The organism is Streptomyces mabaensis (genome assembly GCF_053763515.1).
On record NZ_JBSOPZ010000030.1, the window covers coordinates 1 to 56,703 of the forward strand.

45 protein-coding genes and 10 pseudogenes are annotated in these 56,703 nt (G+C 70.5%); 17 read left to right on the plus strand and 38 right to left on the minus strand.

All coding sequences use genetic code 11. The features are described 5' to 3' along the window. The 4 genes and pseudogenes from ACWV17_RS24460 to ACWV17_RS24475 form a co-directional block, all read right to left on the minus strand. Window positions 1-338, minus strand: a pseudogene (locus ACWV17_RS24460) (hypothetical protein); the annotation flags it as partial. Further along, entirely contained in the window at window positions 335-1,339 is a 1,005-nt protein-coding gene (locus tag ACWV17_RS24465; RefSeq protein ID WP_455361401.1) for a TauD/TfdA family dioxygenase, read from the minus strand. The gene ACWV17_RS24465 and the pseudogene ACWV17_RS24460, both read right to left, overlap by 4 nt. 22 nt (window positions 1,340-1,361) lie before the next feature. Beyond that, window positions 1,362-3,878, minus strand: coding sequence for a non-ribosomal peptide synthetase (locus ACWV17_RS24470; RefSeq protein WP_455361402.1), 2,517 nt, complete (start codon window positions 3,876-3,878; stop codon window positions 1,362-1,364). 43 nt (window positions 3,879-3,921) lie between these two features. Further along, the gene (locus ACWV17_RS24475; RefSeq protein WP_455361403.1) at window positions 3,922-6,456 is read right to left on the minus strand and encodes a Pls/PosA family non-ribosomal peptide synthetase; all 2,535 of its coding nucleotides are present in this window, start codon (window positions 6,454-6,456) and stop codon (window positions 3,922-3,924) included. 266 nt (window positions 6,457-6,722) lie between these two features. On the opposite strand from ACWV17_RS24475, the gene sbnA reads away from it, so the two are divergent. Further along, window positions 6,723-7,709, plus strand: coding sequence for a 2,3-diaminopropionate biosynthesis protein SbnA (gene sbnA, locus ACWV17_RS24480; protein WP_455361404.1), 987 nt, complete (start codon window positions 6,723-6,725; stop codon window positions 7,707-7,709). A gap of 69 nt (window positions 7,710-7,778) precedes the next feature. Here sbnA and ACWV17_RS24485 read toward each other — a convergent pair whose 3' ends face one another. Continuing rightward, a complete protein-coding gene (locus ACWV17_RS24485; RefSeq protein WP_455361405.1) occupies window positions 7,779-8,189 on the minus strand; it encodes a RidA family protein in 411 nt (136 codons plus the stop codon). A gap of 29 nt (window positions 8,190-8,218) precedes the next feature. After that, window positions 8,219-8,540, minus strand: a pseudogene (locus ACWV17_RS24490) (NF041680 family putative transposase); the annotation flags it as partial. 345 nt (window positions 8,541-8,885) lie between these two features. Between ACWV17_RS24490 and ACWV17_RS24495 the strand changes: the two are divergent. From ACWV17_RS24495 to ACWV17_RS24510, 4 genes are all read left to right on the plus strand, one after another. Further along, window positions 8,886-9,305 carry a hypothetical protein gene (locus ACWV17_RS24495; protein ID WP_455355257.1) on the plus strand — a complete coding sequence of 140 codons (420 nt, stop codon included), beginning with the start codon at window positions 8,886-8,888 and terminating at the stop codon, window positions 9,303-9,305. Then, window positions 9,302-9,514 carry a helix-turn-helix transcriptional regulator gene (locus tag ACWV17_RS24500; protein ID WP_455355256.1) on the plus strand — a complete coding sequence of 71 codons (213 nt, stop codon included), beginning with the start codon at window positions 9,302-9,304 and terminating at the stop codon, window positions 9,512-9,514. The genes ACWV17_RS24495 and ACWV17_RS24500 overlap by 4 nt, the downstream gene beginning before the upstream one ends. Before the next feature lie 129 nt (window positions 9,515-9,643). Beyond that, complete coding sequence (locus ACWV17_RS24505) at window positions 9,644-10,138, plus strand: hypothetical protein (protein ID WP_455361406.1); 495 nt, start codon at window positions 9,644-9,646, stop codon at window positions 10,136-10,138. A gap of 125 nt (window positions 10,139-10,263) precedes the next feature. Next, window positions 10,264-11,988 carry a chloride channel protein gene (locus ACWV17_RS24510; protein ID WP_455361407.1) on the plus strand — a complete coding sequence of 575 codons (1,725 nt, stop codon included), beginning with the start codon at window positions 10,264-10,266 and terminating at the stop codon, window positions 11,986-11,988. 194 nt (window positions 11,989-12,182) lie between these two features. Here the strand turns inward: ACWV17_RS24510 and ACWV17_RS24515 are convergent. The 3 genes and pseudogenes from ACWV17_RS24515 to ACWV17_RS24525 form a co-directional block, all read right to left on the minus strand. Beyond that, window positions 12,183-12,641, minus strand: a pseudogene (locus ACWV17_RS24515) (IS5 family transposase); the annotation flags it as partial. A gap of 327 nt (window positions 12,642-12,968) precedes the next feature. After that, entirely contained in the window at window positions 12,969-13,157 is a 189-nt protein-coding gene (locus ACWV17_RS24520; protein ID WP_455361408.1) for a hypothetical protein, read from the minus strand. Window positions 13,158-13,179: 22 nt separating this feature from the next. Beyond that, window positions 13,180-13,435: pseudogene (locus ACWV17_RS24525) on the minus strand (MFS transporter); the annotation flags it as partial. 339 nt (window positions 13,436-13,774) lie between these two features. Between ACWV17_RS24525 and ACWV17_RS24530 the strand changes: the two are divergent. After that, entirely contained in the window at window positions 13,775-15,832 is a 2,058-nt protein-coding gene (locus ACWV17_RS24530) for a phosphocholine-specific phospholipase C (protein ID WP_455361409.1), read from the plus strand. A gap of 53 nt (window positions 15,833-15,885) precedes the next feature. Here the strand turns inward: ACWV17_RS24530 and ACWV17_RS24535 are convergent, their stop codons facing one another. Next, window positions 15,886-16,062 (minus strand): hypothetical protein, encoded by a 177-nt coding sequence (locus ACWV17_RS24535; protein ID WP_455355299.1) that lies wholly within the window; start codon window positions 16,060-16,062, stop codon window positions 15,886-15,888. A 21-nt stretch (window positions 16,063-16,083) separates the two neighbouring features. Next, window positions 16,084-16,607, minus strand: a pseudogene (locus ACWV17_RS24540) (MFS transporter); the annotation flags it as partial. 338 nt (window positions 16,608-16,945) lie between these two features. On the opposite strand from ACWV17_RS24540, the pseudogene ACWV17_RS24545 reads away from it, so the two are divergent. Further along, window positions 16,946-17,140: pseudogene (locus ACWV17_RS24545) on the plus strand (DUF6192 family protein); the annotation flags it as partial. Between the two features lie 61 nt (window positions 17,141-17,201). Then, window positions 17,202-17,961 (plus strand): annotated as a pseudogene (locus ACWV17_RS24550) (transposase); the annotation flags it as partial. A gap of 287 nt (window positions 17,962-18,248) precedes the next feature. Here the strand turns inward: ACWV17_RS24550 and ACWV17_RS24555 are convergent. The 3 genes from ACWV17_RS24555 to ACWV17_RS24565 form a co-directional block, all read right to left on the minus strand. Beyond that, on the minus strand, window positions 18,249-18,590 hold the full coding sequence (locus ACWV17_RS24555; RefSeq protein ID WP_455361410.1) for a DUF5713 family protein: 342 nt from the start codon (window positions 18,588-18,590) through the stop codon (window positions 18,249-18,251). Window positions 18,591-18,695: 105 nt separating this feature from the next. Beyond that, complete coding sequence (locus ACWV17_RS24560; RefSeq protein ID WP_455361411.1) at window positions 18,696-19,550, minus strand: MFS transporter; 855 nt, start codon at window positions 19,548-19,550, stop codon at window positions 18,696-18,698. After that, window positions 19,517-20,101, minus strand: a complete 585-nt coding sequence (locus tag ACWV17_RS24565; protein WP_455361412.1) for an MFS transporter — start codon at window positions 20,099-20,101, stop codon at window positions 19,517-19,519. Before ACWV17_RS24565 ends, ACWV17_RS24560 begins: the two co-directional genes overlap by 34 nt. A gap of 475 nt (window positions 20,102-20,576) precedes the next feature. Here ACWV17_RS24565 and gnd point away from each other — a divergent pair, with 475 nt between their 5' ends. From gnd to ACWV17_RS24585, 4 genes are all read left to right on the plus strand, one after another. After that, the gene (gene gnd, locus ACWV17_RS24570) at window positions 20,577-21,608 is read left to right on the plus strand and encodes a phosphogluconate dehydrogenase (NAD(+)-dependent, decarboxylating) (protein WP_455361413.1); all 1,032 of its coding nucleotides are present in this window, start codon (window positions 20,577-20,579) and stop codon (window positions 21,606-21,608) included. Beyond that, the gene (gene zwf / locus ACWV17_RS24575; RefSeq protein WP_455361414.1) at window positions 21,605-23,104 is read left to right on the plus strand and encodes a glucose-6-phosphate dehydrogenase; all 1,500 of its coding nucleotides are present in this window, start codon (window positions 21,605-21,607) and stop codon (window positions 23,102-23,104) included. Before gnd ends, zwf begins: the two co-directional genes overlap by 4 nt. Before the next feature lie 178 nt (window positions 23,105-23,282). Then, entirely contained in the window at window positions 23,283-24,026 is a 744-nt protein-coding gene (locus ACWV17_RS24580) for an HAD family hydrolase (protein ID WP_455361415.1), read from the plus strand. Next, window positions 24,023-26,416 carry a glycoside hydrolase family 65 protein gene (locus tag ACWV17_RS24585; protein ID WP_455361416.1) on the plus strand — a complete coding sequence of 798 codons (2,394 nt, stop codon included), beginning with the start codon at window positions 24,023-24,025 and terminating at the stop codon, window positions 26,414-26,416. Before ACWV17_RS24580 ends, ACWV17_RS24585 begins: the two co-directional genes overlap by 4 nt. Window positions 26,417-26,530: 114 nt before the next feature. Here ACWV17_RS24585 and ACWV17_RS24590 read toward each other — a convergent pair. Both ACWV17_RS24590 and ACWV17_RS24595 read right to left on the minus strand, forming a co-directional pair. Continuing rightward, window positions 26,531-26,647: pseudogene (locus ACWV17_RS24590) on the minus strand (transposase); the annotation flags it as partial. 436 nt (window positions 26,648-27,083) lie between these two features. Beyond that, window positions 27,084-27,920, minus strand: coding sequence for a poly-gamma-glutamate hydrolase family protein (locus ACWV17_RS24595; protein ID WP_455361417.1), 837 nt, complete (start codon window positions 27,918-27,920; stop codon window positions 27,084-27,086). 496 nt (window positions 27,921-28,416) lie between these two features. On the opposite strand from ACWV17_RS24595, the gene ACWV17_RS24600 reads away from it, so the two are divergent. Together ACWV17_RS24600 and ACWV17_RS24605 are read left to right on the plus strand one after the other, a co-directional pair. Next, the gene (locus ACWV17_RS24600; protein WP_455361418.1) at window positions 28,417-28,827 is read left to right on the plus strand and encodes a RidA family protein; all 411 of its coding nucleotides are present in this window, start codon (window positions 28,417-28,419) and stop codon (window positions 28,825-28,827) included. Between the two features lie 170 nt (window positions 28,828-28,997). Beyond that, window positions 28,998-30,635, plus strand: a complete 1,638-nt coding sequence (locus ACWV17_RS24605; RefSeq protein ID WP_455361419.1) for an alpha/beta hydrolase — start codon at window positions 28,998-29,000, stop codon at window positions 30,633-30,635. Between the two features lie 52 nt (window positions 30,636-30,687). Here ACWV17_RS24605 and ACWV17_RS24610 read toward each other — a convergent pair. Beyond that, window positions 30,688-30,861: pseudogene (locus ACWV17_RS24610) on the minus strand (transposase); the annotation flags it as partial. Between the two features lie 33 nt (window positions 30,862-30,894). After that, window positions 30,895-31,512 (minus strand): TetR/AcrR family transcriptional regulator, encoded by a 618-nt coding sequence (locus ACWV17_RS24615; RefSeq protein WP_455361420.1) that lies wholly within the window; start codon window positions 31,510-31,512, stop codon window positions 30,895-30,897. 95 nt (window positions 31,513-31,607) lie between these two features. Here ACWV17_RS24615 and ACWV17_RS24620 point away from each other — a divergent pair, with 95 nt between their 5' ends. Continuing rightward, entirely contained in the window at window positions 31,608-32,870 is a 1,263-nt protein-coding gene (locus ACWV17_RS24620) for an NADH:flavin oxidoreductase/NADH oxidase family protein (RefSeq protein ID WP_455361421.1), read from the plus strand. A gap of 138 nt (window positions 32,871-33,008) precedes the next feature. On the opposite strand, the gene ACWV17_RS24625 is transcribed toward ACWV17_RS24620, so the two are convergent. The 4 genes from ACWV17_RS24625 to ACWV17_RS24640 form a co-directional block, all read right to left on the minus strand. Continuing rightward, window positions 33,009-34,607 (minus strand): succinic semialdehyde dehydrogenase, encoded by a 1,599-nt coding sequence (locus ACWV17_RS24625; protein ID WP_455361422.1) that lies wholly within the window; start codon window positions 34,605-34,607, stop codon window positions 33,009-33,011. Window positions 34,608-34,622: 15 nt separating this feature from the next. After that, window positions 34,623-35,588, minus strand: a complete 966-nt coding sequence (locus tag ACWV17_RS24630; protein WP_455361423.1) for an acetoacetate decarboxylase family protein — start codon at window positions 35,586-35,588, stop codon at window positions 34,623-34,625. Between the two features lie 108 nt (window positions 35,589-35,696). Continuing rightward, window positions 35,697-36,671, minus strand: coding sequence for an alpha/beta hydrolase (locus ACWV17_RS24635; RefSeq protein ID WP_455361424.1), 975 nt, complete (start codon window positions 36,669-36,671; stop codon window positions 35,697-35,699). Between the two features lie 487 nt (window positions 36,672-37,158). Beyond that, window positions 37,159-37,752 carry a hypothetical protein gene (locus ACWV17_RS24640; protein ID WP_455361425.1) on the minus strand — a complete coding sequence of 198 codons (594 nt, stop codon included), beginning with the start codon at window positions 37,750-37,752 and terminating at the stop codon, window positions 37,159-37,161. Window positions 37,753-38,146: 394 nt separating this feature from the next. Between ACWV17_RS24640 and ACWV17_RS24645 the strand changes: the two are divergent. Further along, window positions 38,147-38,311: pseudogene (locus ACWV17_RS24645) on the plus strand (IS5 family transposase); the annotation flags it as partial. Window positions 38,312-38,360: 49 nt separating this feature from the next. Here ACWV17_RS24645 and ACWV17_RS24650 read toward each other — a convergent pair. From ACWV17_RS24650 to ACWV17_RS24675, 6 genes are all read right to left on the minus strand, one after another. After that, the gene (locus tag ACWV17_RS24650; protein WP_455361426.1) at window positions 38,361-39,179 is read right to left on the minus strand and encodes an SDR family oxidoreductase; all 819 of its coding nucleotides are present in this window, start codon (window positions 39,177-39,179) and stop codon (window positions 38,361-38,363) included. Further along, window positions 39,176-41,479 carry an acetate--CoA ligase family protein gene (locus ACWV17_RS24655; RefSeq protein ID WP_455361427.1) on the minus strand — a complete coding sequence of 768 codons (2,304 nt, stop codon included), beginning with the start codon at window positions 41,477-41,479 and terminating at the stop codon, window positions 39,176-39,178. Before ACWV17_RS24655 ends, ACWV17_RS24650 begins: the two co-directional genes overlap by 4 nt. Next, complete coding sequence (locus tag ACWV17_RS24660) at window positions 41,466-42,632, minus strand: acyl-CoA dehydrogenase family protein (protein ID WP_455361428.1); 1,167 nt, start codon at window positions 42,630-42,632, stop codon at window positions 41,466-41,468. Before ACWV17_RS24660 ends, ACWV17_RS24655 begins: the two co-directional genes overlap by 14 nt. Window positions 42,633-42,822: 190 nt before the next feature. Beyond that, entirely contained in the window at window positions 42,823-43,419 is a 597-nt protein-coding gene (locus tag ACWV17_RS24665) for a TetR/AcrR family transcriptional regulator (RefSeq protein ID WP_455361429.1), read from the minus strand. A 71-nt stretch (window positions 43,420-43,490) separates the two neighbouring features. After that, the gene (locus ACWV17_RS24670; protein ID WP_455361430.1) at window positions 43,491-44,999 is read right to left on the minus strand and encodes a cytosine permease; all 1,509 of its coding nucleotides are present in this window, start codon (window positions 44,997-44,999) and stop codon (window positions 43,491-43,493) included. Further along, on the minus strand, window positions 44,996-45,166 hold the full coding sequence (locus ACWV17_RS24675) for a hypothetical protein (RefSeq protein ID WP_455361431.1): 171 nt from the start codon (window positions 45,164-45,166) through the stop codon (window positions 44,996-44,998). The genes ACWV17_RS24670 and ACWV17_RS24675 overlap by 4 nt, the downstream gene beginning before the upstream one ends. Window positions 45,167-45,335: 169 nt before the next feature. On the opposite strand from ACWV17_RS24675, the gene ACWV17_RS24680 reads away from it, so the two are divergent. Further along, a complete protein-coding gene (locus ACWV17_RS24680) occupies window positions 45,336-46,748 on the plus strand; it encodes a flavin monoamine oxidase family protein (protein WP_455361432.1) in 1,413 nt (470 codons plus the stop codon). A gap of 61 nt (window positions 46,749-46,809) precedes the next feature. Here ACWV17_RS24680 and ACWV17_RS24685 read toward each other — a convergent pair whose 3' ends face one another. The 10 genes from ACWV17_RS24685 to ACWV17_RS24730 form a co-directional block, all read right to left on the minus strand. Further along, window positions 46,810-47,622, minus strand: a complete 813-nt coding sequence (locus ACWV17_RS24685) for an alpha/beta fold hydrolase (protein WP_455361433.1) — start codon at window positions 47,620-47,622, stop codon at window positions 46,810-46,812. A 63-nt stretch (window positions 47,623-47,685) separates the two neighbouring features. Then, entirely contained in the window at window positions 47,686-48,504 is an 819-nt protein-coding gene (locus tag ACWV17_RS24690) for a class I SAM-dependent methyltransferase (RefSeq protein ID WP_455361434.1), read from the minus strand. A 180-nt stretch (window positions 48,505-48,684) separates the two neighbouring features. Continuing rightward, window positions 48,685-49,425 (minus strand): SDR family oxidoreductase, encoded by a 741-nt coding sequence (locus ACWV17_RS24695; protein WP_455361435.1) that lies wholly within the window; start codon window positions 49,423-49,425, stop codon window positions 48,685-48,687. Window positions 49,426-49,566: 141 nt separating this feature from the next. Beyond that, window positions 49,567-50,778: an ABC transporter permease gene (locus ACWV17_RS24700; RefSeq protein ID WP_455361436.1), complete on the minus strand. Its 1,212-nt coding sequence runs from the start codon at window positions 50,776-50,778 to the stop codon at window positions 49,567-49,569. Continuing rightward, a complete protein-coding gene (locus ACWV17_RS24705; protein ID WP_455361437.1) occupies window positions 50,775-51,491 on the minus strand; it encodes an ABC transporter ATP-binding protein in 717 nt (238 codons plus the stop codon). The genes ACWV17_RS24700 and ACWV17_RS24705 overlap by 4 nt, the downstream gene beginning before the upstream one ends. Beyond that, the gene (locus ACWV17_RS24710) at window positions 51,488-52,756 is read right to left on the minus strand and encodes a peptidoglycan-binding protein (RefSeq protein WP_455361438.1); all 1,269 of its coding nucleotides are present in this window, start codon (window positions 52,754-52,756) and stop codon (window positions 51,488-51,490) included. Before ACWV17_RS24710 ends, ACWV17_RS24705 begins: the two co-directional genes overlap by 4 nt. Before the next feature lie 2 nt (window positions 52,757-52,758). Next, window positions 52,759-53,304: a hypothetical protein gene (locus tag ACWV17_RS24715; protein ID WP_455361439.1), complete on the minus strand. Its 546-nt coding sequence runs from the start codon at window positions 53,302-53,304 to the stop codon at window positions 52,759-52,761. A gap of 128 nt (window positions 53,305-53,432) precedes the next feature. Continuing rightward, a complete protein-coding gene (locus tag ACWV17_RS24720) occupies window positions 53,433-54,950 on the minus strand; it encodes a sensor histidine kinase (RefSeq protein ID WP_455361440.1) in 1,518 nt (505 codons plus the stop codon). Then, on the minus strand, window positions 54,950-55,678 hold the full coding sequence (locus ACWV17_RS24725) for a response regulator transcription factor (protein ID WP_455361441.1): 729 nt from the start codon (window positions 55,676-55,678) through the stop codon (window positions 54,950-54,952). Before ACWV17_RS24725 ends, ACWV17_RS24720 begins: the two co-directional genes overlap by 1 nt. A gap of 96 nt (window positions 55,679-55,774) precedes the next feature. Then, complete coding sequence (locus tag ACWV17_RS24730; protein WP_455361442.1) at window positions 55,775-56,674, minus strand: serine hydrolase; 900 nt, start codon at window positions 56,672-56,674, stop codon at window positions 55,775-55,777. Between the last annotated feature and the right edge of the window lie 29 nt (window positions 56,675-56,703).

Genomic DNA, 56,703 nt, shown 5'->3' on the forward strand with positions numbered 1-56,703 from the left:
AGAGACCGAAGTGGCCTGACGTCTGGGGACGTTCGTCTGTACACAACTGGGGAGCTAAGGCCGTACGCCGACACCTGCCCGCCGACCGAGGCGGGCAGCGCGATGATCCGGGCCGACGGGCGGTCGGGGAGGCGCAGGAAGTAGGAGGGCGGGTTGACCGACTCCCCTGCGGCGTGCAGCCGGTAGGTGGCCTCGGTCAACTCCACGATCTGCCGTTCCCGGCCGCGCAGGGCGTGCTGGACCTGGGCCCCGGAGACCACCGCGAACGGGGGCACGGTGTGCGGCTGGGACGTGGCGGATTCCGTTGCGGGCGTTACGGGCGGGCGCGTGGCGGTCATCGGGCACTCCCCTCGGCCGTCGGCGTGCCCCCGGCAGGGCCCAGGGGCTCGGCCATCGCGACGAGCACCTCGCGTGGTCCTTCGAATGCCTCTCTGCTGTGCGCGGTGCGCACGTTGTCGACGAGCATCACGTCCCCGGCCTGCCACGGCTCGCGGGTGGTGTGGGCGGCGTAGATGTCGCCGAGCAGCTGGACGGTGTCCGGGCCGATCGTCTCGCCGTTGCCGAAGCGGGTGTTGAACGGCAGCCCGTCGGCGCCGTAGACCTCGACGAGGTACTCCCGGATCTCGGGGTCGAGCGTCCATTCGTTGAGGAAGGCGATCTGGTTGAACCAGCAGCGCCGGCCGGTGACCGGGTGGGCTGTCACGGCGGGGCGGCGCTGGCGGGTGCGCAGGCCGCCGTCGGGCTGCCAGGCGAACTCGATGGCGTGTGCACGGCAGTAGCTTTCGACGGCGGCCCGGTCGTCGGTGCCGAAGGCCTGCGCGTAGGGAGCCCCGATCTCGTCGCTGTAGGTGCGGGTGAGCAGCCAGCCCTCCCGTTCGAACCGCTGGACCAGCTCGGCCGGCAGCGCGTCGAGCACGGTGGCGGCGTCGGCGAGGGCGGTGGCCCCGCCGGTGGTGGGCGCGGTGAGACAGGCGAACAGCATCAGGCCGGGGGGCTGGAGGGTGTAGCTCAGTTCGTGGTGCATGCACATCGGCTGGTTGGCCGGCCATGTCGAGGAGGAGTACACGCCCGGGGTGTAGGTCCGGCGAGGGGCGAAGGCTTCCCTGTCGGTCATCAGGGCGGGGGCCAGCCGGTGGAAGAGCACGCCGGCCTGGTCCGCGTCGCGCAGCCCCAGGCCCCGGACGAGAAGCGCGCCGTATTCGGTGACGAGGGTGCGCAGCACGTGGCGGTGTTCGGCCGCCCAGCCCGCTATGTCGTCGTTGGCGTTGGCGTGCAGTATCGGGGGTTTGCCGGGGTGCAGGTCCACCTTGAGCAGTGAGGCCGGAACGGGAATCGACATGGTGTGGTCCTTTCGGTGCTGTTCAGGAAGTAGAGGAAGTAGTCGACATTGCGGGTGCGTGTCGCTGGGATCTGTCGTCGAGCAGCCGGGCCAGATCGGCAAGGACCGGGTGGCGGGTGACGTCCTGGAGTGACGCGGCACGGTCCAGGGAGATGGCCAGCCTCACCGCCGACAGCGATGTGCCGCCGCGGTCGAAGAAGTGGTCCTGCCGTCCGATCCTGTGCTGGGGAATGCCGAGTACCTTCGCCCATGCGGCCGCCAGCCGCCGTTCGGTAGGAGTACCCGGCGGCTCGTGGTCGTCCTGGGCCGTGTCGAGTTCCGCGGCGAGTGCCTTCAGTGCCTTCTTGTCGATCTTGCTGTTGGCGGTCAGCGGCAGGTTTTCCTGCCAGTGGAAGGCGGAAGGGACCATGTACGCGGGCAGGGAGCAGGCCAGCCGGGCGGACAGTTCGTCGGCCTCGAGCGGCCGCGGGCCGGAGTAGAAGGCGACCAGGTGCTTGCTCCGGCCTGCCCGCTCGGCGACCACCACCGCGCCGTCGCGGACACCGGGTACCCGCAGCAGGGTGTTCTCGATCTCGCCGGTCTCGATCCGGAAGCCACGAATCTTGACCTGGGTGTCCCGGCGGCCGAGGAACTCCAGTTTGCCGTCCGGTTGCCAGCGGCCGCGGTCGCCGCTCCGGTAGAGCCGCCGGCCCTTGTGGTGCGGATCGGCCATGAAGGCCTGGCGGGTGCGCTCGGGGTCGTTGACGTACCCACGGCCGACGCAGACTCCGGAGAAGACGATCTCGCCTGGGGCGCCGAGCGGCACCGGGGACAGCTGCTCGTCGACGACGTAGATGTGCACGTTGCTGACGGGGGGACCGAGCGGGACCCGGTCGGAGTCCGGCACCCGGTCCATGACCTCGTGGTTGGTGTCGTCCGAGGTCTCGGTCAGCCCGTAGGCGTTGACCAGGGTGATCCCGGGCTCGGCCGCGAACCAGCGCTCGGTGAGCTCCTTCTTCACCGTCTCACCGGTGACCGACACCGACCGCAGGTCCGGTAGCGGGCGAGGGCGCTGCTCCAGTTCGGACAGGACGACTTCGAGGTACGACGGCACGACCTGGAGCACCGTGACCCGGCCGTCGGTGATCGTGTCGAGGAACCGCGGGACGTCCAGGATCGCCTCCTGCTCGACCAGCAGGGTCCGCCCGCCGACCAGCAGCGCGGAAACCAGCTGCCACAGGGAGATGTCGAAACACTGCGGCGCGGTCTGAGCGACTACCTGCCCCGCCCCGACGTCCAGGTCGTCGATCTTGGCGTAGAGGTGGTTGAGCACGCCCGCGTGCTCGCACATCGCACCCTTGGGCTCGCCGGTGGAGCCGGACGTGAAGTAGATGTACGCGAGCTGGTCCGCCGCGACGTCGATGCCCGGATCATCGTCGGCGTGCCCCTCCTCGTAGGCCGCGTCGACGAAGAGTGTCCGCAAGGTGGGCAGCGACGCGAGAGCCCGGTCGAGCGTGGCGGTGCTGTCCGCTTCGGTCAGCACGAGGGCGCACTCGGCACGGGAGAGCGTGGCCGCGATGCGGTCGGCCGGGAAGTGCGGCTCGATGGGCAGGTACACGCCCCCGGCCTTGAAGACCGCGAGAACGGCGGCCAGCCAGTCGAGGTTGCGCTCGGTCACCACCGCGACGACACCTTCGCGGCGCAGTCCGCGCGCCAGCAGCGCTCGTCCCAGCCGGTTGGCACGGGCATTGAGCTCCTGGTAGGTCCACTGCCGGTCGCCGTGCACGGCGGCGACGGCGTCCGGGTGGGCCCTCACCCGCTGTTCGAACAGCTCGTGCACCCGGCGGTCCGGCAGCTCCCGGCGCGGTCCGGCCAGCCCCTCGATCTGGAACCGGAATTCCTCGTCGGACAGCAGGCTCTGCCGCCCGTGCTCGGCATCCGGGCCGGCGGCGATCAGCGCGATCGCGATGAGGTGGTAGCCGGCGATCCTGGCGGCGCAGTCCGCGTCGAGCACGTCGGTCCGGTACCGCAGGCGCAGTACGAGTCGGTCGTCGCGTCGCGGCGCGATTCCCGCCGCCAGCACGGTGTCCTCGGCGAGTTCACCGCCGACGCCGGCCGGATCGAACACGGTCTCGAACGACGGTTCGGTCAGGCCCAGCTCGCGCCTGAGGCCGTCGACCGGGAAGTCCTGGTGTGACAGCAGTTCCGATTCTGCCTGGTGAGTGTGCATCAGCAGCGTCCGCCACGAGCCGGGCCCGGTCGCGAGCCGGCAGGGCAGGGGCCGGCCGCCCTCCTCGGCGAGGTATCCGGTCACGACCTCGTGCTCGTCGGACAGTGCGGCGAGCGCCTTGGCGTGCGCGGCGAGCAGCACCGAGCTGAGCGACACCGCCAGCTCGTCCGCCAGCCGGCACAACGCCGCCACGTGGTCATCGGGTATCGGCGCCTGGTACTCGGCGACGCCGGTTGCAGGTTCGAGGGTCCAGCGCGGGACGGGGGTGAAACCGCCGGCGGCCAGTACGCCGTGCCAGAACTCCCGGCTGGTGCGGGCTTGCGTTCCCATCGGGTCTTCCTCCATTTGTTTGCTGCTTGTTGCTGCTGCGATGTCAGTTGTTCCGCATTTCCCGGGCCGGGTTTCCGCCCCACCGGGCCTGCCGGGGGATGTCCTCGCCTTTCATGAGGAAGGAGTCGGGGGCCAGCACGACGCCGTCGCCCATCGTCACGCCGTAGTGGACGAATGCGCCGACCCCGAGGGTGCAGCCGGTACCGACGGTGGTGCGGTCGGACTTGAAGGTGCCGTCCTCCTGCGAGTGGCACTGGATCACGCTGCCCGAGTTGAGCGTGCAGTCGTCCCCGACGGCGATGAGCGTCCTCTCCGGGAAGAAGCAGCCGTCGTCGAAGACCCGCTTTCCGATCCGGGCACCCAGAGCCCGCCAGATCACGTTCTTGAACGGGGTGCCGTTGAAGACCTCGACGTAATCGACCGAAGCCATCTTCCAGAACCGCTCATGCCGCCAGAAGGAGGGCTCGTAAATCGAGCAGTACAGCGGTTTCAGCGCCTGGAATCTCCTGCCGGCCCGCTCGACCAGCACGAAGTAGACGACGGTGAACAGGAGAATGAGGACGCCGGCCAGCGCGATCGCCGACGCACCGAAGGAGGGGTAGAGATCCGCGGCGCCTCTGGCGATGAGGGTGATCACGAAGAAATGGATCCACCGCGCCAGCAGGTACAGCCCCGCCGTGACGGCATTGTGCTTGTTCTTGGCGGTGAGGCGGCGGCGCAGCTCGTCCCCGTTCGCCAGGTGGTTGAACCGGTTGTCACGCTCGACCGTGCGCGGGATCTCGAAGCTGGGCGAGCCCAGCAGGCCGACGCCTTCCCGTACCGGTCCGTCGACGGGGACCATGACCTTTGTCCCGAGCAGGCAGTTGTCACCCGTCCTGGCCCTTGAGGGATAGGCGATGCGGTTCCCGAGAAAGTTGCGCGGCCCGATCGACGCCCGGGACAGACGGAAGGACGTGCTCGAGAAATCCGCGTTGATGAGCGACAACCCGTCAGCGACCATGGTTCCGCTGCCGACAGAGCTCAGGAACGGACTGTCGTGTTTGACCTCCGTGCCGAAGTTCGACCCGGTCTGCTCGACCCTCTGCTCGGCCCTCTGCTCGGCCCCGGACAGGTCGTATCCGAGGCAGCGCAGATAGTGGACGATGCCGGAGCTGTCCCCGAAGAGCGTGGTGAAGAACTTCCTGTTGGTCATGAACGCGATCGCCCGCTGGACGCCGTAGTGGAAGCCGTACAGGCGATAGACCTTGCCCGGCTTGACGGTCAGGTTGAGCAGGCGCGGCACAGTGACCACGGTGAGGAGGCCGACGAGCACAGCGCCGAAGAAGAGCACGAAGGAGGCGGCCAGGGCGTCGAGGTAGAACGTCCCGCTGATGAAAGCCGGGGACTGCGGATTCATCAGAGCCTTGAACTGCGGGAGTTCCGCGAGCAGTACGGTCACGCCGGCCAGCGCGAGCGGCAGATACAGAGCCAGCAGGGCCAGCAACTGCAGGACGGTGTAGGCGGCTCTCCTGAGGGTGCCGCAGTCGACGGGGCCGACGGTCCGGTAGTCCACCTCGGTCCGCTGCGCCGGGGACCCGTGCCGGCGCTCACCGTCGGGCACGGCCTGCCCGGAGTGCAGGGAGGAGGCGTGGCCCAGCTGAGATCCGTCACCCATCGAGGTCTCGATGTCGAGCACCGTCTGCTCGCTCACGAGCACGTCCTTGCCGAGGGTGACCGCACCGGTCTGGATCAGGCCGGCGTGGGCCCGGTAGCAGGGGAAGAGTGAGTCCTTACGGATGACTGTGCCGTCACCGATGGTGAGCAGGTCGGTGCACACGGGCACGTGCGTGGAGAAGATCGCGACACCGCGCCCGATCTTCGCGCCCAGCGCCCTCAGATACAGCACGTAGAGCGGCGAACCGGCGAACAGGCGTACGGGGCTGGTCCGGATCAGGGTCTTGACGAACCAGAAGCGCAGGTAGCCGGGGCTCCATACGGGGATCTCCCGGGGCTTCCAGCGGCCGATGAGCAGCCACTTCGCCAGGACCGGAAGGGTGCACAGGACGAGGAAGCTCGCGCCGCCGAACAGGACCGACCGCAGGTAGATGTCGGTCAGACCTGGGCCGGCGAAGATCCACTCGTAGCCTCGGACGGCGACGAGGGCGGCGAGGTAGGAGTACGCGAGGAAGGTCAGGAACTGCAGCGTTCCGCAGAGGAGGTACTGCCGCGTGCCGGCCGGTGCCGCCACCTCGGCCGGGGCCGGGGCCGGGGCCGGGGTGGGCGCGGCGTCGGTCGGCTCCGGGAGCGTGGTGGCCAGGCTTCGGATCGTGGGGGCCCGGTAGATGTCCTTCATCGACACCGAGGGCAGGTCCGTCCGTTTCCTGACCCGGGCACAGAACTGGGCCATCACCAGGGAGTCGGCGCCCAGGTCGTCGAAGAAGTGGCTTTCGACCGACACCCGCTCGACGCCCACGACGCCGGCCAGCACCTCGGCCAGGAGCCTCTCGGTGCCGGTCTCCGGTTCGGCGTGAACGCCGTTCCCGGTTGCCGGCATTCCGGCCGGATCGGCCGTCAGGACCTCGACAGCTTTCCCAGTCATGTCAGCTCCCTGCAATTAAGGATGGATTCTTGCTTCTCCAGTAGGCGTGATCGGGAAATCCGTGTCCTGCCCCTGGAATTCGGAACTTGACGCGAATAACCGCATGGGGTAAACGGCCACCACCGTCGGCCCGTTATCCGCAATCGCGGCAGGAGTCAAGCCCCGAAATCCGGTGGCATGACAGGGCAGAGCAAATCGGGCGCACTGAATGTGTTCCGGCGAGTGGTGTCTCGTCGACGACTGCCGCCACCGAGGAGGAGGCCATCATGCCTGTCATATCCGTCCCCCAGGCCTTCAACGAGAACGAGCTGTACGTCGACCTCGAGGGGATATTCGGGCGCCCACTGTTCCTCAAGTGCGAGGGCTTCAACTTCGCCGGCTCGATCAAGCTCAAGGCCGCGACCGAAATGGTCGAGGCCGCCGAGCGCTACGGCCTGCTGACCCCGGACTCGATCCTGGTCGAGTCCTCCTCGGGCAACCTGGGCGTGGCGCTGAGCATGATCGCAGCCAGCAAGGGCTACCGGTTCCTGTGCGTGACCGACTCCCGCTGCAACCTGTCCACCCGGCTGCTCATGGAGGCCCTGGGCGGCCAGGTCCACGTCATCTCCGAGCCCGCCGACGCCGGCGGGTTCCTCGGCGCGCGCATCGACCACGTCCGCGAGCTGTGCGCGTCCGACGACCGGTATGTGTGGCTCAACCAGTACACCAACCCCGACAACGGCTTGGCCCACTACCGCAGGACCGCCCCGGCCATCGCCCGGCAGTTTCCGGACCTGGACGTGCTGTTCGTCGGAGCCGGCACCACCGGCACCCTGATGGGCTGCGCCCGGTACTTCCGCGAGTGGCACCGGCCGGTGCGCATCGTGGCGGTCGACAGCGTGGGCTCGGTGACCTTCGGGGGTGCCACGGGCCGGCGGATGATTCCCGGCCTGGGCACAAGCGTGCGGCCGCCGTTGCTGGACGAGTCCTATGTCGACGAGGTGGTGTGCGTGGCGGAGACCGACACCATCCGGGCCTGTCATCGGCTGGCCAGGCGTGGGTTCTTGTTCGGGGGCTCCACCGGCACGGTGGTCAGCGGCGCGATGGACTGGCTGGCCCGGCGGGAGGGGCGGAGGCTGACCGCGGCGGCCATCGCCCCGGATCTGGGCGAGCGGTATCTGGAGACCGTCTACCAGACCAACTGGGTGCAGGATCTGTACGGCGAGGACGTGCTCGGCCCCCGGGAACCGAGCGCCGCTTCCCGGGCAGCCTGACCGACGCCACCCCAGGGGCGGGCACGCGGAGGACGCGTCGGTACGGGAGGTGCACCAGAACCGTGCCGCTCACCCGGGCAGGGACGCGGTGAGCTCCACTTCGACGAGCTGTCCGCCGAAGCCAAGCTGCGCGACACCCACGAGCGTGTCGGCGCCGGTGAACGCCGGACCAATGACCGAACTGCCGAGTCGGCGCCACGCGGCGCCCAGAACGTCGGTGTCGTCGCTGCACACGTAGACCACCGAGCGAACGACATCGTGCGGTTGGGCTCCGACCGCAGCCAGTACGGTCATTGCGTTCGCGGCGACCTGATCGATCTGCGTGTCGAGACAACCGGAGCCGACGAAGGACCCGTGGCGGTCGAGTGGGCACTGTCCCGCCAAGTAGGCCGTGCGGCCGGCCTCGACCACGGTGACGTGGTGATAGCCGGGCGTCGCATGCAACTGGTCGGGGTTGATCCGGGTGATCTTCGCAGTCATGCCCGAGAGTCTGGTGGACACCACTGCGCGGCGGGTTTCTCCCAGGGCCGGCGGAAGTCGTCGGCCAACGGGCGGGCGAGCTGGAGTTGGGCCTGAGCGGCGATGAGGAGCCAGGTCCAGCGATCCGCGGCCTCAGGGGTACGGATCTTCGGGGTGGTGCTCGGCCTTCAGGCGGATCAACGTGCCCTCGACCAGTGGCAGTTCGCCATCGTGGTCGAGCCAGGCCGAGCGGTGGGTCAGCCGCGGCCAGGTCCCCGGTTTGGCGAAGCGGAACTCCGGCCCATGCTTCGGAGGTCCCCCGCCCTTCGGATCGTAGACCCGCGGCTGCTTCGGCAGCCGCATCACGCGGTCGCCTCAAGTTCGAGACTCGTTCGACAGTCGCAGGTGAAGATCAAACTGAGCGTTCGCATGGCGCGCCGTTCCTGGACCTGATCGAGAACCGGTTCCGGCCGGGCGGACTGTATCTGCTGGACGAGCCGGAGGCGGCGTTGTCCCCGCGCGGCGCCCTCGCCGCGCTGGCGAGGCTGCACGACCTGACGCTGGCCGGGTCGCAGTTGCTCTCTCGGGCCAGGGCGGATCCGTGCAGGATCCTCCGGTAGCACCACGCCCGGTGACGCCTTCGCCGGACCGTCAACCACCCTTGTCTATTTGACAAGGACCATTTACAGCTAGACAGGTTTCCTTTACGTTCGTCGCATGGAGAAATCACCAGAGAACCGCCAGAGCCGAAGCGACACGGTCCGCGCCCGCGCGTGGTTCCTCGACTGGTTGCCTGCGGTCATCGCCCTCGGGCTGCTCAGCTTGATCTCAGAGTTCGGCCTCTTCGGTTCGGCGGACTCATGGAAACTGTTCTGGTCGCTGCTGAACCTCGCCCCGGGGCTGTGGATCGTCCGGGCCGTGATCAGGAGCTTGCGCCGCGCCGACGAGTACCAGCGTCGTTGCCAGCTCGAGGCCCTGGCGATCGGGTTCGGCGTGCTGATCATGGCGATCTACACCGTCGGGCTTCTCCAGGCGGCCGGGGTGGGCGACCTGCGCCAGCTGGTCCAGATCAGCTTCATCGCAAGCATCCTGACCTGGATCGCAGCCCTGCTGTTCAAGACCCCGCGAACCCGGTGAAGAACCGGCTCAGGGAACTGCGGGCGGTGCGCCGTTGGAGTCAGGCCGACCTCGCTGACCGCCTCGACGTGTCCCGGCAAACGGTCTACGCCATCGAAACGGGCCGCTACGACCCGAGCCTGCCGCTCGCGTTCAAGATCGCCGCCGTGTTCGGCGAACCGATTGAGGGTCTTTTCTTCCCGGACGAAGACACGGACTCCAAACCGTGACCGCCGGCTTCAGGCAGTGGCTGCGCGCGGGGCTCCGGCGCCGCTGACGACGGCAGCCGCAGGCCCTGAGCAGTCCCCGCGTCGGTACCCGACGCTCAGCCAGTGCGGCGTTTCCCGCAGCGTCCTGCCATGACAACTGAGAACTGCCGCCGTGATCTCACTGCCATCTGCAAGGCCGGGGACAGCGGCTCTCTCCTGCAAGTGCTGCGGGATGGCAGCTTCGAGTCCCTCGCCGGGAAGGACCTCTCACACTGGCCCGACTGGCCGACATTCCCGGTCGACGCCGCGCATGCGGCGGGGTACGAACTCGTCATGCTCTTCTGCCGGCTGCTCGGCGACCGGCACCCCACGCCGCGGCCCGATGCCATCAGCGGCATTCCGGAGCACCGCGGCGATCTACCGCCGGCCGTGTCGGCCGCCGCGCCGCCGCTGCGGCGGCGGCCTCCGTGGCCGGTGTTGCGCACGCTGACCGACGTCACGTTCGAGGGCTGTGTGCTGGTCGAGCCGACTTCAGAGGCGCGCGGCTGGAGCGGGTGTCCTTCCGCGACTGTGCGCTTCGGGGCGCCGACTTCCAGCAGGTCATGCTCCGGTGATCCCGACCTGCGGGGACGCCGCGGAGCTTGAGTTCGCGGCGGGTGTCGACCGGCTGTCGGGCGCGGTGGCCAGCCCTGTCCCAACTGATGGACCTGCTCCGGTGCCGACGGCGCGTTGGGGCGCGGAAACCCGCCTGACGTGGCGAAGGTGTTCCCATGGTTCTCCCTCACGGCCCTGCGGCACGGCTGCGCAGCACCCCGGTCGGCCTGCTGGTCCTCGCCCTGACCGTGGGCGCAGGGGCAGGTCTCGGAGCCGTCGCCTTCCGCCAGTTGGTCGAGCTGTTCACCTTGCTGTTCACGGGTCACCGCGAGTACACCGCGACAGGCCGCTCCGATGACCCGCTCGTCCCCTGGCTGGGACCGTGGTTCGTCCTGCTCATCCCCCTTCTCGCTGGGCTGGCCTACGGTCCGCTCGTCCAGCGCTTCGCGCGCGAGCCCCGCACCGAGGGCCTCCCGGAGGTGATGTACGCCGTCGCACGTCGCGGCGGCCGGCTGCCGGCCCGGGTGGCGGCGGTGCGGACGCTGGCCGCCGCGGTGTGCATCGGCGGTGGCGGGTCGGTGGGGCCCGAGGGGCCTGTCGCGCAGCTTGGTTCGGCGCTCGGTTCCGCTCTCGGCGGGAGGGTTCGGGCTGCTGAGGACCGGATGCGGGTCTTGGTCGCGTGCGGCACGGCGGGAGGTATCGCGGCGACATTCAACGCACCCCTGGCCGGCGTCTTCTTCGCGATGGAGCTGATTCTGCGGAACTTCGCGGCCGAGTCCTTCGGCATGGTCGTGCTCGCCTCCGTCAGCGCCAGCGCTGTCGCGATCGCCTTCCTGGGCGACCAGCCCTTCCTGCGCCTGCCGGACCTGCAGGTCCACCAGCCGGGCACGTACGTGCTGTTCGCCCTGCTCGGGCTGCTCGCCGGGGCGTTGGGTGTCGCCTTCACCCGGGTACTCTCCGGCGTCACGCACGGCTGCGACAGGCTGTGGCGCGGTCCGCAGTGGGCGCGCCCGGTAGTCGGGGGCGTCGTCCTCGGCGCCGTGCTGCTGGCCGTCCCGCAGATGTACGGGGTCGGTGATGCCGCGCTGGAGGACGCCCTGGGCGGCACCTACGCCGTGCCGTTCCTCCTTCTCCTGACCGTCACGAAGATGGCGACCATGAGCCTGACCATCGGCATCGGCGGCTCGGGCGGTGCGTTCGCGCCGTCACTGTTTATCGGCGCCATGGCCGGGATGGCGTTCGGTAACGCAGCCCACGACTTGATGCCCGGCTTGGCCGGAAACCCCGAGATCTACGGGATCCTCGGCATGGGGGCGGTGTTCGCCGGGTCCGCCCGTGCGCCGATCACCGCAGTGGTGATCATGCTGGAACTCACCGACGAGTACGCCCTCTTGCTTCCGCTCATGCTGTCGGTGGTGCTGGCCACGGGAGTCAGCCGCCTGCTCAGCGCGGACACCGTCTACACGTTCAATCTCCGCCGTCGGGGTGTGGATCCTGAGGCCGAAGGACCGGGTCGCACCCGTCGCCTCGTGGACGTCATGGGCCCTTGGCCGGACCCCGTCCCCGTTCGCACCGGCCCGGCGGAGGCCGCCGACCGCCTGGCCGCCGCGGGAGTCGACACGCTGCCGGTGGAGGACGCGGACGGCACGTATGTCGGCGTTGTCACGCTTCAGCAGGCATCGCTGGCCGGGCATGCCGGGGCCGCGGACGACACCCTTGCCGCCCTGACCTCGACCCCGCCGGTCCTGACCGACCGTATGACCGTCGAGAAGGCGCTGGACGCGCTGATGTCCGCGCCCGCGATGGACGGCATTCCCGTGCTGGACGCCGCTCGGCTGCAACCCGTCGGGTGGGTGACCCGCACGGCGGTGCTGTCCGCGCTCGCGCGCGGCCGGTCATGAGACGCGCGCCGGTCATCAGGCGGGGGAATCGGGGCCGGAGGCCCGCAGGGCCGGAGGCCCGCAGGGCCGGGTTCTCCGCGAGACCGTCGTGCATGTCGGTGAGGTCGGCAGACAGTGCGTGCAGGAAGTCCCGGACCTCTCGGCGGAGTTCGGTGTGGAAACGGTCAGCGCCCGATGCGGTGCTCTAAGAGGAGCTAACACAATGCTCGGACGCGTCGGTAGGTGATCACGCAGCAGGCCAGCTTGAGGAATGCCTCGTGGATGTCGTCGCGGATGTCCCAGCGGATCCGAAGGCGGCGGAAGCCGTGGATCCAGGCGTTCGTGCGCTCTACCACCCAGCGGACGGTGCCGAGCCCGGAACCGTGCGGCACTCCGCGTCGTGCGATGACCGGCTTGATCCCGCGTTTCCACAGCAGGCGGCGGTACTTGTCGTAGTCGTAGCCGCGGTCGGTGAACAGCTGCCGCGGCCGGTGGCGAGGCCTGCCGGTGTGACCCTTGATGTGCGGTATCGCGTCGAGCAGGGGCAGCAGCTGGGTGACATCGTGCCGGTTGCCACCGGTCAGCGTGATGGCCAGCGGAGTGCCGTGCGCGTCGGTGATCACATGGTGCTTCGAGCCAGGTCTGGCGCGGTCGACCGGGCTCGGCCCGGTTTTGGGCCTGCCGCGCTGCGGGATCGGGGTGCGGCTGGGGCAGCTGACTGTGCCCCGCGTCGCCACAACTCCAGGCCTCTGGCCTGAACGTTGCGGGAGCCATTGCGGTCTGCGTGATCAACGAATCCGCAGGACCGGCACGCGAAGAAGGCCTGGGAGACCCGGTTCGCCTGCTTTCCGACTGGATCGCACCGATTCCGAGGATCCCGGCCGGTTCGGCTTTGGTGCTGGACCAGGTCTGGGCGAGCGAGGTGATGTCGGCGGCGACCCAGCCCGCGTTGTCGCAGGTGGCGGACGAGGTGGCATCCGTGGTGGAGATCTTCTCCCTACTCAAGCGCGTTCCGACGACGGGCGCGGCAGCCACAGCAGCATCACGGCCGCCGCCGTCAGCAGCACGCCCGGCACGGCGATGCCAGTCAGGTACGCCGTCTCCGGCCCCATCGTCGACGGCCACCCGAACCCGGCCGCAGCGATCAGCGCGCCGAGCACGGCGACGTTCCGCGAACCGACCCGGGCCATCAGACGTGATCGCCAGCTTGGAGCCGGCGATCACGGAAGCCGCCGTGAACAGCCCGAGCCCCACGAGGAACATCCCCTTCCGCCCGAATACGTACGCGGCCCGCCCGCCCGCCGAGCAGCATGAACCCGGCGAACGCGATCGAGTACGCGTTGAGCACCCACTGCAACCCGAGCCACGACAGCCCCAGATCGGCCCGCATCGACGGCAGCGCCACAGTGACCACGGACACGTCGAGCACAACGAGGAACTGCCCGGCACACGCGGCAAGAATCACCATGTGCGGGCGGTCCGCGAGGCGGCGGAGTCGAGTGCCTTCTCGGTACGGGAGGGGGTGTGGGACACGTGTGTCATGGCCGCAGGGTCCGACGGCTCCGTACATCGGGTTACAGGCCCGGCGGGCCGTGTGCTCGACGCTTTCGCGGTCGATCGTCACCCTATTGACGAAACCGCAACCCAGACGCCATCCTGTGGCAACTCTTGCGCGAAACTGCCGCTATCCAATCAACTTTGCGCACTCCTCCAAGCTCCACCACAGATACGCCTGCCCAGAGGCAGCGCCGCTCTGCCCTGGCGGATCTCCCCACCAGGTCACCCCACCCTTCGGAGGCCCCTGACAATGACGGACCTCAATCGCCGCCGCTTCCTGCAGATCGCCGGCACGACCGCCGGGTTCGCCGCGTTGTCGAGCAGCATCGACCGCGCCGCGGCCATACCCGCCGCCGTTCGCTCCGGCACCATCCAGGACGTCGATCACATCGTCGTCCTCATGCAGGAGAACCGCTCGTTCGACCACTACTTCGGCACCCTCAACGGCGTCCGAGGCTTCGGGGACCCACGTCCGGTGACACTGCCGAGCGGGAAATCCGTGTGGCATCAGTCGGACGGGACGAAGGTGACCCTTCCGTTCCATCCGACCGCCGAGGACCTCGGGATGCAGTTCCTGCAAGGGCTCAACCACGACTGGGCAGGCGGCCACAAGGCGATCAACCACGGCGCGTACGACCGGTGGGTGCCCGCCAAGACCGCGACGACGATGGCGTACCTCGACCGGGAGGACATCCCCTTCCACTTCGCGCTCGCCGACAGGTTCACCATCTGCGACGCCTACCACTGCTCGTTCATCGGGGCCACCGACCCCAACCGCTACTACATGTGGACCGGTTACACCGGGAACGACGGAACGGGCGGCGGGCCCGTACTCGGCAACGAGGAGCTGGGATACGGCTGGACGACCTACCCGGAACGACTCCAACAGGCCGGCATCTCCTGGAAGATCTACCAGGACATCGGAGACGGACTGGACGCAGCCGGGCACTGGGGCTGGATCAACGACGCCTACCGCGGCAACTACGGCGACAACTCCCTGCTCTACTTCAACCGTTACCGCAAAGCCAAGCCCGGCGACCCGCTCTACGACAAGGCCCGCACCGGGACCGACGTCAAGAACGGCGACGGCTACTTCGACCACCTCAGAGCAGACGTCCAGGCCGGCCGGCTCCCGCAGATCTCGTGGATCGCCGCCCCCGAGGCATTCACGGAACACTCCAACTTCCCCTCGAACTACGGTGCCTGGTACATCGCGCAGGTACTCGACGCCCTGACGTCGAACCCGGCCGTCTGGGCACGCACCGCACTGTTCATCACGTACGACGAGAACGACGGCTTCTTCGACCACGTCGTGCCTCCGTACCCGCCGGCCTCCGCCGCGCAGGGCAAGTCCACGGTCGCCACGACGAACGAGCAGTACGCCGGCGGCACCAAGTACGCCGCGGGCAACTACGGCCTCGGCCCACGTGTCCCCATGTTCGTCATCTCCCCCTGGAGCACTGGCGGTTACGTCTGCTCGGAGGTCTTCGACCACACGTCGATCGTGCGGTTCATGGAGCGCCGCTTCGGCGTGCACGAGCCCAACATCTCTCCGTGGCGGCGCGCGATCTGCGGGGACCTCACCTCGGCCTTCGATTTCAGCGCCCGGAACACGGCCCCGGTCGCGCTGCCCGACACCTCGGCGTACGAACCGCCGGACCGCGAGCGCCACCCCGACTACCGGCCCGTACCGCCCGCCGTCGGCAGCATGCCCGTGCAGGAGCCCGGCTCACGTCCCACCCGGCCACTGCCGTACGCGCCGTACGTGGACGGCGCCGTCAACACGACCGACGGCCGCATTGCCCTCACGTTCGCGCCCGGTACGGGGGCCGGCGCGCAGTTCTACGTCACGTCGGCGAACCGCACCGACGCCCCGTGGACGTACACGGCGGAAGCCGGCAAGCAGGTCACCGACACCTGGAACTCGGCGTACTCGGGCGGCACGCACGACCTCACCGTGCACGGCCCCAACGGCTTTCTGCGCACCTTCAAGAGCCCCGGCAGGACCACGGCACCCGAGGCGACTGCACGCCACAATGCGGCCACCGGCAACCTGGACGTGACGCTGACCAACCCCAGCGGCACCACCGCCCGGCTGACCGTCAACAACGCCTACGGAGGCAGCCCCCGCACGGTCACGGTGAACCCGGGCGCCAAGGTCACCCTCACCGTCGACCTGAGCACCACGAAGCGCTGGTACGACGTCTCGGTGACGTCCGACACGACGACGGCGTTCCTGCGCCGCTTCGCCGGCCACGTGGAGACCGGCGCACCGGGCGTGAGCGACCCGGCGATCCGGACCGCCTGACCTGCGCGGCAGGGGCCGCCCCGAGTGGGGCGGCCCCGTACCGGACCTCGTGATCAGGGATGCGGCATCTTCAGTTCCAGCTTTCCGCAGCCGATGTGCTCCGCCTCGGCGGCGACGTACACGGGCATCGTCTCGGCAACGAAGTCGGGCGCGTCCTCGTACGACCTGACCCGTTCCGCCAGGAAGACCACCGGGCCGGTCTGGCACCGGACCCGGTACACCGCCCGCATGGGCCTCGCCGAGCCCCAGCGTCGACAGGACAGCAGCTCGGTAAGCGCCCCGCCGACGAGCCCCCCTCGGCCGCGCCGCCCGCCGTGCCCACGGCCGCCCAGGCGCCGATCGCGCCCGTACGGGCGGGCCCTGGTGGCACGTCGGCCGTGATGATGGTGAGCGTCGCCAGGGCGAGCACGGCCGCACCGAGCCCCTGCACACCCCGCGCGACGAGGAGTTGCCACCCCCCTGCGCGAGCCCGCCCGCTACGGAAGCCGCCTTGAACAGCCCGAGCCCCACGAGGAACATCCGCTTCCGCCCGAACACGTACGCGGCCCGCCCGCCCGCCGAGCAGCATGAACGCGGCGAACGCGATCGAGTACGCGTTGAGCACCCACTGCAACCCGAGCCACGACAGCCCCAGATCGGCCCGCATCGACGGCAGCGCCACAGTGACCACGGACACGTCGAGCACAACGAGGAACTGCCCGGCACACGCGGCAAGAATCACCACGTGCGGGCGGTCCGCGGGGCGGCGGAGTCGAACTGAAGGCTCTCCGCGCATGCCCCGGTGGGTCGGCTACCGAGAGGCTTCCCACTCTGAGTGAGTGGCTTTGTGATCCCCGGTTCTGAGTAGCCTTGGGTCCTACGCGGGTGTGGTGTCCAAGGGCACCGGGCGGGCCGGGGAGAGGAACCGTCGGGCTTGTGGCGAACGGCTGAGGCCGGGGGCACCGCCTGATGAGCTGTTCTGTTCTTCGGCGTGTCGTGCCAGGCAGTGGCGTACGGACCGGCGGCTGCGCAAGCATCTGGTGGATTCTCGGTCTGACTCTCGGTGATGAGCGGGCCGTGTCCACGTCACGGACTTCAGCTCCGTGTCCCGGCCCGCATGGGTGGTGGAACACCATGCCGGAGGAGATCGACAAGGTCGGAAGTGTCAGCCAGCAGCGCTACGAGCAGATCGTGGCTCAGCTGCGTGAAGTGGTCGAACAGCAGACGCGGGGCTCCTTCACGGTCGGGGACCGCGCGCTGGAGATCGAGCCAATGCGTGAGCGCGGCAGCCAGCAGGCCGCGCCGGGGCAGGAGTTGTTCACGGTCCGCGGTTCTGTCTGACCAGGCACCAGGGACCCACATGTCATCGTGCCGCCGTCGAGCACGCACGGACGGGCCGGTGCGGACGCTGGTCGACCCGGCACTCGCGCCGGAACACCGCCGCGGCCACGGGGCCCCTACCGCGGCCTCAACCAGGGACGGATCGACGTCACCCGGCTGCGGCGGGCCGTGGCCGGGAGGCCTCTGCCGCGTGCGGCGGACAGACGGATCGTGCTGGCCGCGGACGTCTCGCCGTGGCTGCGGCCGGACGCCAACACCTGTTGGGTTGGGACCGGTCCTTCTGCCACACGTTCGTCCGGGGCGAGGGCAAGCACCAGATGGTGCCCGGCCGGCCGTACTCGATCGAGGCCGCGCCGGCGACCGGCCGCACGTCGTGGACGGCGTTGCTGAACGCGGTCCGCCTGGAGCCTGGCGCGGACGTCGCTGCGGTGACCACGGCCCAGATCCGTGAGCTGTTCGAGCGGCTCGTCGCCGCCGGCCAGTGGAAGCCGGGCGACCCGGAGGTTCTGGTGGTGCTGGACGCCGGATACGACGCACCCCGCATCGCCCACCTGCTGCACGACCTCCCGAGCAGATCCTCGGCCGGCTCCGCTCGGACCGTGTCATGCGCCGGCCGACGCCGCCACGCGTCTACGCCCCCAAAAGGGCGGCCGACCACCCAAGCACGGCGGCGAGTTCGTCTTCGGCGATTCCGCCACCTGGGGCACCGAGCAGGCCGTGACGGTCACCGACACCGCCTTTACGGGAAGGCGACCGCGCAGGCATGGGACCGGCTGCACCCGAGGCTGACCCGGCGGACGGCCTGGACTCACCGACCTGCCGGGGCAACGCGTACGGTCCTCTCCGCAACAGCGGCGCTGCGGTGTTGGCCGGTCCTGGAAGCCATTCGGGTGCCTCGCCTCGGGATCGGACGGCCCCGCAAGCGCCCGGACCGCGTCCGCGCCGACAAGGCATACGACTCCCGCAGAGGCTCGGCTCCCGTGCGGGTCGCCCACCGAAGTTCGACAAGTTCGCCGTCCGCTACGAGGCGACCGTGCTGGTCGCAGTCCTCAACGAATGGCCTGGCTCTGACAAAGAGCCGGCTTTCCGGCCTCGCTCACCAGTCCCGGGTGGCGATCAGCTCCTCTACATCCGCGTCCGTGAACCCGTAGGTCGAGGCGACGAACCAGAAGTCCTCGGCGATCTCCTCCCGCGCAACAGTCTCGATCTCACTTCCGGCTGCCTCGAACTCCGCCTCCAGCAGGTTGAACTCCTCCGTCGCGGCCTGGGTCAGCGCATACAGGGACCCCAGGTCCGACGGCCACTCAGCCTCAATCCGCTCACACAGCCGCAGCAGGATCGCCCTGCCCTTGTCGACGACATGATCGGGGAAGTATGCGTCCGCGTACAGCTGCCGCAGGAACGCGTGCCCTGCCACCTGCTGGTTTGTGATCGCCACAGCGTCTCCCCGTCCCCTTCGAATAACCGACGCGCCGATGATGCACCACACCACTGACAGGGCGAGGCCGCCTATGCGTGCCCAGGTGGATCGCGACCAGCACTTTCACAACAGGCCCTCGCCGCCGCATCCGAGCGGGGATGACTCTGCCAGGCCGCACCGAGCCTTCACGGAATGTCGTCGGACCAGTCGAAGCAGCGCCGCTCGCACGGCGGTAACCAGACCGGTGGCCGCCATGACGGCGAACGCCCCGCGGAAGGACCAGACACTGTTCGCCGCGAGCAGCACCGTGGGGGCGAGCGCGCCGCCCACATGCCCGAGCCCGTCCGTCAACGCGACACCGGTCGCCCGCGCGCGGGTCGCGAACTGCTCGGCGGTGTACGTGTACAGCACGGGCACGAGAAAGCCGACCGACGCCGAAGCCACGAAGCCCACCGTGATCACCACGGCCGCCGACGTGAAGAGGCCGATCGCGAGCAGCGCCGCCGCCCACACCAGTGCGCCGAGCGCGGTCACGTACGGCCGTTCGAAGCGGTCGGAGAGCTGTGCCGAGAGCAGCGCGCCCACAACGAACCCGAAACCGGTCACCAGCAGGTACGTGAGGCTTGAGCTCAGGCTGTACCCGTGTTCGACCAGGAGCGTCGGAGCGAGCGTGAGCCAGCCGTAATTGCCGAGGTAGTACACGAACCAGATGACGACGAACAACGCCAGCCGGGCGATGTGCTCGCGCTGCAGAAGCATCCGGGCGGGCCACCGCGTCACGAGTCGCTGCTCGTGAGCCGGTCCGGGCGGCGGCAGCTCGTGGCCGAGCAGCGCACGGGCCTTCGCCTCCGCCTTTTCCACTTCGCGCGCCGCCTCCTCCTGGCGGCCGTGGAGCAACAGCCAGCGCGCCGACAGGGGCACGTTCCGACGCAGAAGGAGAATGCTCAGACCGCCGAGGGCGCCGAGGGCGAACAGCACCCGCCAGCCGGCCGGGAAGGCGGGAACGAGCCCGCGAGCGCCATGGGAACGACCGCGAATCCCGTGAACGCCATCACGGTCACCCAGCTCGTGTACCGCCCGCGCAGTGCCGCAGGCGCCAACTCGGCGATATAGGTGGTGACGCAGGCGATCTCCGCACCGATACCCATCCCCGCGACGAAGCGGAAGACGATCAGCCACGCAAGGCTGGGACTCAAGGCGGCGGCGACGGACCCCATGGTGAACAGCCCGACGGAGACCATCATGCTGACCCGTCGGCCCCGGAGGTCGGAGAACGTACTGTCGGCGAATCCACCGACCACATAGCCCGCCAGACTGCTGGTCACGGCCAACGACGCCGCCCCGGTCGACACATCGAACTGGGCGCTGATCACCGGAAGCGCGGCGCCGATGGCGACCACGTCGAAGAAGGCGAAGAAGTAACCACCGCCGATCACCCACAGCAGCCGGCGTCCATAGGGCCAGACAGGAATGCGGTCCAGTCGTGCCAGCAGCAGCTCCGTCTGATACGAAGCACTGGGCGCACCCATGTGAATCGGCCACCCTCGGGTTGGACGGTTGCTCCTGGTGGAGCGGCTTTCCAGAGCCGTAATTCTCCTGGCGACTGCGCCGAATTCACCACGGCAACACGCGGCCATCACGCGCAGCCCACCGGGCGCGGCCAAGCTGCCCGCTTGAGCGAAGCGTCATGTACTCGACATAGAGGAGTTCATGTGGCCACGCGCCGCTCCCTCCGCCCCACCGCCCTTGTGACGGGCACCGGCCGCCGCCCTGCCCGCCGCCCAGCCGAAGGCTGAGCCGGACACGCTGTACGACGACGAGGCCGGCGGGAACGCCAACGCCGCCTCATCCCGCAGTGGGGCGCCCCGCCCTACACCCAGCCGGTCCACCGGCGTGCCATGCCGAGGTGCGCCGGGTCCTGTGGCGTCGTCTAGTGGGAGGGGCGGCGCCCGCCCGCCGCAGCCGGGTGTCCGCGCTGTGTTCCCCACGACGGAGAGACGGGTCATGACCACGAATTCGCCCATGCAGCTCGGCATGATCGGGCTCGGCCGGATGGGTGCCAATCTCGTCCGGCGGCTCATGCGGGACGGGCACCGCTGTGTCGTCCACGACCTGAGCGCCGACGCCGTCGCCGAGCTGGCCTCGGAGGGGGCGAGCGGGGCCGGGTCGCTCGAGGAGTTCGTCGCGAAGCTGGAGCGACCGCGGAACGTGTGGCTGATGCTGCCCGCCGGTGTGGTGCAGCCGACGCTCGACCAGCTCGCCGGGCTGCTGGACGCCGACGACACCGTCATCGACGGCGGCAACTCGTTCTACCGCGACGACATCGCGCGCGCCCGTCAACTCGCCCCGCAGCGCATTCACTACGTCGACTGCGGCACCTCCGGCGGCGTCTGGGGACTCGAACGCGGCTACTGCCTGATGATCGGCGGCGAACAGGAGCCGGTCGCCCGGCTCGACCCGATCTTCAGAACCATCGCGCCCGGCACCGGCAGCGCCGAGCCGACGCCGGGCAGGACCCGCACCGACGGGGCCGCAGCCGAGGGCTATCTGCACTGCGGGCCGAGCGGGGCCGGGCACTTCGTGAAGATGGTGCACAACGGGGTCGAGTACGGGATGATGGCCGCCGTCGCCGAAGGGCTGAGCATCATCAAGCACGCCGACGCGGGCCTGCGGCAGCGGTCGGTGGATGCCGAGACCGCGCCGCTGCGTGAGCCGGAGGCGTATCCGTACGAGATCGATGTGGCCGAGGTCGCCGAGGTGTGGCGGCGCGGGTCGGTCGTCAGCTCCTGGCTCGTGGACCTCGTGGCCGACGCGCTCGCCCGCTCGCCGGAGCTCGACACCTTCACCGGCCGGGTCTCGGACTCCGGAGAGGGCCGGTGGACGGTCATGGCGGCCATCGACGAGAGCGTGCCCGCGCCCGTCATCAGCGCCGCGCTGGCCGAGCGGTACGCCTCACGCGGCTTGGGCGGGTTCGCCGGCAAGGTGCTCTCCGCCATGCGCGGCGAGTTCGGCGGTCACGCGGAGAAGTCGCAGTGACCACGCCGAGCCCTGCGCGCACGGACACCGGCGGCGCGGCGGCCGGGGACCATGCCGGCGAAGCGCCCGAGGACCACGTCATCGTGCTGTTCGGCGCCACCGGCGACCTCGCGCGGCGCAAGCTTCTGCCCGGCCTGTTCCACCTGGCGAAGGCCGGGCTCATGCCCGCGCGGTACCGGATCATCGGCTCCGCGCCCGCGCAGGTCGCGCTCACCGACGAGGGGTTCCGTGAACACGCCCGCGACGCCGTCGACCGCTTCGGCACCTCCCGGCCGGAGGGCGGAGCCTGGCAGGAGTTCGCCGGCGCCCTGTCGTTCGGCGCGGCCGACCCCGGCGCGCCAGAACCACTGCTCCGCGCCGTGCGGGAGGCCGAACAGGCGCTCGGCGGCAGCCCGCGGCGGCTGTTCCACCTGGCGGTGCCGCCGGCCGCGTTCACGTCCGTGGTGGAGATGCTGGGGACGACCGGCCTCGCCGAGCGGGCCCGGCTGATCGTGGAGAAGCCGTTCGGCACCGACCTGCCGTCGGCGCGGGCGCTCAACGCCACGGTCCACGCGGTCTTCGACGAGTCGCGCGTGTTCCGTATCGACCACTTCCTCGGCAAGGAGTCCGTCGACAACATCCTCGCGCTGCGCTTCGCCAACGGGCTCTTCGAGCCGGTGTGGAACCGCGACCACATCAGCCATGTACAGATCGACGTGCCGGAGAGGATCGGCATCGAGGGCCGCGCCCACTTCTTCGAAGGGACCGGCACCTTCCGGGACATGGTCGTCACCCATCTGTTCCAACTGCTCGGCTTCGTGGCGATGGAACCCCCGGCCACACTCGCCGCGAAGCCGCTGCGGGACGAGAAGGAGAAGGTGTTCCAGAGCATGCGCCCGCTGGACCCGGCGCACGTCGTGCGCGGTCAGTACGAGGGGTACCGCCAGGAGGAAGGAGTCGATCCGCGCTCGGACACCGAGACGTTCGTGGCCCTGCGCGTGGAACTCGACAACTGGCGATGGTCCGGGGTGCCGTTCTATCTGCGTACGGGCAAGTCCCTGGCCCTGGGGCGGCACATGGTCACGCTCGGTTTCCGGGAGCCGGTGCTCCGCATGTTCCCCGGCATCGAGCCCGGCGGCCCACGGGCCGGCAGCGACCGGCACAACCAGCTGGTGATCGACTTCGACGATCCGGGCCGGATCGCTGCCCGCTTCCTGGCCAAGGAACCCGGCCCGGACATGCGCCTCGGCCCGGCCGAGATGACGTTCAGCTATGCCGAATCGTTCAACACCCAACACGCCCTGGAAGGCTACGAGCGGCTCATCCTGGACGCCATGCTCGGCAACCAGGCCCTGTTCACCCGTTCGGACGGAATCGAACGGCTGTGGGAGGTGTCCGCGCCGCTGCTCGACGACCCGCCGCAGGTGCAGCCGTACGCCCCCGGTTCCTGGGGGCCCGACAGCGTCCGTCGGCTGATCCAGCCGTACCACTGGTCCTTGCCGGGCCGGAGCCGCTGACACCGCGAGCCATCCCCGACCGCGAGCCAATCCCCGACCGCGCCGGTGCGCACCCGCACCACGATCACGCCGGCGTCTGCGCCGGATGGCAGTCCCGTGTCACCCCCGCGGACTACACACGCTGCCCGCGGGAGCGCCCGGCGCGCGCCTCGGCCGCCACGCTCCTAGCCTCAGGCGCATGCTAGGGCTTCCCGATCACGTGCACACCTGCCTGTTCGACCTCGACGGTGTCCTGACCCGCACCTCGAAGGTCCATGCGACCGCGTGGAAGGACATGTTCGACGACTTCCTGCGCCACCGCGCCGAGCGCGAGGGCACGGCGTTCGTCCCCTTCGACGCCGTACACGACTACGAGCAGTACGTCGACGGCCGCCCCCGCGCGGACGGCATCCGCACCTTCCTCGCCGCCCGCGGCATCGTGCTGCCCGACGGCGGTCCCGATGACGGGCCCGGCGCGGACACCGTCACCGGCCTCGGCTCCCGCAAGAACGCACTGCTGCTGCGCACGATCCAGGAGCACGGCGTGGAGGCCTACGACGGATCGGTGGCATACGTGCGGGCCGTACGCGACGCCGGTATGCGGCGCGCCGTCGTCTCCTCCAGCGCGAACTGCCAGGCTGTACTGGCAGGCGCGGGTATCGAGGACCTCTTCGACGAACGTATCGACGGGGTCGTCGCCCGTGAGCGGCGGCTGCACGGCAAACCGGCTCCGGACACCTATCTGGCCGCGGCCCGCCTGCTGGGCGTGGAGCCCGCGGCGGCGGCGGTGTTCGAGGACGCTCTCGCCGGCGTTGAGGCGGGGCGTGCGGGCCGGTTCGGGTTCGTGGTGGGCGTCGACCGGCTGGGGCAGGCGGACGAGCTGCGCCGGCACGGCGCGGACGTGGTCGTCGGGGATCTGGCCGAGCTGATGGAGTCGTCGTGATCACTCACTCCAGCTACGCGGTCGAGCCCTGGTGTCTGCGCGAGACCGAGCTGAATCTCGAGGTGCTGGCGCAGAGCGAGTCGGTCTTCGCCCTCTCCAACGGCCACATCGGCTGGCGCGGCAATCTCGACGAGGGCGAGCCGCACGGGCTGCCCGGTTCGTATCTCAACGGCGTGCACGAGGTCCATCCGCTGCCGTACGCGGAGGCGGGCTACGGCTATCCGGAGTCCGGCCAGACGGTCATCAATGTCACCGACGGCAAGATCATCCGGTTGCTGGTGGACGACCATCCCTACGATCTCCGCTACGGCGAGCTGACCGCGCACGAGCGGGTACTGGACTTGCGGGACGGTGTCCTGCGCCGGACTGCCGAGTGGACTTCCCCCGCCGGCCTCGCTGTACGCATCACCTCCACCCGCCTGGTGTCGTTCACCCAGCGGGCCGTAGCCGCCATCTCCTACGAGATCGAGCCGCTGAACGGCACCACGACCGTGGCGCTGCAGTCCGAGCTGGTCGCGAACGAGCAGCTGCCCGTGGTGTCCGGTGATCCGCGGGTGGCCGCCGCGGTGGCGTCGCCGCTCCAGGGCGAGGAGCACTTCGCCGAGGACACCCGGCTGCGACTCGTCCACCGCACCGTCCGCAGCGGGCAGCGTGTGGCGGCCGCGGCGGACCACATCGTCGACGGACCCGAGGGGACGACCTGGTCGGCCGAGAGCGAGCCGGATGTCAGCCGGCTCACCGTCACCGCCACGCTCGCGCCCGGACGGCGGCTGCGGCTGGTGAAGTTCGTCGGGTACGGGTGGTCGGCCGAGCGGTCGCTGTCGGCGATGCACGACCAGGCCGACGGCGCTGTCGCCGCGGCGCGGAGCACCGGCTGGGAGGGGCTGCTCGCCGAGCAGCGCGCGTATCTGGACCGGTTCTGGTCCGGTGCGGACGTGGAGGTGGACGGCGACGCCCAGATCCAGCAGGCGGTGCGGTTCGCACTGTTCCATGTGCTCCAGGCCGCGGCCCGCGGCGAGGAGCGGGCGATTCCGGCAAAGGGCCTGACCGGCACGGGGTATGACGGGCACTCGTTCTGGGACACCGAGTCGTTCGTTCTGCCGGTGCTCACCCATACCGCGCCGGACGCCGTCGCTCCCGTGCTGCGCTGGCGGCACGCGACGCTGCCGGCGGCCCGCAGGCGCGCCGAGCAACTCGGTCTGGCGGGTGCGGCGTTTCCCTGGCGGACCATCACAGGGGCGGAGTGCTCGGCGTACTGGCCGGCGGGGACGGCCGCCTTCCATGTGAACGCCGACATCGCGGACGCGGTCGTACGGTACGCGGACGTGACCGGAGACGAGGCGTTCGAGCGGGGGCCGGGTCTGGACCTGCTGGTGGCCACCGCGCGGCTGTGGCATTCGCTGGGCCATCACGACACGGAGGGCATCTTCCACATCGACGGAGTCACCGGCCCGGACGAGTACAGCGCCGTCGCCCGCGACAACCTCTACACGAACCTGATGGCGGCACGGAATCTGATGGCCGCCGCGCGCGTGGCGGTGCGCCACCCCGAGCGGGCCGAGCAGCTCGGCGTCGACGACGAGGAGACCGCCGCCTGGCGGGATGCGGCCGCCCGGATCGCCGTGCCGTACAACGACACGCTGGGCGTGCACGAGCAGTCGGCCGGGTTCACCGGGTTCCAGCACTGGGACTTCGACGCCACCTCGCCGGAGCAGTACCCGCTGCTGCTGCACTTCCCGTACTTCGACCTCTACCGCAAGCAGGTCGTCAAGCAGGCGGACCTGGTGCTGGCGATGGTCGTCTGTCCGGACGCCTTCACCGCGGAGCAGAAGGCCCGGAATTTCGCCTACTACGAAGCGCTGACCGTGCGGGACTCGTCGCTGTCGGCCTGCTGCCAGGCCGTGGTGGCCGCCGAGACGGGGCATCTGCGGCTGGCGTACGCCTATCTGGGCGAGGCGGCGCTGATGGACCTGGAGAACCTGGAGCACAACACGCGTGACGGGCTGCACATCGCGTCTCTCGCGGGGACGTGGATCGCGCTGGTGGTCGGTTTCGGCGGGGTGCGCCGCCGGGAGCTGGACGGCGGCGGGGCTGTTGGCCTGGCGTTCGCGCCCCGGCTTCCGGAGCGGCTGACGCGGCTGACGTTCACGCTGCTGGTGAGAGGGCGGCGGCTGCGGGTTGAGGTGCACCCTTCCTCGGTCCGGTACAGCCTGGGCGAGGGTGACCCGCTGGAGATCCGCCACTACGACGAGACCTTGACGGTCACCTCGGGTCAGGCCGTCGAGCGTGCCGTGCCGCCGCTGGCGGCGCTGCCGGAGCCGCAGCAGCCCCGGGGCCGCCGTCCGGCCGACCGGGCAGGCGATGCGGCGGTGCCGGAGGGCTCGGTCTGACGGAGAGATCGCTGGACCCGGTGGTGCCAGGTACCGCCGGAGCCGGTGGCGCCCTGGCGCAGGCGGGCCCCGGGGGTGGGCGTGTGCTCGCATCGACGTCCGTCGTGCATCAGGTGCCTGTGCGAGGCGCTCCCGGAAGTCGGCCAGCACACTGCGATGGAAGCCGGGATCGTCCAGCTCCATGGCCAGGGCGTACTTGAGATCGATGCGGCAGCGCACCGCCCGTCCCGCTGCGCCCGGTTCTTGCGCACCGAGACGGCGATGGCACCGACCACGCAGAGGAGGCCGGCCAGTGTCCACAGCATCGCCAGGCTGACGACGATGGGGTTCACGGAAGTCACGAGGGTCTCCTGACGGACCGCCGCCCCGACCGGACAACCGGGCCGGGCGGGATGTTGTTGGCGTTACCTGGTGGTGGCTACACAACAGGGCGGGGGTGGGCGCGCTCGATGAACGACCCGACGCGGATCGCGATGTCCTGTCCGCTCCCGGGCGTCCAGTGCATCGGGTGCTTGAGCGCGGCGAGCATGGAGCGGAAGGCGTCGACCCCGGCCTGGTCCTCGGGGCTGATGCCGCCCGGCGCCTGTACCCACCGGCGTCGGCCTGGACCACCATTTCACGAGGCCCGGTCCGCGGCGGCGGACCGGGCCTCGGCGTTCCCGGCCGCTCAGAGAATGATCTGGTCGGAACCGGTCTCGAGTTTCGCGATCGCCGCCCGGCACGCGCCCACGAACCGGTCGAACACCTCGGTCGTGCTGCCGGCCCGTCCAGCCCTGGTGTTGACCGTGAACATGGCAGCCCGCAGCTCCGTGGTGAGTTCCAACTGCCCGCCCTTGCCCAGCATGGTGCGGTTGCACGGGTTGTCCGTGTGGACGCCGCCCAGATCGGGCAGCTCGTCACCGTCCCGCCACGCGATGCCGGCCTTGTCGAACTCTGCCTTCAGGTAGCTCTTGAACCGCTGGTTCAAGCCGCCCACAACCACGGCCTGCGGGTTGGCGGTGCCTGCCTGGTCCGCGCGGCAGCCGTGCAGGCTGAGAACGTTGAGACTGCTGAGGGCCATGGAGACGGCAACGTGATCGTCGCAGTTCCGGGAGGTAACGTGCAGTTCACCGTTGTCTCGGGAACGCAGGCCCTCGAACATGAAGTAGTCGTGCTGAGGACGGCCGTCCTGGAGCGGCGTGAGTGTGTCGGGCTGGTAGCCGGCGACAGCGAGACAGAGCTCCGAAGTACCCGTCTCGATGCCGCCACCGTGCAGCGCCATGATTGTGGTGCGGTTGTAGTCACCTCTCGCGCCCAAGGAGTGGTCGGCGTACCCGTGTCTCTTGTAGCGCCGAGCGAAGTCGACGCCCTCCTGACCGGCGAGGCGGGTGTAAAGGTCGGTGTTCGAGGCGTAGAGGTCCCCGGCCCCGGCGGCATGGGCGTCGGTCGCGGCGAGGGCGCCGAGGCCACTGGCTGCGGCGGCGGCCAGGGCGGTGAGAACGATACGGCGGCTGGCTGTTGTCATGCTGCTCATGATCGTCGGACTCAAGGGGGTTGAGAACCGAGCGCGTTGTGCGTTGCGTCACGGCTGACGACCGCTGCGCAGCCCGTTCCACCCCGACCCTTCCCGAACCTCCTCAGCCCGGGCCCGCTACCGCACTCCGCACGAATTCACGGCGGCCACGGTTGCGCGGTCACCCTTGCTGGCGCCGTACGCCACCGGGAGCACGCCGCCGGCGGCGAACCAGTGGACCGGTCGGCCTTCAATGCCAGGCTCATCGCCACGAACTACCACGACGACTGGCGCGCCCGCTACCCGGGATAGGGACGGTAGGGCGGTGGCTGGCCGCCGCCCGTGAGGATCACCGCCTCGCACAGGTGGAGTCGTCCCAACTGCACCGGGCGATCCGCCGGGACCTGACCCGCGGTGAGCTTGTTCGTTGACCTCAGTCGCAGCCGAGTGCTTGCCGGTAGTGCAAATTGCGGTGCGTGCGAGCACCACGATGGTCAGACTCACGGACATGACTGAGAAGATCACCCGCATCAACCCCGAGCAGCTGCATGAGACGCCCGGCTACCACCACATCACGGTGGTGGAGGCAGGCCGTACGGCCTATCTGGCGGGGCAGTGCCCGCTTGATCGGAACGGCGACCTCGTCGGTTCCCGTTCCCTCGAGACGCAGGTCGACCAGGTGGTCGCGAACGCGCTCACTGCCCTGGCAGCGGTGAGTGCCCAGCCGCAACACGTGGTGCGGTCAGTGATCTATGTGCGGAGCGACGAGAGGGATGTTCTGGGAGCCGCGTGGCGTCGGCTCACCGACTCTGCCCTGGGCCCGGCGTTCACTACCGCCAGCACGCTCTTGGGCGTCGCCCAGCTGGGCTTTCCCGGACAGCTCGTCGAGGTGGATCTCACTGTGGCGCTGCCCGACTGAGTTTTCTCGCTGACTGCCGAACGGCGTCTCGAACTGGGTAGCTCACCTGGGCATTCGCCGCATTCGGCTGCGGTTGGCTCGCGCGTCTTGCCGGACCGCGGTGTTGTTGACACGGATGCGTGCCGACGTCCCGCACGGGGGCGTCGCGCGCAGTCGTGGAAGGACAAGGCATGCACATATCTGGACCGATAGCAGGCCGTCGGAGTTGCGCCGCGGTCGTTGCCGCGGTGGTGGCCTGCTCGACGGTGTTCATCGGGCCGAACCCCGCCGTCGCCGGCGGTACGCCGACACCTTCGGTGCCCGCCCCGAAGCTGGACTGGAGACCCTGCGTTCAGGGCAGCCCGTTCGACTGCGCGACCGCGAAGGTGCCGCTGGACTACCGCAACCCCGGTCGTCGGACCATCGAACTGGCAGTCGTCAAGCGGAAGGCAACCGGCCCCGGACGGCGCATTGGCACCCTGTTCTTCAACCCCGGCGGGCCCGGCGGGCCCGGAACCGTTCAGATGCCACAGAACTACGAGTTCTTCCCGCGGGAGGCCCGGGAGCGGTTCGACATCGTCAGCTGGGACCCCCGCGGGATCGGCAACAGCACCGCGGTGAACTGCTTCACGAGTCCGGAGGAAGCCGCCGCCTGGGCTGCGAGCAAACCGGCAGGCTTCCCGGTGGGGGAACAGGAGCGGACGGCCTACTTCGCCGCGTACAAGGAACTGGGCCGGCGCTGTCAGCAGCGTGACCCCGAGCTCCTGCGCCACGTGTCGACCGCCGATACCGCTCGCGACCTCGACCAGCTCCGGCAGGCGGTGGGCGACCCACAGCTGACCTACTACGGGATCTCCTACGGCACGTTCCTGGGCGCCACCTACGCCAACCTCTTCCCCGGCAAGATCCGCGCCATGGTCCTCGACAGCAACTGGGACCCGCAGGCCTGGACGAACCATGGGTCCAACGAGGCCCCCCGGTCCACGGCCATGCTGCGCCTGGGCTCGGACCGCACCGCGGCAGCAACCCTGGACCAGTTCCTCACCCTGTGCGGGTCCACCACCACCGCCCGCTGTGCCTTCTCCGCCGGCAGCCCGAAAGCGACCCGGGACAAGTACGACCAGCTGATGAAGCGCCTCCGGGAACGTCCCGTGAGCGGGTGGACCTACGCCCGTACGGTCGATGACATAGTGAACGGCTTCTACGTCGTCCACCCCGGATGGACGAACCTCGCCGGCAGGCTGCAGGACCTGTGGCAGGGCCGCGCCCCGGAGCCGCCCTCACTCCCTCCCGCACCGCCGGTCCCGAACCCGAATCCGTACCTGGGTGAAGAACAGCCCAGTGCGGTGTACTGCGGCGACAGCCCCAATCCACGTGACCCCGCCGCCTACCACGCCCTGGCGGAGGCCAGCGCCGCCCGCGCGGGCGACACCGGACGCTTCTGGGCCTGGGCCTCCGCGCCGTGCGCCGACTGGCCGGGAGTCGCCGCCAACCCCTATCGCGGCCCGTGGAACAAGCCGACAGCGCATCCCATCCTGGTGGTCGGCACCACCTACGACCCCTCCACTCCCTACTCGGGCGCGCAGGCCATGACCCGAGAACTGGCCGACGCCCGCCTGCTCACCAACAGCGGGCACGGGCACACGGCACTGCTCAACCCCAGCAGTTGCGTCAACGAGTACGAGAGCCGCTACCTCATCGACGGCACACTCCCGCCGACCGGAACGACGTGCCGACAGGACACGCCGCCCTTCTCCAAGCCCAAACCGCGCGGCGGCGTCACCACAGGCGGGGGCGGGATGGCCGACATCATCCCGGGCCGGCCATAGCCCGCAGCCTGGGCACGCGCTGACTCGACACAGGCATCGTCACTGTAAACGTGATGACGCTGCGCCGGTTCCAGCGCCAGAAGAACCCGTAAACCGTCTCCCAGGGCGGGAAATCCGCAGGCAGAGCCCGCCATTTCGCTCCATTGTCGACGATGTAGCGGATGCCGTCGACGATGTCCCGCCGCGGCCACTTCTCCGGGTGGCCACCGGTCTTGGTCCGGCAGGCTCAGTCGGGCCAGATGAAGGTGCTCGCGAGGCCCTAGTTGGCCGCGCGCCCAGACGGCGCGGCAGTCGGGGACATTGCCGGGGAGGCGTCGAAGAGCGCGTGGACGGCCGCGTGGACCTGGATGGCGACCACCTCAGGGGTGGAGACGTCGAGCTTGCCGTCGAGGTGCAGGAACGCCAGGCCGTGGACGAGGGCCCACACCGTGGTCGACAGGGCGTCCGGGTCCACGTCGGGGAAGGTGGCACGGACGATCCCGCGGACGTACTCCGAGATCGCTGCGGTGGCAGCGACCCGTTCTTCGCTGGTCGGGTCGCAGGGCTCGGCGAACATCACGCGGAACAGGGCCGGGTGCTCGAGCGCGAACTGGACGTAGGCGAGGGCGACCGCGGCGAGTTCGTCTGGCGTTGAGGGTGCGGGATGGGCCTTGGCCAGGTATCCGGCGAGCTCGCGGTACCCCTCGGCGGCCACCGCGGAGACGAGAGCGTCGCGGTCGGCGAAGTGGCGGTAGGGGGCCGTCGCCGACACCCCGGCACGCCGGGCGACCGCGCGCAGCGAAAGGCCGGCGCTGCCGTCTGCTTCGAGGAGTTCGCGTGCGGCACGCAGGCAGGCGGCGCGCAGATCGCCGTGGTGGTACGTGCTGGCCTGCGGCACAGGTCACACTCCTTAATGTTCGCAGTGCTTACATCGTCGTCTAATGTGAACGATGCATACATCGTAAGTGACAGAGACGAGAGAGAGGAATCGGGATGACCAGCGAGCTGTTCTCGCCGCTGCCCCTGCGCTCCGGACAGGTGTTGAACAACCGGATCGCGAAGGCGGCGATGGAGGAGAACATGGCGGGCGACGGCCAGCTGCCCGATCAGCGGTTGCTGACGCTCTACCGGCGCTGGGCCGCCGGTGGCACCGGACTACTGATCACCGGAAACGTCATGGTGCACGCCGAGGCGCTGACGGGCCCCGGAGGCGTCGTGCTCGACGAGAACGCGCCGTTGAAGCCGTTCACCGAGTGGGCCAAGGCCGGCAAGTCCGGCAGCGGCACGATATGGATGCAAATCAACCACCCCGGCCGTCAGGTGGCCTCCGACATGCCCGGCGTCGTGTGGGGCCCCTCCGACGTCGGCGTCGACCTGGGCCGGCACAGCAGTCGCTTCGGCCGTCCGACCGCCATGACCCCCGCCCAGATCGAGGCCACCGTCACCCGGTTCGCCGTCACGGCCCACCGTGCCGAGAAGGCGGGCTTCGACGGCGCGGAGGTCCACGCCGCCCACGGCTATCTGCTGTCGCAGTTCCTGTCACCCCTGGTCAACAAGCGCACCGATCAGTGGGGCGGGTCGCTGGCGAACCGCGCGCGGATGCTGCTCGACGTCGTCCGTGCCGTCCGTGCCGCCGTCTCGCCGTCCTTCGCGGTCGCGGTGAAGCTCAACTCCGCCGACTTCCAGCGCGGCGGATTCGACGCCGATGACGCCCGCCAGGTCATCGAGATGCTTGAGCCCCTCGGCGTCGACCTGGTCGAGCTGTCCGGCGGGAGCTACGAGAGTCCGGCGATGACCGGCCGCTCCGCCGACGCACGCACTCAGGCGCGCGAGGCTTACTTCCTGGACCTGGCGAAGGACCTGGTCAGGACCAGCCCCCTCCCGCTGATGCTCACCGGCGGTATCACGCGGCGCGCCACCGCGGAGCGGGTCCTGGACAGCGGTGTGGCAGTCGTCGGTATGGGCACCGCCCTCGCCGTCACCCCTGACCTGCCCGACCGCTGGAGGAGCCACCACGAAGCCGACCGGCAGATGGCGCCAGTGACCTGGTCCGACAAGGCCCTCGCCTCGGCTGCGGGCATGGCGCAGGTCCGCCACCAGATGGGCCGCCTCTCGCGCGGAAGCGACGCCAGGCCCCGGATCCACCCGGTGTACACCCTGCTCTCCGAGCAGTGGAAGCAGCGCGGGGCGCTGCGCCGCTACCGTGCCTGGCTGTCGGCCTCGCGGGGCGCCGAGCCGGTGAACCGGCCCGCGTAGCCGGACCAACGGCGCCGCCGGCCCCGGGAGGATCCCAGGGCCGGCGGCACCTGTCGTATGCGAGCAGGAGAAAGGGGGTGGTCCGGTCACAGTGACCGGACCACCCCCTTTCGGCCTATGCGGGGCCTGGGACTGTGCTTAGCGGACCCCGGTGGCCTTCAGGACCTTCAGCGCCCTCGTCAGGAGGGTGGCCCAGGTTTCGGGTGAGACGCGGGCCGGCGGTGCGAATCCCTGGAGGCGCTGGTGGGCGACGGTCTGGGGCTCGGTGTATTTGAGGATGCCGTCGGCGCCGTGGCGGCGGCCGAGTCCCGAGTCGCCCATGCCGCCCATCGGCGCGTCGATGCTTCCCCAGGCGGCGGCGAAGGCTTCGTTCACGTTGACGGTGCCGGCGTGCACGCGGGCGGCGACGGCCCGGCCGCGTACTCCGTTACGCGACCAGACACTGGCGTTGAGTCCGTACGGCGAGGAGTTGGCCAGGGTGATGGCCTCGTCGACATCACGGTAGGAGTAGATCGAGACGACGGGACCAAACGTCTCGTGGTCGTACAGCGTCATGTCGGGGGTGACGCCGGTGAGGATGGTCGGCTCGTAGAACAGCGGACCCAGATCGGGGCGGGCCTTGCCGCCGGCGAGGACGGTGGCGCCCTTGGCAACGGCGTCGTCGACGTGTTCGGAGACGGTCTCCAGCTGGGAGGGGGTGGTGAGGCTGCCGACGTCGATGCTGTAGTCGTACGCCGCACCGACCTTGAGTGCCTTGGTACGTGCGACGAACGCGGCGATGAACTTGTCGCGGATGGACTCGGCCACGTACAGGCGCTCGATGGACACGCACAGCTGGCCCGCTGAGGGGAAGCATCCGGCGACGGCGCCGTTGGCGGCCTTGTCGATGCTCGCGTCGTCCAGGACGATCATGGCGTTCTTGCCGCCGAGTTCGAGGGAGGCGCCGATGAGGCGCCGGCCTGCGTCGCCGGCGATCTGACGTCCGGTGGCGGTGGAGCCGGTGAACATCATGTAGTCGGCGTTGTCCATCAGCGCGCCGCCGATGGAGCTGCCCCGGCCGATCACCATCTGCCACACGCCGGCCGGCAGCCCGGCCTCGTGCATCAGGTCCATGGACCACAGGGCGGTGAGCGCGGTCTGGGAGTCGGGCTTCTGCACAACGGCGTTGCCGGCCATCAGCGCTGCGATGGCATCGCTGGCGGCCATGCTGAGCGGGTAGTTCCATGGCGAGATCACGGTGACGACGCCCTTGGGGTGGCGCAGCTCGGTGCTGTGGGTCAGCAGAGGGATTGCGCCGCGGCGCCGCTTGGGGTTCAGGTACTTGGCGGCGGTGCGGGCGTAGTACCGGGAGACGATGCCGATGTCGACAACCTCGAGGAACGCGTCGCGGCGGGTCTTGCCGTTCTCGGCCTGCATGAGGTCCAGGGCCTCGTCCTGACGGGCCAGGACGAGATCGTGGTAGCGCAGCAGGATCCTCTTGCGCTCCTCGATCGGCGTGGCGGCCCAGGACTTCTGCGCCGTGCGGGCACGGGCGAACGCTTCCTCGACGTCGGCCGGGGTCGATACCGGCAGGTCGGCCAGCGGGACGCCGCTGTAGGGGGCGGTGGTGGTGACCCGTGCTGCATCCGGCGCGGCCGATACCCGCGCGGTAAGCCGCTTGAGCAGGGCCGGGGTGATGGATGCGGGCAGGCCCAAGCGGCGGGCGGTGATGGGACGAGTGGCGTGTTCGGTGGCCATGGCGGGGACCCCTTGCTACTTGTTCCGGCTCGGCACCGAGGTGGGGACCGGCATGTGGAGGGCGAGCTGGCCTTCGGTCATGGCGTCGAACCGGATGGTCCTGATCGGCTTGAGCGAGCGCAGGTCGTCGGCCATGCGGCCCTCCCCGATCTCGAGGGAGATGTCGCGGGTTGAGCGCGTCATACCAGCGTTGAGCACGTTGGTCTGGCTCAGGGTGGAGTGCCAGGCCCCGTTGATCGACGTGTACGACGTGAGTGAGCCGACGCGCTCACCGCTCGGGTAGGCGGTCTGCTTCGGCGTGCTGGCCGTGAGGGCCAGATCGACCTCACCGGTGTCGTTGGCCACGCGGGCGGTCGTCCGCTGTGCGTTGATGTCGGCGTCGAGAGCGGTGACCCACTTGGGGAAGCCGTAGCCGTCGTGGCCGCGGACCTGAGCAATCTGCGTGCTCACAGGCAGAGACAGCACATAGGAGTCGAGGTGCTCGTTCTTCAGGCCGGCGACGAGATCAAAGAATCCGAGCTTGCCGTGCCGGGCCGGCTTGACGGCGATACCGACAGCGGCCTCGGTGTAGAAGTCGATGTCGCACACGTCGTAGCGGAAGAACATCACCGAGACCAGGCCGAGTCCGGGCGCGACCTCCAGGGGTGCCAGTTCCTTCGGCAGCCGGGCGCGGATCGCCCGGGAGGGAGCCAGCATCGTCAGCCGGGCGGTCGAGATTCGGTAGTAGAAGTTCGGGGTGAGGGTGGGGCCGATGGCGGAGTCGACCCTGGTCTTGGGCAGCTGCCGGAAGAAGTCCACCCCACTGACGCGGGGGTCCCGGGCGACCTCGTCGAGGTCGGTATCCATCCGATACCGGTCGTACAAGCCACCCCTGGGGACCGAGACCGTGCGGCCGCCCAAGTCGACCTCGGCCGTTTCCCGCCGGTCTGTTACCTGCGGGCCCGCTTTGCGCCCACCTGGTTCCTGTCGGCTCGATGACATCGAAGCAGCTCCCTTACGCTCATGTTGACGGTGCTCACATGAACCTAACCCGCCATGTAAGCACCGTCAACACTGGGGAGCGCGGACCGTCGGCGCGGTGGAGCGGTCTCAGTCGTCGTGCAGGGCTGTTCGCAGGGCGTCGACGGCGAGCTTGCGGGCGACGTTGGCGGCGCGGGTGTCGCGCAGGCTGTCCAGGAGGAGGAAGTCGTGGACCATGCCCGCCACCCGTACGGAGGTCACGTCCACGCCGGCCTCGCGGAGCCTGTTGGCGTACTGCTCGCCCTCGTCGCGCAGTACGTCGGCTTCGTCGGTGATGACCAGGGTGGTGGGCAGTCCCCGGAGCTGGTCCAGGGATGCCTGGAGCGGGGAGGCGTGCACTTCGGCACGCTGGGCGGGGTCGCTGGTGTAGGCGTCCCAGAACCACTTCATGCCGTCGCGGGTGAGGTAGTAGCCCTCGGCGAACTGGAGGTAGGACGGGGTGTCGAAGTCGGCGTTGGCCACCGGGTACAGCAGGACCTGCGCCTTGAGGTCGATCCCGCCGTGCTCCTTGTTCATCATTGCGAAGACGGCGGACATGCAGCCGCCGACCGACTCGCCGGTGACGGCGATCCGCGAGGTGTCCAGGCCGTGCTCCGCGCCGTGCTGCAGGACCCACTGGCCCACGGCATAGTTCTGCTCGACCTGGGTGGGGTACTTCGCCTCGGGTGCGCGGTCGTAGACGGGGAAGACGCCCGCCGCCCCGGCGCCGACGGCGAGTTCGCGGAAGAGGCGGTCGTGGGTCTTGTCGTCGCCGAAGACCCAGCCGGCGCCGTGGATGTAGAACACCACCGGCAGTGGGCCGGTGGCTCCCTTGGGTCGGATGATCCGGGTGCGGACCGTGCCCCACTTGCCCGCGTCCACGTCGACCCACTCCTCGTCGATCTCGGGACGGGGCACGCTCGGGTCGTTCTGCAGGCCGAGCAGGATGTCGCGGCCCTTCTCCGGGGGGACCTCGTAGATCCGCGGATGCGGGTCCGTGGCCTCGCACAGCTCCTTCGCCGCGGGTTCGAGGTAGGGCGTGATCGGAGGAGGAAGATCGGTCATGTCGACTCCATGTCGCGGGCACACGGGCGCCCTTTTCGCGCGGCCCTCGCCGGCCGCGGCTGCTGTTCGCCCCCGGGTTTGCCTCCCCCCGTACCATCCTCGCCCCGCGCCTGTGAAGCGCAACCGACCGCTCCAGGCGCCCTTCCCCGGGCGGTGCGGGCCGGTGTCACGCCGTAGCGATCACCCTCGTCTGGGCGGACGATGGTCTGGGGTGCTCGCCGACGAAATCGGCGGGTCCATCCACCGGCTGCCGCCGGAGCCGTTTTGGCGAGACGCAGTCGTTCGGCGGGCAAGGAGAGACGGAGATGACCAGGGTTCTCTTCGTGGTGCCCGCGGCCGACTGCTGGATGCCGGGGGACGGGCGTGCACCCCTCAGGGTTCTGGGCCAGGGCTGGCTATGCCGCACAAGATCTTCACCGGGGCCGGCGGCGGACGGGAAAGGCGGTCCGTCGATGCTGCCGATCCCCCGGATGGCTTTCCCGGCCGCTCAGAACTTCCCGCCGTGCTGCGCAGTGCGGTGCCCCAGCTGCCGGGAGAACTCCGCGACGAACGCATCCGTCAACGGCGGCCACCCCCAGAAGTCGAAAGCGAGCGCCCCGAGGGCAAACCCGTCGGCCCACTGCCATTCGGTGACAAGCACCACGGCTTGGCAGTCGGCGCAGCGGACGCTGCCCTCCCCCGTCTCCTTCCAGGTGTCGATGGCGTCCCGGAACGGCTGCCAGGTCTCCTCGTCGGGCTCGAACGACTCGGGGTAGTCGATGAACACCGTGCGGCTACCGCAGCGCGGGCAGTCCGCGTACTCCGTGGCGTCCGCCCCCTGGCCTCCGACGTGGGCGTCACGGCCGACGATCACGGCTACCGGGGCGGGTATGTGGTCGTCCCCCCAGTCCTCCGTGGCCCGCGCCCAGTTCGGCCCGGGCACATAGCCCTCGTCCACCTGGAAGCTGTACATGGCGTCGCCGGACATCTCGCGCGTGATCAGGCCCTCGGCAACCAACCAGTCGACCATCCGCCCGGCGAGTGCACCCGCCTCTTCGCTGGACACCTCGACATCCACAACTCGCTCGTAGAAGTCACCCATCGCCGCTCCACCCCTCCTCGATCAGTTCCTGCCACTGTGTCACCCTCCTCTGACAGCGGGCGATCAACGGTCCGGGACCCACGGGATGCTCAGCCCGGCGTCATCGGGTCTCGGCCTCTGGCCGGACCTGGCCTCGGTGAGACGCTGCGGCGGCGGCCGCCTTCTCCGGCTGAGGCTGTCCCTCGGGCTTTCAGCCGGGGCGCCGCGACTGTTTGGCATGGGCGGGTGCCCGCGGACCTGACGACGATCGACACCGAGGCCTTCCCCCTCTTGGTGGGGCTGGGCCCACAACTCATGCTGCTGGTCCCAGTCGAGCGGAAGCCTGCGTCTGGCCCGCTGCGTCGTGTAGGCGATCCGGGTGCCCAGGCTCGGCCTGGGGCGGCCGCGCAAGCGCGGTCGGCCGTCAAAGTTCGACAAGACCGACTACAAGCAGCGGCACGCGGTCGAATGCGGCACCAACCTGCTCAAGCGGCACCGCGCTGTCGCCACGAGATACGACAAGCTCGCCTTCCGCTACGAAGCGACCGTGCTGATCGCAGCCATCAACGAATGGCTGTGACCAGCACTTTCACAACAGACCCCAGACGGCCCGGGGCGCGAACGGAGGGCTATGTCGCCGTGCCCGTTCGCTGCGCTTCGAGCGGGGTGCCGTAGACCTGCTTGCCCAGCCATTGGCCGCCGTCCACCGTGATCACCTCACCGGTGATGTACCGGGCGCGCTCGTCGAGCAGGAAGGCCGCGACCTCCGCGACCTCCTCCGGGCTCGCCATACGACGCTGCGGAACGCTGGCCAGCACCCGTTCGCGGCTGTCCGTGTCGCCCCACAGCGCGGCTCCTGCTCCGGCGGTCTCCGTGGGGCCGGGCGCCACGCAGTTGAGCCGGACGCCCCGGTCCGCCCATTCCACGGCGAGGGTCCGGGTCATGGCCAGCACCCCGGCCTTCGCCGCCGCGCTGTGTACGGTGCCGGGGTGGCCGTGCCATGCGTAGCTGGCGATGACCGAGACAACGCTGCCGGAGCCCTGCTCGAGCATCGTCTCGGAAGCGGCACGGACGCAGTGGAACGTGCCGTTGAGCACGATGTCGACCACGGCCCGCCAGCCTCCCGGGCTCAGTTGCTCACCGGGGCACACGAAGTTGCCAGCCGCGTTGTTGACCAGCGCGTCGATCCGGCCGAAGCGTTCTCGCACCTGCGTCATCGTCGTACTGACCTGGTCGTAGTCGCGGACGTCCGTGGGGAACGCGGCCGCCCGGCCGCCCGCCGCCCGGATCAGGCCGACGGTCTCCGCGAGCGGTTCCGGGCGCCTGCCCAGGACGGCGACGGTGCCTCCGTCGGCCGCGTACCGGAGGGCGATCGCCCGGCCGATGCCGGAGCCGCCGCCGGTGACGACGGCTGTCCGCGCGTCGGTCGTGTCGATCGTGTCGGTCATGATGGTGTCTCCCTTTGATCGTTGCGGGTGACCAGCGCGTCCACGGCGAGCACGCCGTCCGGTGCGGCCCGCAGCGGATTGATCTCGCAGGCGGTGATCCCCGGGTCGGTGAACGGGATCCGGGACACGGCGGCGACGGCGCGGGCGAGGGCCGCGAGGTCCACGCGGGGCGCGCCGCGCCAGCCGAGCAGCAGCGGATGGCAGCGCAGCCGCGACAGCATCCCCGCTGCCAGTTCCTCGGTCACCGGGGCCAGTTCCACGACGGTGTCCCGCCACAGCTCGGCCGCCACTCCCCCGGCGCCCACCAGGACCACCGGGCCGAAGCCGGGATCGTGTCCGACCCCGGCGATCACCTCGACCACGCCCGGCCGCTCGTCCATCTCCTCGACGACCAGGCTGTCCACGCCGAGCCGGCCGGTGAGTTCGTGGTACGCCGCGGCGATCTCGACGTCGTTGCGCAGCCCGAGCACGACGCCGCCCGCCTCGGTCTTGTGGGCCAGCCCGGCGGCCTTGAGGACGGTACGGCCCGGCCAGCGGCCGCTGATCCGGACCGCCTCGGCCGCCGAGGCCGCGCTCGCGGCGTCCGGGACGGCGATCCCTGCCCGCCGCAGCACCTCGCGGGCGGCGAGATAGTCCTCGCCGGAGCTGGTACCGGCGGCCGGTGCGCCGCCGCGCGTGTCGCGGCGCGATCGGTCGCGCGCGCCGTCGTGCGTGGTGCCGCGCGTGTCGCCCTGCGCGCCGTCGTGAACCGCCGGGGCCGGCAGCGCGCGGGGCCGGGCCGCGGTCCAGGCGGCGCAGTCGGCCAGTACCCGTGCCGCGAGGGCGACATCGCCGAACACGGGGACACCGCCGGCGGCCAGCGCGCGGGTGGCCGCACTCGATCGCGCCATGCTGTGCACGGTCACCGGGGTGTGCTCGGCTACGCGGGCCAGCCGCCGCGCCACCTCCCGTTCGGCCTCGGCGAGCCCCGGGTTGTCCTCGCCGTACCGGCCGAAGTAGCCGGTGAGCAGCACCGCGTCCGCGCCGGTCGCGACCGCTTCGGCCAACTCGGCGTACCGGCACAGGTTCTGCTCGCCCGCGCCCGCGAGGTCGACCGGGTTCTGCGGGGATGCCACGTGCGGCAGCAGCCCGCCGACCGAGGCGAGGACCGCTCCCTCCAGCGGCGGCAGCGCAAGGCCATGGGCGGTCGCCACGTCCGCGGCGAGCGCGCCCTGCCCTCCGGAGTCGGAGACGACGGCGACGCGCCTGCCACGCGGGCGGACCCCGAGGGCGAGCGCGTGGGCGAGCGCCGCCGCGTGGGCGGGGGTCTCGGCCCGGATCGCGCCCGCGGCCCGGCATGCCGCGTCGAGCACCTCCATGCTGCCGGTCAGCGCCCCGGTGTGGGTGCGGGCCGCCGCGCTTCCCGCCGCGCTCGTCCCCACGGCCAGGACCACCAGGGGCTTCCCCGCGGCGCGCAGGGCCCGCGCGGCGGCCAGGAACGCGGCCGGATCGCGCACGCCTTCCGTATAGCTGATCACGGCCCTGGTCGCCGGGTCGTCGACCAGTCCGGCGAGCAGTTCCTCGCTGCCGATGTCGGCCTGTACGCCCACGGAGGCGAACCGGGAGACACCGCAGCCGTGCCCGGCCAGCAGGTGGGCCAGTTCCGAGCCCACCTGTCCGCTCTGCGTGATGACGGCGACCGGGCCCTCGGTGAACCGGCCCCATGCCAGCCGCAACCGCCGGGAGGTGTCCACGATGCCGAGCGAACTCGGCCCGGCCAGGCGGGCGCCGGAGGCGGTGACGCGGTCGGCGAGTTCCCGTACCAGCCCGGGGCGGCCGGGTACCCGGTGCAGGCCGTCGGTGATCACGAGTACCACGCGGGCGCCTGCGTCGAGGGCGTCGATGACGGCCTCTTCCACGGCCGGCGCCGGTACCGCGATGGCTGCCAGCTCCACGGAGCCGTCGGCCTCACGCAGACTGCGCAGGGTGGGGACCCCGCATACCGCGGTGCCGGAGCGGTTCACCAGGCGCACGTCGCGCACCTCGCGCCCGGCCAGCGCGCCGGAGGCGAGCCAATGGCCCCATTTCGCGGGGTTGTCGCTCGCGCCGACGACGGCCACCGACCGGGGTGACCACAGCTCGGGCAGCGCGGCTGAGCGAGACCCCACCCCCGGCATCGGACCAGCGGGCGGCCCGGGCGCCCCAACGGCCAAGGCGTCGGCGTCCGCGCCATCGGCGCACAGGGCGTCGGCGCTCAGGGCATCGGCGGCCGAGGAGCCCGCGCCCACCGGCTCCGTGACCCCGGGCTCAGGCGCGCTCATCGAGGCTCCGCGAGATGATCAGCCGCTGGATGTCGGAGGTACCTTCCTCGATCTCCTCGAGCTTGGCGTCCCGCATCCACTTCTCGACCAGGAACTCCCGCGAGTAGCCCCACCCGCCGAGCGTCTGCACCGCCGCCCAGGTGGCGAACATGGCGGTCTCGGAGGCCACCAGCTTCGCCATCGCCGACTCGCGGGCGGCCGGCAGGCCCGCGTCGATCCGCTTCGCCGCCCGCCAGGTCATCAGCCGCGCGGACTCAACACGGGTCGCCATGTCCGCGAGCCGGAACGCCACGGCCTGGTGCTCGATGATGGGTTTGCCGAACTGCTTGCGCTGCTGGGCGTATTCGGTCGCGTACTCGGTGGCGGCCCGGGCCACTCCCGTGGCCGAGGCGGCCAGGATCGTGCGGGACCGGTCGAAGGTGTGCATCAGGCCGCCGAACCCGGCGCCCTCCTCACCGAGCCGGTCGCGGGCGTCGACCTCCACCCCGTCGAGTACGACCTCGGCGTTGATCAGCGCGCGCTGTCCCATCTTGGGCCAGGGCTTGGAGACGCTGAGGCCGGGAGTGTCCTTGTGGACCACGAACGCGGTGATGCCGTGGGAGCGCAGCGCGGGATCGACGGTGGCGAAGACGATGTAGTACTCGGAGGCGCCGGCGTTGGAGATCCATGCCTTGCGCCCCGACAGGACGTAGCGGCCGTCCTTGCGTACGGCCCGTGTGGTCAGGCTCGCCGCGTCCGAGCCGGTGTCGGGTTCGGTGACCGCGAGGGAGGTCATCGGCGGGCGTTCGGCGCTGAGCGGGGTCAGGAAGCGCTCGCGCTGCTCGCCGGTGCCCAGTTCGAGGACGGGGTGGGCGAAGAAGCCGTTCGCGGTCAGCAGGTTCCCGATGCCCAGGTCACCGGTGCACAGCTCTTCCTGCACCAGGACCTGGGTGAACAGATCGGTGAAACCGCCGCCGCCGTACTCCTCGGGGAGCATGTACGAGGTGAGGCCGACCTTCGCGGCGGCGTTCCAGATCTCCCAGGGCACTTCGGTGTCCGCCTCGTCGACGGCGCGGGCCACGGGCCGGATCTCGTGCTGGGCGAATGTCCGGCACAGGTCGAGGATGTCGCTCTGTTCCGCGGTGAGTTCGACCAGTTCAGTGGGAAGACGCACGGGTTGACTCCTCGTCAGTGTCAGGCGCGGGCCCGAGCGCGCCGCAACCGGCGCCTCGGGATGGACGTCAACGTAATAAATAACTGATGAGCCAGTCAATAATGGTGACGTGAAAAACCCGCGCCCCGGAGAGCGCGGGAATCAGGTCATCCGGGCAGCCCGGCCTGTCACCTCCGTCACGTCCGTCACGTCATCCGGACAGCACGATCCGGTCGACGAACGACTGACAGGCCGCCCGCATCCGCGCGAGCGTCATGTTCCGTGATCCGGCGAGCACTTGGAGCGCGAGCCCGTCCAGCATCGCGACCAGTAGGTTCGCCGTCTCGACCGCGTCGCCGTCATCGATGCGCCCGGCCGCCTGGCCGTCCCGGACCATGCCGGCGACGATCCTGCGCCACTCGCCGTAGGCGCGGTCGTTCAGCTCCTGGAGGTCGGCGTCGTGGATGGCCTCCACCCACAACTCCGCCCAGACGTGCCATGACTCGACCGTCTCGTCATCCTCCGGCAGATACGCGTCCACGAGCGCGCGCAGCTTCGCCACCTCGTCGTCGTCCGACTCCAGGATGGCCATACGGCGCGCGAAGGACCGGGCGACGTTCTGCTCGAACGCCGCGTGCACCAGATCTCGTTTGTTGGTGAAGTAGTAGTGCACGATCCCCGAGGAGAGTCCGGCCTCCTTCGCCACGTCGGCGATCCGCAGCGCGCGGAAGCCGTTGTCCGCGATGACCTTGCACGCCGCGCGGAGGATCTGCTCCCTGCGCTCCGCCTCGACGTTGGGCCGCGCCATGGCTCTCCTTCTACCGGTGGGTACACGCCGCAGCCCACTGTAGCGGAGTTGATTCACGCGTCAGTCAGTACTCACTCGTATCCGCCTCTGCCGAGCCGCCGCACGCCCCACCGGGTGAGCACGTAGTGCAGCACCCCCGCGACCAGGACGGCCGGCAGGGACGCGGTCAGGTAGCGGAACGGCCCGGCCGGCTCGTAGTTCACCGGGTCGAGCAGGAGCGCGTACGTGAGCGCACCGGCGGCGAGCGCGGCGAACGCCGCAGGGTTGTAGCCGTGCCAGAAGCCGTAGCGGGACCGGTCGCCCGTCAGGTACAGATCGCGCAGGCCGAGCCTGCCACGCCGCAGTACGAAGTAGTCGACGAACTGCACCGCGCACAGCGGCGCCACCAGGATCGCGCCCCAGGAGACGAACCGCGCGTAGTTGTCGTACACCGCGGCGGGGAAGAAGACCAGCACGGCGGCCGGCGCGAGGATCACCGCCGCCGTCAGCGCCCACGGGACCCTGCGCAGCAGCCGTCCGCCGCCGCCCTTGAGCGCCACCATGGACGAATACCCCTGCGCGACGATGCTGGTGACGTTGGCGAAGCCGACGAACGCGAGCGCGATGACGCCCAGCACCGCTCCGCCCAGCGGCACCATCCACAGGGTGGGGTCCTCCGAGGCCAGCGCGAGCGCGGCGAAGGCGCCCACGACCGCGGCGAGCACCGAGGTGAAGAACAGACCGACGAGATTGGGCCAGAAGGCGGCGCGGGCGCTGGTGGTGAGCCGGGCGAGGTTGCCGACGTTCGGCCACCAGGCGAAGCCGCCGGCGATATTGAGTTCCACGGCAAGCATGAAGTCCAGATGCCGGTCACCGGAGGAGGCGAGCGGCGGGACGGCGGCGAGCTCCGACCACGAGGTCTGCGTGAAGATCAGTACGAGCATCCCGGCCGTCACGACCACCAGGCCGGGCGCGACGATGCGGTTGACCCACTCCACGGACACCGGGCCACGCGCGAGCACGACCCAGGAGATGATCACGGCGCCGAAGGCGATCAGGCTGGTGAGCATGCCGGAGCCGCCCGTGTCGGCGTGGAACGCCTCGGCCGCGACATTGCCGAGCGCGTGGCCGCACATGATGGCCAGCACCGCCGCCCAGGCCGCGGCGAGCATCGTGGACATGACGACCATCAGAATACGGGCGCCGGCCGAGCCGAACACGCTGCGCAGCGCGATGAACTGCTCGATCCCGTACTTCGCGCAGGGGATGCAGGGGACGAGCGCCACCAGGAGCACGCTGATCCCGTAGCCGAGCACGATGCTGGCGATCCCCGCCTCGGCGCCGACATACAGGGCTACGGCTCCGCCCTGGAGAAACGCCCAGGTGGCGATGGACAGGCCGACGTTGACCGAGGAATAGCCCCAGAAACCCCACAGCCGCTCACGGCGCAGCAGTGGCAGCTCGTTGAGGGTCGCGTCACCGAGGGGCACGCCACCGGCAGTCGCGTCACCAGCAGTCGCGTCAGCGGCGGTCGCGTTGGCAGCAGTCGCGTCACCGGCCGGGGCGGCGCCCCCCGGTTCCGGCCTCGCCGTGGCGCTCATGCGGGGTACCCCCACCACACGAGCGGCAGGGCGACCGCGATGAGCCCGAGCGCGGCGATCCAGACATCGCGCCAGGGCAGATCGGGCAGGGCCGACTCCCCGCTCGCCGGGTCCTCCAGCAGTGCGAGCCGCCGTTCCAACTCGGCCTGGAAAGTTGCCTCATGCATGGTGCGGACCCTCTCCTCTGATTGACTGGCCAATTAGTTATGGGAGTGTGAGACAGCCCCATACCCCTGTCAAGGCATCGCACAGACTGCGAAATCAGCGCTTCCGAGACGGACTCAGATTCTTCCGGGAATATTGACTGGCTGGTCAAAGAACCCCCACCATGGCGCAATGATCCAGCCAGCAGCCGCCCCCGTACCCCTCCCGGCAAACGCTCCCGTCGTGGTCGTCGGAGCGGGATACGCGGGGCTCTCCACCGCTCTGACGCTGCACGACCACGGGGTTCCCGCCCTCGTACTCGAGGCGGCCGACCGGGTCGGCGGCCGGATTCTCACCAGCCGGACCCGGTCCGGCGTACTCCTGGACCTGGGAGGGCAGTGGGTGGGTCCCACTCAGCACAAACTGCTCGCCTGGGCCGAGCGGTTCGGCTGTGCGACCTTCCCGACCTGGGACACCGGAGCCCATCTGGAGGCGTGGCACGACGGCTCGGTACGCCCCTGCACCGACGACGGCCCGGCGGACGCCCCCGGGATGGCGGAGTACTCGGCGGCGGCCGCCAGGATCGACGCGCTCGCCGCCACCGTGGACCTCTCCGATCCGGCCGGCGGCGCGGAGAGCGAGTGGTGGGACAGCGAGACCGTGCATTCCTACCTCCGGCGCACCGTCCTTTGTGCGGACGCCCGCCGCCGGATGGCCCTGGCGGTTCAGGGGGTGTGGGCGATGGAGCCGCGTGAGATCTCGCTGCTGCACCTGCTGTTCTACGTGGCGTCCGCGGGCGGGTTCGCCCAGCTCATGGAGGTACGGGGGGCCGCGCAGGAGGCCCGCTTCACCGCCGGGGCGCAGGCCCCCGCGCTGGCCGCCGCCCGCCTTCTCGGCGATGCGGTCGTGCTGGGTACGCCCGTGGAGGCCGTCGAACGGGAGGAGTACGGCGGGCCGCTGGTCGTCCGTACCCCGCGCGGGGAGGTGCGGGCCGGCCATGTCGTGGTGGCCACTCCCCCGCCGGCCACCGCGGCGATCCGGTTCCGGCCTGGCCTGCCCACGCCCCGGGCCCGGTGGGTGCAGCGCAGCGTGATGGGCGATGTGGCGAAGGTGCATGCCGTCTACGACCGGCCGTTCTGGCGTGCCGCCGGACTGTCCGGCGTGGCCTCGCTCTACGGCGAGGACGCGGTGGGGGTGGTTTTCGACAACTCACCGCCCGGAGGCGAGGCCGGGGTCCTGGTGGCGTTCGTCTACGGCGACCGGCTGAGGCGCTGGTCGGCCCTGCCCGAGAGCCGGCGGCGTACCGACGTACTCTCCACGCTGGAGCGGCTGTTCGGCGCCGGCGCGCGGGAACCGGTCGACTACGTGGAGAAGATCTGGCCGCAGGACCCCTGGGCCGGCGGCGGATACGCGGCCAACCCCGGGCCGGGCGCCTGGGTGGCACACGGCAGGGAGGGCTGGCGGGCCCCGGTGGGACGGATCCACTGGGCGGGGGCGGAGACCGCGAGCGTCTGGAACGGCTACATGGACGGCGCCATCTCCTCGGGAGAGCGGGCGGCGCACGAGGTCCTCGGAGCGCGCGACGGCGCGTGCGCCGTGGAGTAACCGGGGCCGGCCCACCGGGAGGCGAGGCGAAGGCGGGAACCTGAGCCCCGCCGGCCGGGGCTCAGAAGCGGTTGGCGGCGACCGTACGCCAGAACGCGTCGACCCTGGCGTTGAACGCGTCCGGGGACTCCTGGAAGGGCTGGTGCGCCTCACCTGGCAGCATCTCGAACTCCGCGCCCGGAATCGCCTCGGCGACGATCCGCCCGAGCCGTGGAGGCGCGGTGATGTCAAGCTCGCCGGCCAGGACGAGGGCCGGTGCGGTGATACCGGGCAGGCGGTCGAGCGTCTCATGCGTCATAAAGGCATCCAGCTGGTGCTGGAAGGCCTCTGCGGACTGCGGGTACGGGAAGGCCAGCGTCTCGTCGATGACCTGCTGCACCATGCCGTTCGCGTGAGCGCGGGGGGTGTAGACCCAGAGCAGGAACGCCTCGAGCATGGCGCGTTCGCTCGGCGCCTCCGTCGCGAGCCAGTGCCAGAAGCGGGTCATGGAGCGGAAGAAGGCGTCCGGCTGGCCCCAGGTGCTCACGAGGACAAGGCTGCGGACCAGCTCCGGGTGGCGCAGCGCCAGCTCCTGCGCGATCAGACTGCCGAGCGAGAAGCCGACGACATGAGCCTTCTCCACCTGGAGCGCCCGTAGCAGCGCCGCGGCGTCGTCGGCCATCATCGGCACCGACAGCGGCTGTTCGGGCAAGGGCGTCCGCCCGGACCCCCGGTTGTCGAAGGCGAGGAGCCGGTAACGATCGGAGAGCCCGTCGAGCTGCGGCTGCCACGCCTCGGCAGGGTCGCTCAGCCCGGCGATCAGCAGTACGTCCGGCCCACTGCCCCGGCGTTCGGCCCAGATTCCGGTCCCGTCGACGTCGACCCGCTCGCCCATCGCCGCACCTCCGTTCGTTCAGCGCCCATGGCGGTCACTGGGTGGTCACGGTGGTCACAGTGGTCACGGAGATCCCTCCCCCGGCCTCCATCCCCAAGCGGTGATCATCCCCGGGGACAGTCCGGCGCAGTCCCGTGAGTCCAGGTACCGGACGGCCTCCTCGATCCCGTCCTCGTCCACCAGACCGGTCGCCAGCACGGCCTCACGAGACCGGTCCCACGTCTCCGCCCAGAAGCGGCTGATCGCACTGCCCGGGACGAGCGGCGGGACGTGGATCTCGGCCGCGACCGCCGCGAGCCCCGCCTCCTGGAGCATCCGGGGGTAGTTCAGCACCCAGGAGACGTCCGTGCCGATGCTGTCGCGCAGGCCTTGCCACATCGCCCGCATGACCGCGGTGTAGGGGGTCGCCGGAGCCGACGCGCCGGTGGTCAGGTCCACCGCGTCACTGAGCACGAGGACGCCGCCCGGTGCGAGGAGGGACCTCAGTCTCCTGATCAGGGCCTGCCGCGAGGGCATGTGCATCAGGACGAAGCGCGCGTGGACCAGCCGGAACAGGCCGGGGTCGAAGTCCGCAGCGGTGATGTCCGCCTCCAGGACCGTCAGGCCCGGCGTCGGGTCGGCGGCGAGGAACCGTGTGTCACGGTCCACCGCGAGAACGCCCGCCACCGCGGCCTCGGTCAGCAGCCGCCGGGCGACGGTCCCGGTGCCCGCGCCCACGTCCAGGCACTGCCAGCCGGGGCCGGCTCCCAACGCCTTCAGCCGGGTCAGCGTGGTGTCGTCGTAGACGACGGCTCCGAGGTCGATACGGTCCCCCTCGCCCCGTGCCTCCGGGCGGAAGACCCGCTCGCCGTAGCGCCCGTCCCCCGTCGTCTCCACAGCCATGCGCGTCACCGCTTCCCGCAGGCACTCGGGTTCAGCTCCCACCACCCATTCCAGCAGTCCCCCGTGGCCGCCGCATCTCACCCGATCGGCCGCCTGGGGATGAGGTCCGAGAACGGGGAGGTGTGCCCGCCGCGCGTGACCCGGGACCCGGTCCTTACCGGGGGCGCCCCCGGCAGGGTCTCAGCGGCCGCCGGAGACTCTCAGCACCGCGCCGGTGGTGTACGAGGCATCGGCCGACAGGAGCCAGGCGATGGCACCGGCGATCTCCGCGGGCTCACCGGCGCGGCCGAGGGGGATCTGCGCGGCCGCTTTGGCAGGACGGTCGGGGTCCCCCATGGCGGCGTGCATCTCGGTGTGGACGACGCCGGGCGCGACCGCGTTGACCCTGATGCCGTCCGGGCCGAGTTCCTTGGCCAGACCGATGGTCAGGGCATCGGTCGCAGCCTTGGTCGCGGCGTAGTGGACGTACTCGCCGGGACTGCCGAGCGTGGCGGCCGCGGAGGAGATGTTGACGATGGCACCGCCCCCGCGCGCCGCCATGTCCCGGGCCGCTCTGCGACAGCACAGCAGGTAGCCCAGGAGGTTCACCTCCAGCACGCGTCGCAGGTCCTGCGTACGGGTGTCGGTGAGCCTGGCGAGTGGGCCGGTCACGCCGGCGTTGTTCACCAGACCGGTCACCGGCCCGAGTTCGTTGGCAGCGACGTCGAACAGCCGCTCCACATCCGCCTCGTCGGAGGTGTCCACCCGGACCGTGACACACCGCGCCCCGGCCGCACGCACGGCGGCCGCGGTCTCCTCGGCAGCGGCACCGTTGCTGACGTACCCGAGGACGAGGTCATGCCCGTCGGCCGCCAGCCGGACACACGTCGCTGCCCCGATCCCTCGACTGCCGCCTGTGACGATGGTGACCGGACGTGACACACGTTCCTCCCGCGATAGCTGATCAGTGGCCCGATCCTAGGCTGACCACCTGCGCCGACGCCGCTGAGACCCCCGTCAGTCCCGGCAGCCGAGAGCGGTGCCCCTCGCCTCCGGGGGTTTGAGGCGAGGGGCACCGCCGTATCAGGAGGCGGCCAGCGCCTCGGTGGGGGGAAGACGCGCGGCCCGCACGGCCGGGTAGAAGCCCGCGAGGCCGCCGATGACGAGGGTGGCGCCGACACCGCCGGCCATGGCCCAGGCCGGTACGACGGTGGGCCAGCCCTGGTAGGTGGCGTAGCCGGTGGTGACGCCGATGCCCAGGAGCACGCCGCCGATGCCGCCGAGGGCCGAGAGCAGCAGGGACTCGCACAGGAACTGTGTGCGGATCTGGCCCCGGGTGGCGCCCAGTGAGCGGCGCAGGCCGATCTCGGCGCGGCGTTCCAGTACGGAGATGACCATGGTGTTGGCGACGCCGACGCCGCCGACGAGGAGCGCCACGCCCCCCAGGCCCAGCAGCAGTCCGCTCAGCGCGTCGTCGGTGGCTTCCTTGGCCGCCAGGGCGTCGGAGGGGCGGGAGACCTCGACCGAACTGGTGTCCTCCGGGTTGGCGGTGGCTCCCAGTACCGCCTGGACGTCGCTGACGGCCGCGTCCTCGGCCCGGGTGTAGACGGTGGTGGGGTAGCCGTCGAAGGACAGCTCCTGCTCCGCGGCCGGCCAGCCGACCAGCGCACCGGAGTCCAGTTCGGGTGCGAGTTCGTTGGGCGCGAGCAGGCCGACGACGGTGAACCACCGTCCGCCGAGCCAGACTTGGACCTCGGGGCCGGCCGAGGAGACGGCGAGCTGTTCGGCCGCCTTGGCGCCGAGGACGACGGCCGGATACCGCTGGTTCGCGTCGTTGAGCCACTGTCCTTCCACGACCTCCGCGCCGACCGTCCGCGGCAGGTCGGTGCGGGTGGCGTAGACGCCGATCCCGCCGGTCTGCTCCTTGGGGATGTGATCGTTGCGGTAGACCTTGGCGTCGGTCTTGCCGATGGCGGAGACCGACTCGACCGAGCCGATCCTGCCGACCATCTCGACCGCCTCGTCCGGCAGATGGGCGTCGCCGCCGCCGAAGCTCTGGCCGGGCGACACGGTGAGCAGGTTGGTGCCCAGGGCGTCCAGCTTGCGGTTGAGCTCCTCGGTGGAGGAGGTGGAGATGCCCACCACGCCGATCATCGCGGCGATACCGATCGCGATGCCGAGGGCCGAGAGGAACACGCGCATGGGGCGGGAGCGCAGGCCGGATCCGCCGACCCGCACCACATCGGCGGGGCTCAGCCGGGCCGGCCTGGGGCGGGGTGGTGCGACGGTGCTCATGTCCCGGCCCTTTCGTGAACGCGGCGGCCGGGTATGCCGGAGTCGTGCTCGATCCGGCCGTCCTTGATACGGACCTCGCGCGGCAGGGAGGCGGCGATGTCCCGGTCGTGGGTGATGATGACGACGGTGGTCCCGGCCCGGTGCAGCTCGTGCAGCAGTTCCATCACCACCGCGCCGGAGCGGGAGTCGAGCGCGCCGGTGGGTTCGTCGGCCAGCAGCAGCGGCGGGTCGCCCAGTACGGCGCGGGCGATGGCCACCCGCTGCTTCTCACCGCCGGACAGCTGGTGCGGCTCGTTGTGGAGCCGGTGTCCCAGGCCCACGCGGCGCAGGGTGCGCTCGGCAAGCCTGCGCCGTTCGGAGCGCGGCTTGCCGCTGTAGAGGAGCCCGTCGGCGACGCTGTCCAGCGCGGGCACACCTGCTGCCAGGTGGAACTGCTGGAACACGAAGCCGATGGTGCCCGCGCGCAACGCGGACAGTTCGCGGTCGTTGAGCTGGTCGATGGCGTGACCGTCGATGGCCACCGTGCCGGCCGACGGCCGGCTGAGGGTGCCGATGATGTTGAGCAGGGTGGACTTACCGGATCCGGACGGGCCGACGACGGCGAGCAGTTCGCCGCGCCGGACCACCAGGTCCGCCCCCGCGAGCGCGGTCACGTCCCCGTAGGTCTTGGACACGCCGCTGAGTTCGATCACGGGCGGTACGGCGAGGGTCACTTGGGCACTCCCACGACCAGGCCGTCCCGGACCCCGTCGCCGGAGACCTCGACCATCCCGCCGGCGAACATGCCGAGCTTGACCGGCACGTACTCGATGCCCTTCGTGCCCACGGTCTCCAGGGCGTAGCCGCCCTCGCGCAGCGCCACCAGCGCGTTGATCGGGACCGCGAGCACGTCCTTGTGGGTCTCCGCCTCCAGCGTGACGTCGACCGGCGCGGCCTGGTAGCGGCCGAGCTTCTTCTGGTCGGCGACCTCGAGCTGGACGGGGAGGGTTGCTTCCTCGGAACTGCCCCCGGAGGAACCGGCGGAGCCGGCGCTGCCGCCCTCGGCCGGTGCGGCGGTGGCCGCGGTGCCGACCTCGGTGACCTTCGCGTCGACCGTGGTGCCGTCGGGGAGTTTGACGGTGGCCTTGGTGCCGTCGTCGACCAGGTCCTCGTACTGGACCTCGAGATCGACGGTGACGATCCGCTCGGTGCCGGTCCAGGTCAGCAGGTCACCGCTCGGGGCGGTGCCGGTTGCGGCCTTGACGTCGGCGACGCGCCGCTCGCCGGTGGCGACGATCGCGTCGCCCGGCTCGACCGTGCCGGTGGCCTCCCGGCCCAGGTCCTCCTGCCACGCCCGCACCGCGTCCGCGGTGCCGTCCGTGTACTCCTCGTCCACCGTGAAGCCGGTGTACCCGAGGGCGGAGAGGTTCTTCTCCAGCACCTCGACATCCTTGCCCTCGGTGCCCGGGTCGAGGGTGCGGTAGAGGGGGGTGGAGCCGTGGAGCAGCGGCACCTTCTGGTCGTCGATGCTGTAGACGGCGGCACCGCGCTTGATCGTTGATCCTTCGGCGGGCAGCCAGGTGACGACGCCCGTGCCGGTGTCCTGCGCGGTACTGTCCTGCGCGGTACTGCCCTGCGCGGTCGTGCCGGAGGAAGTGCCGGAGGAGGTGCCGCTCTTGGCCGGCGCCTGGACGGCGGTGGCTTCGCCGTAGCCGAGGCTGCCGTTCACCGTCTCGGTGCGGGTGAGGGTGGTGCGCTCGACCTTGGCGGTCTTGGGCGGTCCGGTGGGGGCAGCGGCGGCGGACGAGTCGGTGTCGCTTCCGCCGAGAGCGCCGGTGGCGGCCAGGCCGCCGGCCGCAGCGACGACCACCGCGCCCACGGCGATCAGTGAGGACCGCACCGGCCGGCGCCTGCGGCGGCTCGGCGCCACGGCCTCCGTGTCCGTGTCCTCGGCCGAGTCGCCGACGGGAGCCCGCAGTTCTTCGGTGCTTTCGTGCACGGTCACTCCTGGCCCCCCATCATCCCGGACAGGTGCTCGCGGCACTCGCCCATCGCGTCCTGGAAGTTGGGGTCGCTCATGTTCATGCTGCCCTGGTCGAAGCCCTCGGGGCCTGGGTCGTCCATGTCCACGCCGTTCTCGCGCATGCAGGCGGCGAACTTCTTCATGTTCTCCAGCTGCTTGGCGTCGGGATTCTGGTTGCCGCGGTCCTTCATCGACTGCGGGGCCTTGTCCCGGCACGCCTCCATCGCCTTGCGCAGCGCGTCGGAGCCCGCGCCGCCGCCCATGACGGACTGCATGTCGAGCTTTCCGGTCTCCGGATCCGGGTCCTCCATGTCGACGCCGTTCTCGCGCATGCAGTTCACGAACTCCTGCGACTGCTCGGCGCTGCTCTTGTCCGCACCGCCGCCCGACGAACCCCCTTCCCCGTTGACGGAGGCGACGTTCGAGCCGCCGCCGTCCGATCCACCGCAGCCGGCCAGCATGCTCGTTCCCAGCAACACGGCGGCGGGTACGGTCAGCGCACGGGCCACAAGCGCCCTTCGCATCTCACCACTCCTCGAACTCGGTACGCCGCCGGGCCATCTGTCGTCCGGCTGTTCGTACGAGTGGCGATGCTGGCAAACCAGGGTCAGCGGACCCTCGGCCCCACCTCGGAGCAACCTGGGAATCCGGCTCACCCGGGCAGCGGAAGGACGACGCGGAAGGTCGCACCCGCGCCCGGCTGGGGTGCCGCCAGGTCGATGCGGCCCCCGTGGGCCTCGACGAGGGCGGCGGCGATCGACAGCCCCAGTCCGGCCCCACCGCCGCTGCGGGCCGGGTCGGCCCGGTACAGGCGCTCGAACACGTGCAGAGAGTGCTGGGGAGGCACACCGCCGCCGGTGTCCGCGACTTCGACCACCGCGGCCGGCCGGTCCGGGGGCAGGCGGGTACCGGCTGCCGAGACGGCGGGGCCCAGCTCGTCGGGCCGCGCGGTGCCGAGCCGGACCGTGATCACGGCCTGCGCAGGGGTGTGACGGTCGGCGTTGGCCAGGAGGTTGCCGAGGACCTGGCGCAGCCGGAGTGGATCGCCGACCACGGTCACCGGTTCGATCAGCTCGCCTGCCTCGTTGAGGTTCTCGATGCGCACGGTGCGCCGGGGTGAACGCGCGTGCAGATCCCGGACCACGTCCACCGACAGTTCCAGCAGGCCCACCCGGCGCTTCTCGGGTGCGCGCTGCTCGTCCAGCCGGGCGAGCAGCAGCAGATCCTCGACGAGTACGCCCATCCGGGCGGCCTCCGCCTCGATCCGCCGCATCGCGTCCGCGCCGTCACCGCCGCGCCGGTAGAGCTCGGCGAAGCCCCGGATGGAGGTCAGTGGCGTGCGCAGTTCGTGGGAGGCGTCGGCGAGGAAGCGGCGCAGCTTCGTCTCGGAGGCGGCGCGGGCGGTGATCTCGGCCTCCACCCGCCCCAGCATCGCGTTCATCGCACCGCCCAGGCGGCCGGGTTCGGTATGCGGGTCGGTGTCGGGGACGCGCCGGCCGAAGTCGCCCGCCGCGATGGCGCCGGCGGTGGCCTCCATCCGGGTCAGCGGCCGCATGCCCACCCGTACCAGTACCGCGGCGGCCGCGCCGAGCAGCGCGAGGGCCACGGCGGTGACGACGGCGTCGATGAGCAGCAGCCGCTCGGTGGTCGCCTCGACCTGGGCGAGGGAGGTGGCGGTGACGACGTATCCACCGCCCTCCAGACCGTCCATCGGTTCGACGGCCTTGACCCGGACCCGCCAGTCCGCTCCACCGTCCTGGCCTGCCACCGAGAAGGGCTGCCGGGTCCGGTCGGCCATGTCCGCGGCGGAGGGGAGCGCCGGGCCGGGGGTGTCCGGATCCGGCGGGTAGGCGCCCCGTTGTCCGCTCGGGTCGTAGAGGTAGATCCGGGAGTCCGCGTCGAAGACCTGGGCGAGGAACTGCTCGCCCGGCAACTGCCGCGCCTGCTCGGCCGTCCCGCCGCTGATCAGCCCGGTGACCACGCGCTGCTGCTGTCCGGACCGGGAGCCCGGCAGGGACAGCTGCTGGTCGACGCGGTCGACGAGGTAGGAGCGCAGCAGGATCACGCCGACGGCGTTGGCTCCCAGCAGCGCGAGTGCCGTCAGCGCCGCCGTCACCACCACCAGGCGGGCGCGCAGAGTCCAGTGCCGCCACCGACGCGGTCGCGGCATCACTGCTCCCCGCGCGGCATGCGCAGCGTGTAGCCGACTCCCCGCACCGTATGCAGAAGCCGGGGACCGGCGGAATCGATCTTCTTGCGCAGGTAGTAGACGTACGACTCGACGATCCGGCTGTCGCCCCCGAAGTCGTAGGACCACACGCGGTCCAGGATCTGTGCCTTGCTCACCACCCGGCCGGCATGCTCCAGCAGATAACGCAGCAGGTTGAACTCGGTCGGCGACAGGTCGATGATCCGCCCGCCTCTGCGCACCTCGTGCCGGTCCTCGTCCAGCTCCAGGTCGGCGTAACGCAGCACAGCGTCCGGAGCGGCCGGGTCGTCCGTACCGCCGGCCATCCGGGTACGGCGCAGTATGGCCCGGATGCGCAGCACCACCTCCTCCAGGCTGAACGGCTTGGTCACGTAGTCGTCACCGCCGGCGGTCAGACCCCGGATCCGGTCGTCGACGGAGTCCCGGGCGGTGAGGAAGAGGACCGGCATCTCCTGCCCTGCCGCGCGCAGCCTGGCCGCCACCTCGAAGCCGTCGAGGTCGGGAAGCATCACATCCAGCACGACGATGCCCGGGCGGGCGGACTCCGTGGCGGTGAGCGCCCCGTAGCCGGTGGAGGCGGCAACGACGTGGAAGCCGACGAGGCGCAGGGTCTGGGACAGCAGGTCACGGATGTTCGGCTCGTCGTCGACGACGAGAACGGTGGTGGGCGCGGGCGCGGGGGCGTTCATGGCCCCATCCGTACCGGACGAATCTCAAGGAAAGCTGAGAGCCGCCTTTGAACCGGGCCAGAGCTGCCGGCTGCCACGCAGTGCTCCGCACCGCCCTCAGTGCGCGGAGTGCATGGCCGTCACCGCGACCCGGGCCGCGTCCTCGACGCGTGCGATGCCGGCCTCCTGGGTGCTGTTGCCGTCGGAGAGCACGGCGACGAGGTAGTCACGGCCACCGACCTGTACCTGTCCGATGCTGTTGACGTCCCACAGGCCGGTCCCGCTGCGCGGCAGCCAGCCGTTCTTGAGCGCCGCCGCGGTACCGGCGGCGGACACGCCCCAGTCCTGATCGTCCGCGATGCTCCCCATCAGGCCCTGCACGTACTCCTGCGCGGATTCGGTCAGTACCGAGTCCGCCGCGAACACGGCGCCGAGGAGTCTCAGCTGATCCTCGGCGGTCGTCTGCGTGAGGCCCCATTGGCCGTCCGTGCCGCCGGTCGTCCCGGTGAGTCCGAGGCGCCGGTTGGCCGCGTCCAGACCCTGCGCGCCGCCTATCCCGTTCCACAGGGCCGTCGCCGCGGCGTTGTCGCTCGTCCCGATCATCGCGCTCGCGTGCGCGTCTTCCTGCGCCGTGAGCTTGCGCCCCTCGTCGTGTGTCTGCAGGAGCAGAGCGACGAGGATGTTCACCTTCACGATGCTCGCCGTGTCGTAGGCCGCCTCGCCGTACACGGCCTGCGAGCCGGTCGCCGGGTCCAGCACGGCGACCGACAGCCGGCCCGCCCCTTCGCCTGCGAACGGCTCCAGCACGTCGGCGAGGCGCTGGTCCGGATCGGTTCCCGGGCGGGTGGCGGCGCTGCTGGGTGCGAGTGTCACCACCGAGGTGGCAAGGCCGGGGCCTGCGGGCTCCGCGTGCAGGCCGACCACGCCCGCAACCACGCCGCTCACCAGCACGAGGCCTGTCGCCACGGCGGCGAGGAGCCGTGAGCGCGGGCGGCTGAGCAGTCCGAATCGAGGCATGCGGTGACGCTAGGAACCGGAGCTGAGTG

Bases quoted from the DNA above. Each gene is read 5' to 3' on its own strand.
- ACWV17_RS24720 (WP_455361440.1), bottom strand. From the start codon at position 54,950: ATGCCGCGACCGCGTCGGTGGCGGCACTGGACTCTGCGCGCCCGCCTG.
- ACWV17_RS24495 (WP_455355257.1), top strand. From the start codon at position 8,886: ATGGAGAAATCACCAGAGAACCGCCAGAGCCGAAGCGACACGGTCCGC.
- ACWV17_RS24655 (WP_455361427.1), bottom strand. From the start codon at position 41,479: ATGAGCGCGCCTGAGCCCGGGGTCACGGAGCCGGTGGGCGCGGGCTCC.
- ACWV17_RS24715 (WP_455361439.1), bottom strand. From the start codon at position 53,304: ATGCGAAGGGCGCTTGTGGCCCGTGCGCTGACCGTACCCGCCGCCGTG.
- ACWV17_RS24670 (WP_455361430.1), bottom strand. From the start codon at position 44,999: ATGAGCGCCACGGCGAGGCCGGAACCGGGGGGCGCCGCCCCGGCCGGT.
- ACWV17_RS24510 (WP_455361407.1), top strand. From the start codon at position 10,264: ATGGTTCTCCCTCACGGCCCTGCGGCACGGCTGCGCAGCACCCCGGTC.
- ACWV17_RS24675 (WP_455361431.1), bottom strand. From the start codon at position 45,166: ATGCATGAGGCAACTTTCCAGGCCGAGTTGGAACGGCGGCTCGCACTG.
- ACWV17_RS24730 (WP_455361442.1), bottom strand. From the start codon at position 56,674: ATGCCTCGATTCGGACTGCTCAGCCGCCCGCGCTCACGGCTCCTCGCC.
- ACWV17_RS24595 (WP_455361417.1), bottom strand. From the start codon at position 27,920: ATGACAACAGCCAGCCGCCGTATCGTTCTCACCGCCCTGGCCGCCGCC.
- ACWV17_RS24665 (WP_455361429.1), bottom strand. From the start codon at position 43,419: ATGGCGCGGCCCAACGTCGAGGCGGAGCGCAGGGAGCAGATCCTCCGC.
- ACWV17_RS24565 (WP_455361412.1), bottom strand. From the start codon at position 20,101: ATGGGTGCGCCCAGTGCTTCGTATCAGACGGAGCTGCTGCTGGCACGA.
- ACWV17_RS24470 (WP_455361402.1), bottom strand. From the start codon at position 3,878: ATGGGAACGCAAGCCCGCACCAGCCGGGAGTTCTGGCACGGCGTACTG.
- ACWV17_RS24600 (WP_455361418.1), top strand. From the start codon at position 28,417: ATGACTGAGAAGATCACCCGCATCAACCCCGAGCAGCTGCATGAGACG.
- ACWV17_RS24690 (WP_455361434.1), bottom strand. From the start codon at position 48,504: ATGGCTGTGGAGACGACGGGGGACGGGCGCTACGGCGAGCGGGTCTTC.
- ACWV17_RS24635 (WP_455361424.1), bottom strand. From the start codon at position 36,671: ATGACCGATCTTCCTCCTCCGATCACGCCCTACCTCGAACCCGCGGCG.
- sbnA (WP_455361404.1), top strand. From the start codon at position 6,723: ATGCCTGTCATATCCGTCCCCCAGGCCTTCAACGAGAACGAGCTGTAC.
- ACWV17_RS24725 (WP_455361441.1), bottom strand. From the start codon at position 55,678: ATGAACGCCCCCGCGCCCGCGCCCACCACCGTTCTCGTCGTCGACGAC.
- ACWV17_RS24640 (WP_455361425.1), bottom strand. From the start codon at position 37,752: ATGGGTGACTTCTACGAGCGAGTTGTGGATGTCGAGGTGTCCAGCGAA.
- ACWV17_RS24605 (WP_455361419.1), top strand. From the start codon at position 28,998: ATGCACATATCTGGACCGATAGCAGGCCGTCGGAGTTGCGCCGCGGTC.
- ACWV17_RS24465 (WP_455361401.1), bottom strand. From the start codon at position 1,339: ATGTCGATTCCCGTTCCGGCCTCACTGCTCAAGGTGGACCTGCACCCC.
- ACWV17_RS24520 (WP_455361408.1), bottom strand. From the start codon at position 13,157: ATGGCCCGGGTCGGTTCGCGGAACGTCGCCGTGCTCGGCGCGCTGATC.
- gnd (WP_455361413.1), top strand. From the start codon at position 20,577: ATGACCACGAATTCGCCCATGCAGCTCGGCATGATCGGGCTCGGCCGG.
- ACWV17_RS24535 (WP_455355299.1), bottom strand. From the start codon at position 16,062: ATGCGGGCGGTGTACCGGGTCCGGTGCCAGACCGGCCCGGTGGTCTTC.
- ACWV17_RS24700 (WP_455361436.1), bottom strand. From the start codon at position 50,778: ATGAGCACCGTCGCACCACCCCGCCCCAGGCCGGCCCGGCTGAGCCCC.
- ACWV17_RS24625 (WP_455361422.1), bottom strand. From the start codon at position 34,607: ATGGCCACCGAACACGCCACTCGTCCCATCACCGCCCGCCGCTTGGGC.
- ACWV17_RS24530 (WP_455361409.1), top strand. From the start codon at position 13,775: ATGACGGACCTCAATCGCCGCCGCTTCCTGCAGATCGCCGGCACGACC.
- ACWV17_RS24485 (WP_455361405.1), bottom strand. From the start codon at position 8,189: ATGACTGCGAAGATCACCCGGATCAACCCCGACCAGTTGCATGCGACG.
- ACWV17_RS24475 (WP_455361403.1), bottom strand. From the start codon at position 6,456: ATGACTGGGAAAGCTGTCGAGGTCCTGACGGCCGATCCGGCCGGAATG.
- ACWV17_RS24580 (WP_455361415.1), top strand. From the start codon at position 23,283: ATGCTAGGGCTTCCCGATCACGTGCACACCTGCCTGTTCGACCTCGAC.
- ACWV17_RS24685 (WP_455361433.1), bottom strand. From the start codon at position 47,622: ATGGGCGAGCGGGTCGACGTCGACGGGACCGGAATCTGGGCCGAACGC.
- ACWV17_RS24620 (WP_455361421.1), top strand. From the start codon at position 31,608: ATGACCAGCGAGCTGTTCTCGCCGCTGCCCCTGCGCTCCGGACAGGTG.
- ACWV17_RS24630 (WP_455361423.1), bottom strand. From the start codon at position 35,588: ATGTCATCGAGCCGACAGGAACCAGGTGGGCGCAAAGCGGGCCCGCAG.
- ACWV17_RS24505 (WP_455361406.1), top strand. From the start codon at position 9,644: ATGACAACTGAGAACTGCCGCCGTGATCTCACTGCCATCTGCAAGGCC.
- ACWV17_RS24680 (WP_455361432.1), top strand. From the start codon at position 45,336: ATGATCCAGCCAGCAGCCGCCCCCGTACCCCTCCCGGCAAACGCTCCC.
- ACWV17_RS24650 (WP_455361426.1), bottom strand. From the start codon at position 39,179: ATGACCGACACGATCGACACGACCGACGCGCGGACAGCCGTCGTCACC.